Below are 55,613 nucleotides of genomic sequence, written 5' to 3' on the forward strand. Positions count from 1 at the left end.
CGAATCATTCTCCGATGCTTCGGAACCCCAGAATCACGCAACTGCGGCGCGAACAAGAAACTTTTGGGTCAGGTTCTAAGGCGGGTCGATGAAAATGCAGCGCACGCGGCCGGCGTAATAGGGCAAGAGCGCCTTCAGCGCCTCGAGATTGTCGCCCTGTATGAGCATGTTCGGCGTATCGACGTCTCCGGCGCTCAATGCGTCGTCGACCTCCAAGAGACGGTAAGGCACTTGCTCCGCGGCTTTGACATGCTGCTCGCGGTCCAACCATTGCAATATCGGCATATCGGCAACTTACCGTCTTGTTTTCGAACCCGAAGAGGCTGCGCGTCCCGATAGGGATTACAGCCCCTCGGCGGGGCGACGCAAGCGGCGCGGTCAGCGAGCCTCGGCTTTCAGCTCGCTTTGCACGAGGTCACGAATTTGCCGGACGAAGCCGGGCGACATGCGCGGCGGCGGGGCCGCCAACTCCCGAATAATCTCCGCCTGCCGATGCGGCGGAATCGTCCCGTAGCTGGAAAAGGTCGTGAGGCAGGACTCATGGCCGAGATTCTGCGACCATGCTTTGAACTGCTCCGCGTCGAGCCCCAAATCATAGGCCAATTGCACGAGCGTATTGCGGAAGGAATGCGGGTTGGAATAGGGCAGGCCTGCCCTCGGGAAGGCCTCCTTGAAGATCGCCCGCACAGGGTCCGCATTGGCCCAATGGACGCGGTCGAGTCCTCGCGCGGCGAATTCATGCTCGGCGCCCGGCGCGACGCGCGTCTTCGGAAAGAGCGGGTCTTCCGGCCCAAAGCCTTTTTCGCTCCGCAGAAAGCCCACCCAATCGACGACGATTTGGCGAATGCCGTCGCCGACGGGGAAGAACCAAGTGGTGAAGGTCTTGGCGCGCTTGGTGCGCACTTCGCGCGCATCCTGCTCGAGCAAATCGTGCTCGATGTCTATATGCTTCAGCTTGAAGGAGACGATGGCGCGGTCGCGCGCGCCGGTCAGAATGGCGAAGGCGACGAGCGCCCGGTCGCGGCGCTCCGGTTCCGTCGTGGCCGGCATGGCGTCCAGAACGGCGCGAATCTGCGCCAGCGTCGGGCATGGCTTGTGCCGATGCGCCGTCGCGATGCGCGCCAGATTGTCCGGCGGGTTGAAATAGTCCGCGTCGGCAGATTTGAGCCGCGATCGATATTCCGGCTCGCCGGAGAGCCATTTGAAGAAGGCCTTGAGCGCCGCGAGCGTCGAGCAGACGGTCGATGCCGACAAGGGCGCGCGGGTTCGCGCGTTGCGCTGCTCGGCGAGATGCGCCTTGAAGGCGCGCGCCTGCTCGATATGGAATTTCTTGAAATCGCGTCGTCGATTATATTCGTCGAAGCGCTCGATGGCCTTGGCGACCGCGTCGAGCGAGGCCTCGTCGCGGCCCTTGGCGTCTTTCAGAAAATGCAGATAGGCGCGCTTCATGCGCTCATTGGCGGGGCTTCGTTTCGCGGTCATAGTCCATCCTTATTGAAGTGAGCATTCGAGAGGGAGGAGCGGCTATCGTCTAGGCGTCGTTGTGCGGGCTGGCGTGCAACGTCCAAATCGCCGCTCGCCGCCGAGAGCGATGCGAACCGCGTCATGCGATTCATGAGCGCGCCGCACTCCGGGCAAAGGCCACGGAGCAGGCCGCTCGTCGCCGATCTGGGGATGTAGTCCGCCATGTCGCCGGCCGGACGCCGCGGCGCCCGACACGCCACGCAATAGATTTCGCCGGGCCGGCATGGTTGCTTTTTTGGCCTACGCGCGCCCAGGAAGGCGCGTAGGTCGCTGCCATGAATGAGATATGGTCGCTTGTCCTCGATGAGGGGAAGGCCGCAGTCGGTCCATCGTCTTACCGTGCGCTCATGCACGCCCAGAAGCGTCGCCGCTTCTGAGATTGTGTAGCTCCGATGGATTTTGACGCGGCGGACGTCGTGCCGCCCCGCCATGCGTCACCGCGGATTTTGGCAGAGCGCGTCGATATCTTCCGCTCGCCACGCCGTGATGCGCGGGCCGAGCTTCACCGGCTTGGGAAAGCGCCCGTCCTTGACGCCCGCCCACCATGTGGAGCGGCTGACGGGGATCGGCCCCTTGGGCGCGAGGATCGAAGAGAGGCGGAGAAAGCCGGTCCGGGGGAAGGGGGAGGCGGCGGTCTTTTGGCGATTGTCGCCGGAGTTCGTCGAGTTCGTCATGCTACCTTTCAACCGTTTGATTGACGGGCCGACGGGCCGACGGCTTTACTGCCATCGGCCTGCCGGGGTAGGCTCGAACCCGCTCTTTGCCGAGCACGGGTTTACAGCCCACCGAGCCGCATTGACCCTGCCAGGGGTTGGTGCGGCTCTTCTGTCTCGTGGGCGCGGGCGGACGCGATCCGTGCCACGCTTTTCGTAACAGTGATGGTCAGCATAGCACTTCACCGGACTCGGCAAGCCGTTCCGCCCGTTCTGTCCACAATTCGCTCGATGTTCTCTTTTTGGTCTTCACGCGGTGAGCGCCACGACGACGCCACCACGTCGCAATTCGTCGCAGCGCTCCGCCCACCAATCCATCATTCGGACGCGCTCGTCCCAATAGTCGGCGCGCGCATAGGCTCGGCGGACGGCGTCCGTGTCGACATGCGCCAATTGCCGTTCGATCGCGTCGACGTTCCACAGTCCGCTTTCATTCAACATAGAAGAAGCCGCGGCGCGAAAGCCGTGGCCGGTCATTTCCTCCTTTTCGAAGCCGAGCCGGCGCAACGCTGCATTGATCGTATTCTCGCTCATGCAACGGTCGGCCGAGCGGACCGAAGGGAAAAGAAAGCGGCCGTGTCCGGTGAGCGCTTTCAAATCGCGCAAGATCGCGACGGCGCGCGGCGCGAGCGGAACGCGATGCGGCCGGCGCATTTTCATCTTTTCGCCCGGTATCGACCAAACCGCCTTTTCGAGGTCGAATTCCGCCCATTCGGCCGAGCGCAGCTCGCCTGGACGGACGAACGTCAAAGCCAATAGTTCGAGCGCGGCGCAAGTCTCCGGCGCGCCGTCATAGCTCGCAATGGCGCGAAGAAGCCCGCCGAACACCTTGGGCTCGATGATGGCGGCACGATGCTGGACGATCGGTGTAGCGATGGCGCCCTTGAGCGCGCCCGTCGGATCGCCCGCGGCTCGGCCCGTGGCGACTGCGAAGCGAAACACTTGGCCGATGGTCGCGCGAAGGCGGCGCGCGGTTTCGAGCCGGCCGCGCGACTCGGCCATACGCAAGACCGCGAGGATTTCCGGCGCGGTGATTTCCGCGATTGGCCGCGCCCCGATCGTCGGACGCGCGAGGCCGAGCAACCATTCCAGCTTGTCGAGCGTGCGGTCCGCCTTCGCCTCGCGCCGCTTTTTGTCCAGCAGCTCGTCGGCGAGCGCTTCGAAGGTGTTGGCGGTGGCGGACGCCTTGGCGGCCTTGGCGACCTTTTTCTCGACCGAGGGGTCGCGGCCGTTGGCGAGTAGGCGCTTGGCGACTTCCCGCGCCTCCCGCGCTTCTTTGAGGCCGATCGAGGGGTAGACGCCGATCGCGAGAGTCTTCTGACCTCCGGCGAAGCGATAGGCCATCCGCCAACGCCTCGCGCCGTCGGGATAGACCCACAATTGAAGGCCGCCTCCATCCGAGAGCTTGAACAATGAGGCGCGGGGCTTGGCGGCTCGAATTTCGACGTCGGTGAGGGGCATGTTGGTATCCGCCGGGACAGGGTTTCGCAGAGACCAACAAAAATACCAACGATCGGGCCGGATACCAACGTGCCCCGCAGGACGGCGTTGGACGCTAAATTTCGCGTATTCGCTTGTTTTTCAGGGATTTTCGGACGTTTTCGGACGCCGCCAGACGGTGAAGTGGTGCCGCAAGAGGGATTCGAACCCCCGACCCCATCATTACGAATGATGTGCTCTACCAGCTGAGCTATTGCGGCGAGACGCGAGGCGTTCCGGCCTCGGCGTCGAGGCGTTTCTCTTAGCGGCGCCGAATGGGTTTTTCAAGCGCGACGGTCGCGTTCATCCCAGATCGTTGCGCGGCGAGCGGTTCGACGCGCCCGGCGCGGGCGAGAGGCTCGCCAGAGCCTGGCCGCGCAGCTGGTCCGCCTCGGAGCGCGCCTTTTTGGCGTCGGCGCGCGCGACCTTGGCGGCGCGGCGGTAGCGGCCATGCGCCACAAAGGACGACACGCCGCCCGCGACGACGCCGAGCGCGACGGACGCCAGAACCACCAGATAGAGCGGCGCCTCGAAGGAGGGGCCGCTCTCGCCCGCGCCCGGAAACGGATCGAGGAATATTCTCACCGGCGCGCGATTGGCCGCGGCGAAATACAGAAAGACGAGTCCGAGCGGAACGAAGACGAGGATGCGCAGAACCGATCTCATGTCACCTTACCTGTTTCGTCCGCCCGACCGTTCCACCCGGACGCCCTTCGGCGGATCAGCCGCGGGCCTCGTTCAACCGCTCGCGCATCTCCTTGCCAGTCTTGAAGAAGGGCACGGATTTCTCCTCCACCGCCACTTGCTCGCCGGTGCGAGGGTTGCGGCCGGTGCGCGCCTCTCGCCGCTTCACCGAGAAGGCGCCGAAGCCGCGCAGCTCGACCCGGTCGCCGCGGGCGAGCGCCAGGGTGATCTCGTCGAGAATCGTGCTGACGATCGTCTCGACGTCGCGCTGATAGAGATGCCCGTTGCGGGCGGCGATACGTTGGATGAGTTCGGATTTGATCATGCGACGTTCCAGTTCCACCGACGTGACCGCATCGATCGGAGCCTCAATCGGGCGCGCGAGCGTGCCAAATCGCGACCATACCGTCAAGCAGCCCCTGCTGCGCGACGACGCCCGCGCGCTCCAGCGCGTCGGCCAGCGCGGCGAGCCCCAGCGCCCGCGCGATCGACGCCATCGAATCGACGAGCCCGAGCTTCTCGAGCGTGCTCTTCTCTTTCCAATCGCGGATCGGCAGCTTCTTGGCGACGCCCTTGTTCGTCTCCAGCCATTCGATCGCTTCTCGCTCGCCGCCGAGCTTGTCGACGAGCTTCAGCGGCAGGCCCTGGCGGCCGGTGAAGACGCGGCCGTCGACGACCTTGGCGAGCTCCTCGTCGTCGAGCTTGCGGCGCGTTTTCACCAACCCTTTGAACCAATCGTATGAATCGGCGACCAGAGCGGCGATCGCCTCGCGCGCGGCCTCGCTCGTCGGCTCGAAGCCGTTGGGCGCGGCCTTCAAGGGCGAGGATTTCACCTCCTCCACCTTCACCCCCACAGTGTCGAGCAGGCGGGAGACATTGGGGAATTGAAACAGCACGCCGATCGAGCCGACGAGCGAATTGCCCGAGGCGACGATCTCGTCGGCGGCCATGGCGGCGATATAGGCGCCCGAGGCCGCGATCGTGCCGACGACGGCGACCATGGGTTTTTTCTCGGCGAGGCGGCGCAGCTCGTCATGGAGCTTCTCGGAGCCGGTCGTCGTGCCGCCGGGGCTGTCGATATTCACCACCACGGCGCTCGCATGTGATTCGCCGATCGATTTGATGAGATCGAGCGTCGCCTTGTCCCCGGTGATGAGGCCGCTGATCGAGAGGCGGGCGATATGGGGGGAGAGCTTGGCGGCCGGGCCGGGGCCGCCCTCGCCGAAGCGCGCGAAGGCCGCGAGACCGGCGAGGCCGACGGCGACAATGGCCAGAATGCGCCAATAGCCGAGCTTGCGGCGAAGGCGGCGACGATCGATCAGATATTCGTTGGGAAGCGACATGCCGGGGCTCGGGCTCGACGGGGAGGGCGCGACGCGCGCGAGACTAGCCTGTTTCGCGCCGGGAGGGAATCGGCGGGCGCGCCGAGCCCGAGGCCTCGTCGCCGGCCGCGCGGCGCGCAATTGCAAAATCGCATAAAAAATTGCAGTTTCGCCCGAGATCGGAAGCCTCGGGGGAGTATAGGGAAATTGGCCTCGTCTCGCCTTCGTTTGCGCCTCGCCGCCGCGCTCGTCATCGCGGGCGGCGCTCTTTCCGCCCCCGCTGCTCGGGCCGCCGGCTGGCATTATTACGATCCCGAGTGCCCCGTCGCGCTCGGCGCTGAAAAGGCGATGAAATTCGTCGCCATGCAGCCCAAGAAGAACATCGATCGCGTCTGCGACGTGCTGCCCGACACGGGCGCGACGGTCATCGCGCTCGACGCGCCGGACGCCGAGCTGCGCGAGATGAATTGGGACATTCGCGTCGTCCGCGACGTCGAGAGCGCCGGCGAGCCCGCCGAAGCCGACACGGTTCTGCGCCTGCCCGTGCAGAAATTCCGCAACGGCATGGTCAATTTCGACGTCGATATTCGGACGGCGGGCAAATATGCGCTCTATGCGCGGCTCGCGAGCGACGACGGCGTGAAGGCGTTCGTCGGCCGCCACCACTTCACCGTGGGGCTCATCGACAATACCGAATTATACGCCTATGTCCTTTTCGGCCTGCTGGTCGCCGGCGTCGGCGGGCGCTTCGGCTATGTCGCGCTCAAGAGGCGGCAAGCGACTTGAGGCGGGTTCGCCCTCCCAAGATAGAGGGGGGCGTCCTCCCAATATAGAAGGGCGTCATTCCCGACGCTCGCGTAGCGAGCGATCGGGAATCCAGAGCATCAGCTGTTTTTTGTGTGGTCGCTATTCCCGGTCAGGCCGTCGGCCTGCCGGGAATGACGACGCGCTCGCGGCTCAGGCGGCGCGGGCTGCGCTCAGCCCTCCACCACGGTGAATTCCAGCGCCACGCCGCCGGCGAGCGGGGTCGCGCCGCCGGCCTTGGCGTCGGCGAGCTTGTCGAGCCGGATCAGCGCCAGCCCTTCGCCGCCCACGGCCGAGCCGGTGACGCCGATCTCCACCTCGCCGGCCTTCACCGGCGTGCCGGGGGCAGGGGCCGCGCCCTCGGCGCGGAAGGTCGCGACGCGCTTTCTCACCGGGCCGCGATGCTTCATGCGCGAGACCACCTCCTGGCCGAGGAAGCAGCCCTTCTTGAAATCGACGCCGGCGAGACGATCCATATTGGCCTCATGCGGAAAGGCGTCGCCATAGACGAAATCGACGCCGCCCTCGGGCGCGGCGGCGGCGATGCGCTTGGCGTCATAGGCCGCGCGCGGGGCGGAGGCGAGGGTCGCCGCGATCTCCCGCGTGACGAGGCCGCGCCAGCCGAGGCTCTCCGCGCGAGGGTCGGGGGCGAGCGCGACAGCATCGATCTCGGGCTTGGCGGTCGCCTCCGCAAAGGCGACGCTCGCATAGTCGGCGCTGCGGTCGGTCAGCGTCGCCGCGGCGCGCAGCTTGTAGAATTTCAGCCGATCGAGCAGCGTTCCGATCATGTCGGCGGCGCAGTCGAGCAGCAGCACGGGGCCGTCCTCGCCCGCCTTCGCGAAGATGAAGAAATCGACGATGATCTTGCCCTGCGGCGTGAGCAGCGCCGCAAAGCGCAGATCGCCCGGCGCGATCGACTTCACATCCTGGGTGAGAATGCCGTGCAGGAATTTGGCGGCGTCCGGGCCCGCGACCTCGACGACGCCCCGGTTCGAGAGAAGTGTGGCGCTGGTCATGTCCGATGTGCTCCAAATGGTCGGCGAACCGGAGAGGCCGCTCGCCGCGCGAGGTGCGGGTTCCGGCCCGCTCCGATGTGCGCTAGATCGTTTTGCGAGGGCGACGCCCCGTTCGCGTCGAAATTCCGATAATCCCGGCGACACCTGCAATCGAGGCGCCAGCCATGCCCAAGACCTATGACATGATTCTCGCCGGCGGCGCCCTCGTCAATCACGACGGCATAGGCCCGCGCGACGTCGCGATCAGCGACGGCAAGATCGCCGCCATCGGCGATCTCTCGCAGGCGTCCGCCGGCGAGCGGATCGACTGCGCGGGCCTGCATATTCTGCCCGGCGTCATCGACACGCAGGTGCATTTCCGCGAGCCCGGCCCGACGCATAAGGAGGATCTCGAGACCGGGACCCGCGCCGCCGTCCTCGGCGGCGTGGTCGCGGTCTTCGAAATGCCCAACACCAAGCCGCTGACGACGGGCGCCGCCGAGCTCGCCGACAAGGTGGCGCGGGCGTCCGGCCGCGCGCATTGCGATTTCGCCTTCTGGGTCGGCGGCACGCATGAGAACGCCGAGGATATTCCCGAGCTCGAGCGCCTGCCCGGCGCGGCGGGCATAAAAGTCTTCATGGGGTCGTCCACCGGCTCGCTGCTCGTCGCCGACGATGCAGGCGTCGGCGCGATCCTCTCCAAGACGCGCCGCCGCGCCGCCTTCCACAGCGAGGACGAATATCGGCTCGAGGAGCGCAAGCCCCTGCGCGTTCCGGGCGATCCGTCCTCGCATCCGGTGTGGCGCGACGAGATCGTCGCTCTGCGCTCGACCGAGCGCCTGCTGCGCATCGCGCGCGAGAAGGGCGCGCTCGTCCATGTGCTGCATGTGTCGACGCTGGAGGAGATCGAATTCCTTTCCCGCCACAAGGACATCGCCAGCGTCGAGGCGACGCCGCATCATCTCACGCTGACGTCGCAGGATTGTCTGCGCCTCGGAACGCTGGCGCAGATGAATCCGCCGGTGCGCGACGCGCGTCATCGCGAAGGGCTGTGGCAAGGCGTCGCGCAGGGGATCGTCGATGTTCTCGGCTCCGACCATGCGCCGCACACGCTCGAGGAAAAGGCCAAGCCCTATCCGGAGAGCCCCTCGGGCATGACCGGCGTGCAGACGCTGGTTCCGACGATGCTCGATCATGTGAACGCCGGCCGGCTGACGCTCCAGCGCTTCGTGGACCTCACCAGCGCCGGGCCGGCGCGGCTCTTCGGCCTCGCCGGCAAGGGGCGCGTCGCGGTGGGCTATGACGCCGATCTCACAGTGGTCGATCTGAAGCGCCGCGAGACGATCCGCAACGCGTGGATCGCCTCGCGCTGCGGCTGGACGCCCTATGATGGCGTCGAGGTCACGGGCTGGCCGATCGGAACCTTCGTGCGCGGCGCGCGGGTGATGTGGGAAGGCGAGTTGGCGACGCCATCGCGAGGGGCGCCGATACGGTTTCAGCAGGCGTTGTGATTTGGCGATCGATTGATTTGGTCCCGCTTCCGCCTAAATTCATGTCCATGAGCGCCTTGACCATCGACACCCTCGCCGTTTCGCAGATTTTGCGCAAGCGCGGCGTCTCGGAGGAGCAGGCGATCGGCGTCGTCGAGGCTTTGCGAGAAATCGACGCCTCGCAGCTCGCGACGAAAAGCGATCTGAAAGAGACAGTTGCCGATCCGAAAGTCGATATTCTCCGCTGGCTGGTCGTGACCCGGCTCGCTCTCGGCGGCTTCATCTTCGCCGCGATCAAGTTCACGCGCTGATCGCCGCATCGCGTCGACGCAAGGGGTGAAGGCGCAAGCGATGTATCTTCCAGACATTTTTCATGAGCATGATTTCGAGACCATCGCCGCGCTGATCGAGGCGCGCCCGCTCGCCGCGCTCACGCGGCTCGAAAAGGGCGCGATCGTCGCCGATCACATTCCCTTTCTCTTCGACGCGAAGGCCAATGCGTTGAGAGCGCATGTCGCGCGCGCCAATTCTCTATGGCGCGATCTCGATCCCGCGAGCGAGGCGCTGGCGATCTTCATCGGCCTCGACCATTATGTGACGCCGTCCTGGTATGCGACGAAGCGCGAGACCGGAAAGGTCGTCCCCACCTGGAATTATGAGGCGGTCCATGTCTATGGCCGCCTGCGCGCGATCGAGGACCCGAACTGGCTGCGCGGGCTGCTCGGCGATTTGACGGCGCGTCACGAAGCGTCGCGGGCGGAGCCATGGACGCTCGAGGATGCGCCGGCCGACTTCATCGATGCGCAATTGAAAGGAATCGTCGGGATCGAGCTTGCGATCTCGCGGATCGAGGCCAAGCGCAAGCTCAGCCAAAATCGCAACGCCGCCGACCGCGCCGGCGTGATCGCGGGTCTGAAAGCCGGGGGCGGCGAGGCCGCCGAGCGAATGGCGATGGCGATAGCGACGCTCGCGCCGAAGGAGCGGACGTGAGACTGAAGCCTCGCGGTCCAGAGCGCGCGCTGGACCGCGAGGCTTCAGTCTCACCGGCTCCTCAGCGCTTCCAGCGTCCTCTTGCCCGCCCTGCCGTCCGCCTTCAGCCCGGCGCGGCCCTGGAAGTGGGCGATGGCTTCCTTCGTCTTGGCGCCGATCACGCCGTCCGGCTCGCCGACCTCATAGCCATGGCGGGCGAGCAGCGCCTGCATCTCGCGGCGCTCGGCGCGGGAGATGCCGGGGTCGTCGGTCGGCCAGGCCGTCTGAATGCCGGGGCGGCCGCGCAGCCGATCCGACAGCACGGCGATCGCCAACGCATAAGATTCGGCGGCGTTGTAGGAATAGATGGCGTCGAAGTTGTGCGTCACGAGAAAGGCCGGGCCGTTGCGGCCGGCCGGCAGCAGCAGCGCCGCCGTTCCGTCGCCGAGCGCGCCGCCGTCGAGCCGCGTGATCCCGCGCGCGCCCCAAGCGGACATGGGCTGGCGGCTCGTCCGCCCGGAGGGGCCGCTATAGCCCGATGGGACGCTCACCTCGAAGCCCCAGCGCAGGCCCGGCCGCCAGCCGGCCTTGCGCAGGAAGTTCGCCGTGCTGCCGAGCGAATCCGCCGCCGAGCTCGCGATATTGCGCCGCCCGTCGCCGTCGAGATCGACGGCCGTCGACAGGAAGGTCGAGGGCATGAATTGCGTATGGCCGAAGGCGCCGGCCCAGGAGCCGTTGAACTCCTCGGGCGCTATGTCGCCGCTCTGCAAAATCTTCAGCGCGGCGACGAATTCGCCTCTGAAATAGTCGTTGCGGCGGGGCGCCTCGCAGGCGAGCGTCGCCAGCGATTGCACGACGCCGCGCTTGCCGAAATTCTTGCCGAAATCCGATTCGACGCCCCAGACGGCGACGACGGTCGCGGGGTCGACGCCGAAGCGTTGCTCGGCCGCATGAAGGGCGGAGGCGTGCCGCCCCAGCATGGCGCGGCCTTCCCCGACGCGCTCCTCGTCCACGAGCCCGGCGATATAATCCCAGATCGGCGTCTTGAACTCGGGCTGCTTGTCCATGAAGCCCACGGCGTCATTGGGCTCGAGACCGCCGGTCGCGCTCTCGATGACGCGCTGCGAGACGCCCGCGCCCGCGGCCGCATGGCGCAGGCCCGCGAGGCAGGAGGCGAAATCGGCCCGCGCCGGCGCGGCGCAGAGCATGAGGGCGAGCATCGCCGGGAGCTTATGTATGATGTTCATGATCGGATGCTAGGAGCGGATGGTTAGCGCTTGGTTGCGGCGTTCTTCCGTTTCGGTTCATTTCGGCCGTATCGGTTCATTTCGGCGCGGAGATCGGCTAATTTATGACCCAAGCCCGCCGCAGACGGGCGGTGACGGCGCCCGGCCCGCAAAGGCGCGAGACAAACCGCGAAAGAGGAACCCTTGATGCTCTCGAGACTGCTCGCGCTGACGCTCGCCGTCGCGCCTTTGACCATCGACCGCGCCGCCGCCATCTGCTGGTTCGGCTGCCCCGATCCGACCGAGGCCCATGCGCGGCAGATTTTCGACAATCTGCTGAAGCAGCGCTTCGACAAGCCCGGCAAGGTGCTGTCCTTCAAGCAGACGATGACCGAGCGGCTGGAGATGCACGCCACCGGAGAGAAGGGCTATGAGCTCTTCTTCAATGCTTCGGTCGCGTTTCCGGAGGGCGCCAATCTCGAATGCAAGCCCGACGACGCCGGCAAGTTTCCCGAGGGCTGCTCGGCGAGCAAGCATTATGTGACCGCGCCGCGCAGCAGCGATCCCAAGGGCAAGCAATATGTGGCCCCGGGCTCGACGATCAATTTCGACGAGGAATATCGCTTCTACGCCGAAGGCGACGGCTGGAAAGGCCCCGACGGCAACGTCTACAAGCAGTGAGCGCGACTCCTTCTCCCGCCTGCGGGAGAAGGTGGCCCCGCGAAGCGGGGTCGGATGAGGGCGCGTCGTGAAGGGGCGAGCCTTTATCGAAATCTCGCAAACAAAATTCGCGCATCGAGGGCCGGGAATCGACGCGATCTGAGTTTCGGGCCGGCCCGAAGGGCCCTCATCCTCGCCGACGCGAGGGCCGCCTTCTCCCACGAGTTGGAGAAGGAGTCGCGCTCGAGAGATTCGGATTTACGCGATCAGCGCCCGCGCGGCGGCGCGCTCGTCGCCGAGCGCCTCCAGCGCCTTGGCCACTATGGCGCGGGCGTCGAGGCCGGCGCGGGCCAGCATCACATCCTGCTTGTCGTGGTCGAGATAGAGGTCGGGCAGGATCATCGCGCGGAATTTGAACGCGCCGCGGGCGCCGTCCAGCGCGCCATGCTCCGACAGGACCCGGAACGCCTGCGTTCCGAAGCCGCCGATCGAGCCCTCCTCGATCGTGATGAGCACTTCGTGATTGGCGGCGAGCCGCAGCAAGAGATCGCGGTCGATCGGCTTGGCGAAGCGCGCGTCGGCGACCGTGGTCGAAATGCCTCGGCTCGAGAGCTCCTTCGCCGCCGTGAGCGAATCGGCGAGCCGCGTGCCGAGCGAGAGGATCGCCACTTTCGAGCCTTCGCGGAGGATGCGGCCGCGGCCGATCTCCAATATGTCGCCGCGCTCGGGCAGCTCGACGCCGAGGCCCTCGCCGCGCGGATAGCGGAAGGCGATCGGCCCTTCGTCGAAGGCGACGGAGGTCGCGACCATATGGACGAGCTCGGCCTCGTCCGCGGGCGCCATCATCACCATGCCGGGCAGACAGCCGAGATAGGCGATGTCGAAAGCGCCCGCATGGGTCGCCCCGTCGGCGCCGACGAGGCCGGCGCGGTCGATGGCGAAGCGCACCGGCAGATGCTGGATCGCCACGTCATGGACGAGCTGGTCGTAGCCGCGCTGCAGAAAGGTGGAGTAGAGGGCGCAGAACGGCTTATAGCCCTCGCAGGCGAGGCCGGCGGCGAAGGTCACGGCGTGCTGCTCGGCGATGGCCACATCGAACATGCGGTCCGGAAAGGCCTTCTCGAAAAGGTCGAGGCCGGTGCCGGCCGGCATCGCCGCTGTGACGGCGACGATCTTGTCGTCGCGCTCCGCCTCGGCGACGAGGCTCTTGGCGAAGACGCTCGTATAGGAGGGCGCGTTGGCCTTGGGCTTGTCCTGCGCGCCGGTCAGCACGTCGAAACGATTGACGCCGTGATAGCGATCCGCCGCAGCCTCGGCCGGGCCATAGCCCTTGCCCTTCTGCGTCACCACATGAACGAGCACCGGACCATCGTCCTTGTCGCGGACATTGGTGAGAACCGGCAGGAGATGCTCGAGATTGTGCCCGTCGATCGGCCCGACATAATAGAAGCCGAGCTCCTCGAACAAAGTGCCGCCGGTGATGAAGCTGCGCGAGAACTCCTCCGCCTTGCGCGCCTTGTCATAGAGGAAATGCGGCAGATGGCGGGCGAGCTGCTTGGCCGTCTCGCGCAGAGTGCGGAAGGCGCCGCCGGAGACGAGCCGGGCGAGATAGGCCGACATGGCGCCGGTCGGCGGCGCGATCGACATGTCATTGTCGTTGAGAATGACGATGAGCCGCGAATCGAGCGCGCCGGCGTTGTTCATCGCCTCATAGGCCATGCCGGCCGAAATGGCGCTGTCGCCGATGACGGCGACGACGTGATTGGAGCCGCCGGCGAGATCGCGGGCGACCGCCATGCCGAGGCCGGCCGAAATGGAGGTGGAGGAATGGCCGGCGCCGAAGGCGTCATAGTCGCTCTCGGCGCGCTTGGTGAAGCCGGAGAGCCCCTTGCCCTGGCGCAGCGTGCGAATGCGGTCGCGGCGGCCGGTCAGGATCTTGTGCGGATAGGTCTGATGGCCGACGTCCCAGACGATTCTGTCGTCGGGCGTGTCGAAGACATAATGCAGCGCGACGGTGAGCTCGACGACGCCGAGCCCGGCGCCGAGATGGCCGCCGGTGACGGAGACGGCGTCTATCGTCTCGCGGCGCAATTCGTCGGCGAGCTGGCGTAGCTGGCTCGGCTGCAATTTGCGCAGATCCTGCGGCGTTTCGATCCGGTCGAGAAGGGGTGTCTTCGAAGTCGTCAAAGCGCCAACTCTGGTCTTAACGGGCCGAAAGGACTCGACCGCAGGTGAACTCATATAGCGGGTCCGCCACATCCGGCAAATGCCGGACCTCGGCAGTATCACTCTGGCACGGGAGGAAGCGCGCGCGCAACCGCGCAGGAGCACGGGCTCTCTCCCGATCCCCTTGATCCCCAAATATTTATCTACGCTGTGACAAATTTCCCACAGCGGCGCCCGTCGCGGATGGGCCCGCGGCTTGGCCCGCGGCTTGGCCTCGCTCTTGAAACGCTCCCGACGCGTCCGCGCGATTCGTCTCGCAATGGCGTGCGACCTGCGCGAAACTGAGAAGCGACGAGGGGCGAAGCATGGCCACCGCGCCATTTTGGATCAATCGGGCGGCGTATCTGGGAAGCCTTTCCGGCCCTGCGAATGCTTCCGAGCAGAGCGCGGGCGGCCGCGAAGGCGTCATGACGAACGGGTTGCTGGAGACCGAGGCGCTCGGCGTCGAGCGGATGAGCGAGCACGTCCGCGACTGGGCCGATCTCGTCGAGCGCGCCGCCGAGCCCAACGGCTTCCTCGAGCCGGGCTTCGCGCTTCCCGCGGCGCGCCATTTTCCGGCGAGGTCGCGTCCGCTCTTCGTCCTCGTCTGGAAGCGGATGGGCGTGGCCGGCGCGCGCCGTCTCGTCGCGCTGTTTCCGATCGTCGCCCCCGGCTTCTCGCTCGGCGCGGCGACGGCGCGCGGCTGGCTGCACAAGCAGGCCGCGCTGGCGACGCCTCTGCTCGACCGCGACTGCGCCGAGGAGGCGGCCGCGGCGATCCTCGACTGGTGCGCCAGCGCGCGCTCCGGCGCGGGCGCGGCGCTCATTCCCAAGACGCCGATGAGCGGGCCGGTCTTCGCCGCCTTCACCCGCGCCGCGCGCGCCACGGGGCGCGACTGGCGCGTGCTCGATCGCCATGAGCGCGCGGCGCTCCTCTCCGGCGGCGATCCGGAGGAGGTCTGGACGCGCATGAGCTCGCGCAAGGCGCTGAGCGAGATGCGCCGCCGCCGCCGCCGGCTCGAAGAGGCCGGCGAATTGAAACGCGTCGTCTATTCGACGCCGGCCGAGATTCCGCGCGCCACCGAGGATTTTCTCGCGCTCGAGGCGAGCGGCTGGAAGGCCCAGCGCGGCGCGCTGCTCGGCCATCCCTCGCTCGCCACTTTCGTGCGCAGCGCGACGCGGCTTCTCGCGCGCGAGGGCAAGATTCGCATCCACAGCCTCGAGCTCGCCGGCAAGCCGATCGCCATGGGCGTCGTCATAGAGAGCGGCTCCCGCTCCTATTTCTGGAAGATCGCCTATGACGAGAGCCTGCGCGCGCAGGCGCCCGGCGTGCAGCTCGTCTACGCCATCACCGAGACGCAGACCGAGCGCGAGGATGTGGCGTTGACCGATTCCTGCGCCATCGCCGGCCACTATATGATCGAGCGCTGCTGGCCCGATCGCCTCGTGGTCTGCGACCTGATGGTGCAGTCGAAGACGCACGGCGCCACGCAATTCGCCGAGGCGCACGCCAAGGAGGTCTGGCGGCGGCGTCTGCGCATGGCGGCGAAGACGCTCTATCATCGCCTGCTGAGCCGCAAGGGACGGTGAGCGGCCGCGACGGAGGCCTCGACATGATCCGGGTCGGCATAGGCGGCTGGAGCTTCGCGCCCTGGCGCGGGCTCTTCTATCCGAAAGGGCTGCCCGGCGCAGAGGAGCTCTCCTATGCGAGCCGCCATGTGACGGCGATCGAGATCAATTCCACCTTCTATCGCACGCAATCGCGCGAGAGCTTCGTGAAATGGCGCGAGGCGACCCCCGATGATTTCATTTTCTCGGTGAAGGCGCATCGCGCCGCCGTCAACGCGAGCGCGCTCGCCGAGACGAGCGACAGAATCGAGCATTTTCTCGCGAGCGGCGTGCTGGAGCTCTCCGACAAGCTCGGCCCCATCCTCTGGCAGCTCGCGCCCTATAAGCGCTTCCACGCCGAGGAGATAGCGGCCTTTCTGAAGCTCTTGCCGAAGAAACGCGGCGCGCGCCGTCTGCGACACGCGCTCGAGGTCCGCCACGAGAGCTTTCTCCACGAGAAATTCATCGCGCTGCTGCGTGAGGCGAATGTCGCCGCCGTCTTCGCCGATTCGGACGATTATCCGGCGATCGCCGACGCTACGGCGGATTTCGTTTATGCGCGTCTGCAGCGCACGCGCGAGAATTGCGCGACGGGCTATGAGGCGAAGGATCTCGATCTCTGGGCGAAGCGAGCGCGCGCCTGGGAGAAGGGCGAGACGCCCGCCGATCTGCCGCATCTCGCCGCGCCTGCGAAGAAAAGCGCGCGCGACGTCTTCGTCTTCATGATCGCCGGCGCCAAGCAACGCGCGCCCGCGGCGGCGGAAGCGCTCATCGCGCGGCTGCGGGCTTGATCGCGCGGCGGGGGCGTCGGGGCGGGCAGAATGCCGCGCGACAAGAAGAGACAACCTCTGACACGGAGCCGCCAAAGGTTGTCGCCACGCCTGAGATGATCAAGGCTGGCCTCAAGGTTTATCTGGATTGGCTTCCTGACGACGCGCCTCCTGCTCTAGATGAGGCGGCAATGGTAGCGGATGTCTTTCGTGCCATGTTTTCACGGCTTCCCTGACTCTAATGGCTAGGGCTGTCCCTTGGTTCGCAAGTGAGCCGATTTTGTCAGCGATGGATTTTAGATGGCCTGGGGCAGTCGGCTTAAACGCCATATCCATAGAGCCTTGATTTCGTATGTTGATCTTCATAATTTTGTTTGTATGTGGGTCTGTCGTCCACATGCTGTGAACGGCCTCGTTGCGCTCTTTGGCCATTCCTTTGACATGCCCCATGTATGCCGCAAGGTCTCGAAACGTGTCCTTATCGTCGCATAGCTTTATAGCTGCGAGAGAATTGATGAGGTCGCGCCGATGCCGGTAGTCGAGCGCGGCGGATACGATCACGGTTGTCGCATGATCTGTCTCGATCAGTTCCGCTAGAATCATCGCTAGGCTGAATTCGAGAATTGCCCAATTCATAGTGATAAGACCTAGGGCCGCTTGGAGAGACGAGTTATCGGTGTCGGGGGCTGACATTGGCGATTATCCAGGGAAACAAAATCAGAAGCCTTTTGAGCGTATGAACTCCACACTCAAGCAGATGCTCAAGGCGCCGCCGGTGCCACATAAGCAAAACGAAAACGCGGATCGGAAGCGTAAGGAAGAGAGCCCGGCGCTTGCATCGGGCTCAAAAGGTTAACCGATCATTGGCGATTGCATGGTGGGTTCAGACCATGACGGAGATCGGTCTCGATTCGCAGGCGTTCGGCGTTCCCGCCTTCGACGACGCGGGTGCAGATGTGTGTGGCCCCATGAGCGCGTATGCTATCCCATCTATGATGGGACTTAAGCTCATCGGAGAGACGACGGGCAAAGTTGTCCGTCTCGCCGACATATTTCGCATACCAAAGGCCGCCGGCCAGAGTGCAGAAGACATAGACCCCAGGCAGTTCAAAGTAATTTGTCCCAATTGGATGAAGCCAGAAAGCGTATGACGCGCCACTGGCGCCTTTCCAGTTGACATACGGATTCTGATTGACCTGTGGGTTTGGTAGGATAGACATATGCGGGAACCTTTATATGAGGTTTCTGGGTCGGTCCCGCTCCCTTGGTTTCCTAGGCCGTGTGGGAGCGGGGCCGAATCGCGAAAGATTCGCGACACCCCAGTCTTATATGCAATGCCGCCGATATTTCGGTCACGATTTGTTCTCGCTCCCGTTATTCACAATTACACTGCGTTTTTTTCTCCATCGCAGAAACGTGCGAGCCACCTGTTTGGCGCGTTCGCCGCTTCGCTTTGTCAAGTATTTAATTTGGCGCAATAACTAATTTTCGAAATTTGATAATTTTATGGCGAGCCGACGTTCTTGTCGCCACAGGGACGGCCTGACGGCGGGCGAAACGGCGCTATATTCTCCCTCCAAATGAATTCGGGGAGCGGCCGATGGCGGAGCATTGGTTCATTTCCGGCGCCAATAAGGGCATAGGCCATGGGCTCGCGACGCTGCTCGCCGCCCGCGGCGACGACGTCACCGCCTCGGTGCGCAGCGAGGAGGCGCGCGCGCGTTTGCAGGAGGATGTCGCGCGCCATCGCGCGCGCTTCTCGATCCTTCTCTTCGACCAGCGCGACGAGGCGGCGATCCGAGCCGCGGCGCGCGAGCTGATCGAGCCTCTCGACGTGCTCGTCTGCAACGCCGGCGCCTATGGGCCGCAGCGCCAATCGACCCTGGACATGGATTTCGCCGGCGCGCTCGATCTCTTCGACGCCAATGCGCTGGGGCCCTTGCGGCTCGTCCAGGCCTTTCTGCCGGCCCTGCTGCGCGCCGACAATCCGCGCATCGCGCTGATGTCGAGCGGGCTCGGCTCCATGGCGACCGAGGGCGCGACCAATATCGCCTATCGCGCCGCCAAGGCGGCGCTGAACAAGATCGCCCAGGGCCTCGCTCACGATCTGAAGCGCGAGCGCGTCACCGTCGTCGCGCTCAATCCCGGCTGGGTGCGCACAGATATGGGCGGGAAGAACGCCGATCTCACGATCGAGGAGAGCGCCGTCGGCCTCATAGAGACGATCGACGCGCTGACCATCGACGACACGGGCCGTTTCATCGATTATCGCGGCCGCGACGTTTCTTGGTGAATTCCGCCGCCTCGGCGCCGGCTCAGCGCAGCGGCCGCGCGACGACATCGGCGCCGGCGGCCGCCGTGTCGCTCATCTGCTCGCCGAGGCGCTGCAGCTGATCGCCGAGATTTTCGCGCGTGCGCGGATCGACGACGGCGAAAGGCGTCGAGACGGCGACGCTCGCCGCCGTCCCCACCGCGGAAGCCGCTCCCGTCGCCACCTGACCGAGCCGCTCGCCCACCCCGCTCTGATTGTCGGCGAGCGTCTGGCCCTGGGCCAGCCGCGCGCCGATCGAGCGCACCACTTCCGGCGATTGCGCGAATGTGCCATGGCCGAGCGGGTCGGAGGATTTCACATCGGTCAGATCGACGACGGTGAAGCGGCGCTTCGCCAGAGTGTCCTCGAAGGGCTCCTTGCCGGGATCGATCGCGCCGAGCCGCACCTTGTCGCCCCACACGCGGCGGGAGGCGGCGAGCGCCTCGTCCTCGCGCGAGACGAAGAGAGTGAAGATGGCGCGATGCTCGTCGATCTCGGCGATCTGCCGCGTGAACACGTCGTAATCGACATCCGGCGCCGCGAGCATCACATTCGCGATCTTGCGTGGGAGGCCATGGTCGCGGATCGCCATTTGGCGCAAGGCTTCCAGCGTCACCCAATTGCCCATGGAGTGGGCGAGGATCGAAATCTCGCCGACCGACGGATCTTTGGCGAGCATACGTAGCACATGCTCCAGCGCGTCGCGCGAATAGCTCGCGCTCTCATGGTCGTAGCCATAGGCGAGCAGCTTGCCGCGCGACGGCCAGGTGAACAGCACCGGCAGCGCATTCGTGCCGGAATCATGCACGATCTGCGCGAAGCGATAGACCGCCTCGGAAAAGAGCGTGTTGAAGCCATGGACGAAGACCAGCGCCTGACGTTTCGGCGTCTTGACGATGCGCGCGTCGAAACGGCGCGCCGCCTCCTGCTGGCCGAGCGGATCGGCGCGCAGCGTGACGAATTCGCGGGCCGGGTCGCCGGGCAGAGCGGCGGGCCATTGCACATCGCCGATCTGGCGCGCGCCGTCCGGCGGAATGGAGATCGCTATATCGGCGAAGGCGAGGCCTTTTCCACGCTCGCCGGTGAAGAGATCGCCGGGCTCCGCGCCCATTGCGCTGCGTGTCGTGGCGACGAGCAATTCGACGCGGCTCGTCCCGGCCGCCTGCGGCTGCGGGGTCAGCACGCCATGCGGACGTCCGCCACAGCCGCCCGCCGCGAAAGCGAGACACAAAGCGAGAAACGGAACGCGCAATCGTTTCGACAAATCACTCATTCGGCAAAGCTCCCGATCCCGGAATAAACCGCCGAGGAAGAGGAGTCACGCGCTTACCGCGCCCTCCGCTTTCTGCGGCGCCGAAAATGTCGGCGCCTTTTGCCGACAATCGAGGCGGGGAAAGCGCATGGCGGAAACAGGTTGGTAACGGTGTGTGACGAAATTAATAGCGCATTTCCAGACCCATATCGAAGCGTGCGAGCCATGGCGGACAATTCGGCCGTGAATCTTCCCTGCGTCTCCCTTCTCGCGGCGACCGTTTCGGCGGCCTTCGCGCCCCTCGTCGTCGTCTGGGCGAGCGGCGATTTGCGCGTCGCCGTCGCGGCGGCGGCTCTCGCCGCGCTCGCTGCGGCCGTCGCGATCGAACGCCGTTTGTCGCCGCAGATCGCGGCGCTGGAGACGATCGCGGCGGGCGACCGCTACGCCGGCTTTCCGCGCCGGGGCGGCGCCCTGTCGGCGCGGCTCGGGCGCATCGCCGAGGAGATGCGCCGCGCGCTGATCGCCGCCGACGCGCTCGCCGTCGCCGAGCGCAGCCGCCAGGCGGAGCAATCGATCCGCGAGGCCGGCCGCGCCTTTTTCACGCAGCGGCTGCGCGGCTGCGCCGCCGAGGCGGAAGGCGCGCTCGGCGCCGCGAGCGAGATGGCGCAGGCCGCCGCCGGAGAACTCGCCGCCTGCAAAGGCGACATGCTTCGCCGCCTGTCCGCGGCGACATCCGCGGCCATGACGGCCGCGCAGGATGTCGACGGCCTGGCGATGGCGGCGCGCAACGCCCTCGACGAACTCGCCGCGCGCTCCTCCCGGCAGGTCGCCGCCGCGCGCGAGGCGGCCGACCGCACCGCCGCCGATCTCGCGCGCGCGGAGGAGATCGTGCGCGGCCTCGCCGCCGCGGCGGGCCGCATCGACGCGGTGAGCAAGCTCATTCAAGCGATCGCCGGCCAGACCTCGCTGCTCGCCCTCAACGCCGCCATAGAGGCGGCGCGCGCCGGCGAGAGCGGACGCGGCTTCGCCGTGGTGGCGAGCGAGGTGAAGACGCTCGCCAATCAGACGTCGCGCGCCGCCGCCGACATAGAGACGCAGATCGACGCCATCCATGCGGCGGTGGAGGAGACGGTCGCCGCGATCGCCGAAGTGTCGTCGAGCGTCGAGGCGGTCGCCGGCGTCAATCGCGACCTCGCCGACACTCTGAGCCGGGAGGCGGCCGAGCTCGATCGCATCGGCGCGCGCGCGGCTTGCGTCGCCCGCGGCGTCGGCGAGGCGCTGCCCGATGTCGGCGGCGTCGTGGCGCAGGCGGAGACGGCCGGCCGCTCGGCGCTCTCGACCGCCGAAACGCTTCTTTGCCGCTCGCGAAGTCTCGTCGGCGCCGTCGAGCGCTATTTCGCCGATCTCGAGAATGGCGCGATCCGCGTCGGAATATTGCACTCGCTCTCCGGCACGATGACGAGCAGCGAGCGCCCGCTGCAGGAGCTCTTGGCGATGCTCGTCGAGCGCTGCAACGCGCAGGGCGGACTGCTCGGACGGCCGCTCGAGGCGGTGATCATGGATCCGCGCTCCGATCCGAAGCTCTACGCCGAGCAGGCGCGCGTCCTCTTGGAGGAGCGCGGCGTCGCGGCGATCTTCGGCTGCTGGACCTCCGCCTCGCGCAAGGCCGCGCTTCCGGTGGTCGAAAAAGCGAGAGGGCTTCTCTTCTATCCGAGCCAATATGAGGGCGAGGAGCGTTCGCCCAATATCGTCTACGCCGGCGGCGCGCCGAGCCAGACGGCGATTCCAGCGGTGGATTTTCTGAGCGGCCTCGGCGCGCGGCGCTTTCTGCTCATCGGCAATGACGACGTCTATCCGCGCGTGACCAACGCCATTTTGCGCGCCTATCTCGCCGAAAAGGGCGTCGGCGGGAACGATGTCGTCGAAATCTATGCGCCGTCCGGCCTCGAGGATTGGAGCGCGATCGCTAGGGAAATTCGCCGTTTCGCCGCGCGTCCCGGCGCGGCGATCGTCTCGACGGTGAGCGGCGACGCCAATCTGCGCTTCTTCGGCGCGCTGCCGGGGCTCGTTTCCGTCACGCCCTGCATGTCGCTCTCGATCGGCGAGGCCGAGCTGCCGGCGCTCGCTCATTGCGACATGGACGGCCTCTATGTCGCCTGGAACTATCTCCATGCGATCGACTGTCCGGAAAATCACGGCTTCGTGGAGCAATGGCGCCGCTACAAGAATTCGCCCGACGCGACGACCAATGACGCGATGGAGGCGACCTATGTCGGCTTCGAGCTGTGGCGCGCCGCCGTGGCCGCGGCCGGCTCGGTCGATATCGAGGCCGTGCGCCGCGCGCTGCCGCTGCATAGTGTGCGCGCGCCGAGCGGCTTCGCGCTGCGGCTCGACGCCGAGACGCAGCATTTGCACAAGCCGGCCTTCGTCGGCCGCGTCGGGCGCGGCCGCATATCGCCGGTCTGGGTCGGGGAAGGTTTGATCGCGCCGCAGCCCTGGAGCCCGTGGCTCACGAAAAATCGGGCCGGAAAGGCGAGGGCCGTCTGACGATCGCGCAACAAAAATGCGAGCCCGAAGGCTCGCGGTCCAAGGCGCGCGCCTTTGGACCGCGAGCCTTCGGGCTCGCTATCGAATACCAGAAGAAATCAGGGAGCCGCGGCCGTCTTCAGCTTGGAGAGGGCGCGGATCTTCACGCGCACGCTCGCGGGCTTGGCGGCGGCCTTGACCATCTCGCCGGTCGCCGGATTGCGCACCAGAGTGCCGGCCTTGCGCGCCGGAACCTTGCGCAGCGACACTTTCAAGAGGCCCGGCAGGGTGAACTCGCCGACGCCGCGCGGATGCACCGAGCCGAGGAACACTTCCTCGAGCGTGGCGTAGACCGAAGCGGCCGTCTTGCGCGGAATCTCGTTCTGCTCGGCGAGCAGATTGATCAGGGCGGACTTGGTCAAGCTCTCCTTCACCGGACGAACCGCAGCGGCTTCGGGCTTCTTGGCCTTCTTGGCCGCCGCAGGCTTGTCGCTCTTCGCCTTGGCCATCGCAAATCTCCCCTCGAATCGAAATGAGACGCGCCATTTTTTCAAGACGCGCCACAGTGAGGATTCGTTTGCTAACGCTTCGAGGCGTGATTCGCAATCGTCGCAGCGATTCATTTTTGCTGCGCGGACTGCGCAAAATCACGCGTCGAACACGCCTTCCAGCGCATAATGCGTCACCGTCTTGCGGTTGGCGACGAGCTCGTCGATCGTCGGCTCGCCCTTGATCGCGCGGGAAATGGCGAGCTTCGTCGCCTCGTAATTGGTGCGATAGAGGTCGCGCTTGTCGAGATTGGGATCGGTCGCGCAGCGCGGATCGAGCCAGACCATGATGATCATGACGAGATCATTCACCTGATCTTTCGGAATGATTCCCTCCGAGACCGCATCGACGATGGCGTCGCCCGTGGCCGCCTGCACGACGCCGCCGAGCAGCTCCACATAGTCGTTGGAGCGCACCGTCATCTTGGTCGTCATCATGGTGGCGGGGCGGACCTGCTGATTGAGGTCGCGAATGACGAACATGCGCGGATGGCCCGCGACCTGCCCCGTCATGGACGCGAAAGCCGTTCCCACCGGACCCTTCACGCTGCCGATCAGCACTTCCGGCATGGCGTCGGTATATTGCCCGTCCGCCGCCAGAACCGTCGCCTCTCCCGTCGCCAGCCAGATCTCGCTCATAGTCGTTTTTCCTTCCATTCGTGGAGGCGGTCGAATAGCACCGGCGCAAGTCCGCCGGAAGAGGCGCGCCCGTCTGTCAAAGGCCGCGCCGCGGCGCGAAATTGCTAATAATTCGATCTTCTAAATGCGATTTAGTCGGTTAGAATGCGGGAATATTTCGAGAGAGGCCGCCCATGAAGCGTTTCGCCCCGACACTTCTCCTCGCCGGCGCCTGCGCCGGCCTCGCCTTCGCGCAATCGGAGCCGGCGCGAAGGCTGATCGGCCGCGCCGCATTCAGCGACTGGCGGAAGGACGCGCCCGGCGCGTGGCGCAAGATCACGCCGACGGACCTGCCCGCGCCGCTCGCCAGCGAGCCGACCGCCTCGCGCTCGCAGGTGGTCCCGCGCCCCGAGGGCGCCGCGCCGAAGACGCTCGACGGTTTTTCGGCGGAGGTCTTCGCCTCCGGCCTCGAGGGGCCGCGCGTCATTCGCGTCGCGCCCAACGGCGATATTTTCGTCTCCGAGAGCGTCGGCGGCCGCTTGCGCATCTTCCGCCTCGAGGATGGGAAGGTCGCGCCGGCCTCATCCCATGTCTTCGCCTCTGAACTCGAGCGCCCCTATGGGATAGAATTCTATCCGCCGGGGCCGGAGCCGCGCTTCGTCTATGTCGGCGCGCCGACGAAAGTGCTGCGCTTCCCTTATAAGAACGGCGATCTGAAAGCCTCCGGCCCGGCCGAGATCGTCGCCCGGCTGCCCGGCGCCGAGGGCGGCCATTGGACGCGCGATCTCGTCTTCTCGCGCGACGGCAAGACGCTCTATGTCGCCGTCGGCTCCAAGACCAATGTCGCCGAGGGCCATCCGCGCCCCTCGGCGGCGGAGGTCGCAGAGCTCGAAAAGGAGCATGGCCTCGGCGCGAGCGCGGGCGCCGAACTCGAGCGCGCGACCGTGCTCGCCATCGATCCCGAGGGGGGAAGCCGGCGCAATGTCGCCAATGGGCTGCGCAATTGCTCCGGCCTGCAATTGCGGCCGAACAGCGACGAGCTCTGGTGCGTCGTCAATGAGCGCGACATGCTCGGCGACGATTTGCCGCCAGACTATGCGACGCGCGTGAAAGAGGGCGGCTTCTACGGCTGGCCCTGGCATTACATCGGCGCGCATGAGGACCCGCGCCACGCCGGCGAGCGGCCCGATCTCGGCGATAAGATCACGGTTCCGGATGTGCTGTTCCAGCCCCATTCCGCGCCGCTCGGCATCGCCTTCTATGACGGCGGGCAGTTCCCGGCGGACTATAGGGGCGACGCCTTTGTCGCTCTGCACGGCTCCTGGAACCGCGCCAAGCGCACCGGCTACAAAGTGGTGCGGCTCTCCTTCGAGGACGGCGTTCCGACCGGGGAATATCAGGATTTTCTGACCGGCTTCGTCGTCGTCGACGCGCGCGTCTGGGGCCGCCCGGTCGATGTCGCCGTCGCGCGCGACGGCTCTCTGCTGGTCAGCGAGGACGGCAATGGAACGATCTGGCGCGTGTCCTATAGCGGCGCGGCCGAGTCTGCGCGCGCCTCCGAAAAGTGAGCCGAAACGGCCGCGCTCGACGAGGTTCAGTGCTGGGCGCGCTCCTTATGTCCGGCCCGGGCGCGCGCCTGGGCTTCCACGGGCAAGCTGGTCCGGTCGATGTAGCCGGGCTGGTATTCGCCGCACCAATCGTCGGAGGCCACGAGGGGCCATGCCGTGTCCATGGTTCCTTGTTGGCCGCGCATGGGCAGGGGGGCGTTTCGGCGGCACTGGTTGTCCGGCTGGCGCCAAAAACGGCAATCTCCGCAGTGCATAAGCGTCTCCTTTGCAGAATTCGTCGCCCGAGCTGTCAATCTGCGGCCCTTCAAAAAGTTCCAAACTCGTCGCTCTTGTTGGTGACGGCGCGCCACCGGCCGAGGACCCCGAGCATCAGTGGCGGCGGTGTGGCCCTCGCGGCTGGACGCGGCCGGCGCCTTTGGCCTATTTCTCGGGAAAATGCCGGGAGACGGCGATGTCTTCCCTGGCTCGTTTCCCAAAAACGCCAAGGCTCGCGCAAATGTCGCTCGCACTCGCCACGCCCGGCCGCAGGCTCGGCTCGATCATTCTCTGGTCCGCCGTCGTCGTGATCGGCGTTTTCGCGCTCTTCACTCTGGCGACGGCGCGCGGCGAGACAGTCAACGCAATGTGGCTCGTGACCGCGGCGATCTGCGTCTATCTCGTCGCCTATCGCTTCTATTCGCTGTTCATCGCTCGCCACGCCCTCGGCCTCGACCCCGAGCGCAAGACGCCGGCGCATCGCCGCAACGACGGGCTCGATTATGTGCCGACCGACAAATATGTGCTGTTCGGCCATCATTTCGCGGCCATCGCCGGGGCCGGGCCGCTGGTCGGCCCCGTGCTCGCGGCGCAAATGGGCTATCTGCCCGGAACGCTCTGGCTGCTGACCGGCGTCGTCTTCGCCGGCGCGGTGCAGGATTTCGTCGTGCTGTTCATCTCGACGCGGCGCGACGGACGCTCGCTCGGCGATCTCATCAAGACCGAGCTCGGCCCGGCCGCCGGCCTCGTCGCGATGATCGGCATATTGACGATCATGGTGATCTTGCTCGCCGTTCTGGCGCTCATCGTCGTCAAGGCGCTGGCCGACAGCCCCTGGGGCTTCTTCACCGTCTTCGCCACTCTGCCCATCGCCGTGCTGATGGGCGTCTATGGCCGCTATCTGCGGCCCGGGCGGATTTTCGAAATGTCGGCGATCGGCTTCGTGCTGCTCATCGCCGCAATCGCGCTCGGCCGCACTGTGGCTGAGACGCCGGCGCTGGCCGCGCTGTTTTCCTTCAAGGGCGAGGCGCTCGCCTTCATGCTGATCTTCTATGGCTTCGTCGCCTCTGTGCTGCCGGTCTGGTTCCTGCTCGCGCCGCGCGACTATCTCTCGACATTCCTGAAGATCGGCACCATCGCCTCTCTCGCGCTCGGCATTTTCTACGTCATGCCGGAGCTCAGAATGCCGGCCGTCAGCCGTTTCATCGACGGGACGGGCCCGGTCTTCGCGGGCGGCGTGTTTCCCTTTCTCTTCATCACCCTCGCTTGCGGCGCGATCTCCGGCTTTCACGCCCTCGTCTCCTCCGGCACCACGCCCAAGATGATCGGCGACGAAACGCAGATCCGCTTCATCGGCTATGGCGCGATGCTGATGGAGTCCTTCGTCGCCATCATGGCGCTGGTCGCCGCCAGCGTGCTCGATCCCGGCGTCTATTTCGCGATGAACAGCGCGCCGGCCGTCATCGGCGCGACCGCCGATACGGCGGCGCAGACGATCTCCTCTTGGGGCTTCGTCATCACGCCGGAGGCTCTGACCCAGGCCGCCGCGGAGGTCGGCGAGAAGACTGTGCTGTCGCGCGCGGGCGGCGCGCCGACGCTCGCCATCGGCATGGCGAAAATCCTGTCGGGGGCGATCGGCGGAGCGTCCATGACCGCCTTCTGGTATCATTTCGCCATTCTCTTCGAGGCGCTGTTCATCCTCACCACGGTCGACGCCGGAACGCGCGTCGCGCGCTTCATGATCCAGGATCTCGTCGGAACCTTTTGGCCGCGCTTCAAGCATACGCGCGCCTGGATTCCCAATCTCATCGCCACGGCGCTCGCCGTCTCCGGCTGGGGCTGGTTCCTCTATCAGGGCGTCGTCGATCCTCTCGGCGGCATCAACACGCTCTGGCCCATGTTCGGCATCGCCAACCAAATGCTGGCGGCGATCGCGCTCACCCTCTGCACCGTGGTGCTGTTCCGCATGAAGCGCGAGCGTTACGCCTTCATCGTCGCCGCGCCGGCGACATGGCTCTATATCTGCACGCTGACGGCCGGCGCGGAGAAGATTTTCCATTCCGACCCCAAGATCGGCTTCCTCGCCCATGCGGCGCGCTATTCCGGCGCCGCGGCGGAGGGCAAGCTGATCGCTCCGGCCAAGACCGCCGCCGAAATGAGCCGCATCGTCTTCAACGACTATGTGAACACGACGCTCTGCGCCGTGTTCATCGCGCTCGTTTTGTCGATGCTGTTCTTCGGCCTCAAATCGATCCGCGAGGCGCTGCGCGCGACGAGCGTCACCACCAGAGAGACGAGCGATGAGCTGCAAGATCTGCGGATTGCCCGCGCTTGATCTTTTCAAGCTCGGATCGAAGCTGCGCCAGGGCGCGCGGCTGATGATCGGGCAGGGCGATTACGACGCCTATGTCGCGCATCGGCGCGCCAATCATCCGGACGAGCCGCCGATGACGCGCGAGGCGTTCTTCCTCGAGCGTCAGGCGAGCCGCTTCGGCGAGGGCGGCCGGCGCGCGTTACGCTGCTGCTGACGGGCGCGCCAGCGCGCGAAAGGCGAGCAGCGCGGCGGCCTCGGCCGTGTTCAGCGAATAGGCCATGTAGAGAAAGCCGAGGCGCGTCGGCCGCGTTTCTCTGATTTTCTCGACGAGCGCCGTCGGCTCGAAGGGCGCGAGGACGGTGAATTCGTGCAGCACGTCTTCCGCCGCACGGCGAAAGCGGTCGCGCTCGGCGATCGGCGCATCGTCCCAATGCTCGGCTCTGGACCCGAGGCGGACGAACAATGCTCTCGCGAGGCTTTCGATCAGGTCGATCATGTGATTCTCGAACGTGACAGATGACGGGGAGAACATTCGTGGCCGAACCAGAGCAAATTCATTTTTCGTTAATCTATGCCCGGCGCGCAACGGTGAGCATAGATCGAAAATCTACGCAATCGCGCCTGTGGCGCTCGGAATGCGCGAGCGCTCGCCGCTACGGCCGGCCGCCCGGCGCCCGATCGCCTGTTCACCTTTCCCCGCGCCTGCTCTAAGCTTCCGCCATGTCCCCTGACGCCGATTTCGCTCCGGAGCCGGGCCTCGCCGCGCTCATCGACTGGTATCTGTCGATCGGCGTCGACATGGCCGTGGACGAGACGCCGCATGATCGTTTCGCGGAGAGCGCGGCGCCGCCGGTCCGCCCCGCCGAGCCCGCAGTCGCCCGCGCGCCTTCGCCCGGCGTCGCGCCGCCCACGCCGCGGCCGCCCGCGCGGGAGGCGCGCCCCGGCCGCGCCGCGCCCGTTTTTCCGGAGGAGGCCGCCCGCGCCGCGCGCGACGCCGCCGCGCAGGCGACGACGATCGACGGATTGCGGGCGCTGCTCGAATCCTTCGAGGGCTGCGCGTTGAAGGCGACCGCCGGCCATTTTCTCTTTTCGGCCGGCGCGCCCGGCGCGCCTCTGATGGCGCTGGATTTTTCGCCGGGAGAGGAGGAGGAGCGCGGCGGCGCGGCCTTCGTCGGACCGGAGGCGCGCCTGCTCGACAATATGTTGCGCGCGATTGGCCGCGATCGCTCCAGCGCCTATCTCGCCTATGCGACGCCCTGGCGCCCGCCCGGCGCGCGCGAGCTCAACGCGACGGAGGTCGCGGCGCTCAATCCCTTCCTGCGCCGCCACATCGCGCTCGCCGCGCCGCGCGCGCTGCTGATCCTCGGCGATTTCGCCGCCCGCGCGGCGCTCGGCTCGCCGGATGTCGCGCGCTATCGCGGCGCCTGGTTCGATTATGACACCGGCGGCGGGACGGCGCGCGCGCTGCTCGCGCCATCGCTCGCGAGCCTGCTGCGCACCCCGATCCTGAAGCGCCGCGCCTGGCGCGATCTGCGCGCTGTCGCGGGCGCCTTCGGCTGATTATTCCGCCGCTTCGCCCTTCGCGCCGCCGGCGAAGCGGCGGGCGACATAATCCTCGACGATGCGGGTGAATTCCTCGGCGATGCCCTCGCCGCGCAGCGTCATCGCCTTCTTGCCGTCGATGAAGACGGGAGCCGTCGGCGCTTCGCCCGTGCCGGGCAGCGAAATGCCGATATCGGCGTGCTTCGACTCGCCCGGCCCGTTGACGATGCAGCCCATCACCGCGACGTTCAGCGTCTCGACGCCCGGATAATCCTGCCGCCAGACGGCCATGCGGTCGCGAATATGCGCCTGAATGTCGCGCGCCAGCTCCTGAAACACGGTGGAGGTGGTGCGCCCGCAGCCGGGGCAGGCGGCGACGAGCGGCACGAAAGTGCGGAACCCCATCGTCTGCAAAATCTCTTGCGCGACGCGCACCTCATTGGCGCGGTCGCCGCCGGGCTCGGGCGTCAGCGACACGCGGATCGTGTCGCCTATGCCGTCCTGAAGCAGCACGCCGAGCGCCGCCGCCGAGGCGACGACGCCCTTCGAGCCCATGCCGGCCTCGGTGAGGCCGAGGTGGAGAGCATAATCGCTGCGCAGCGCCAACATGCGATAGACGGCGATGAGGTCCTGCACGGCGGAGACCTTGGCCGAGATGACGATGCGGTCGCGCGTAAGGCCGATCTCCTCGGCGCGCTCGGCGGAGATCAGCGCCGAGCGGGCGAGCGCCTCGCGCGTCACCGCGCGCGTGTCGAGCGGCGCCTGCGCATGGGCGTTGATGTCCATCAGATGGGTCAAGAGCTCCTGGTCGAGCGAGCCCCAATTGGCGCCGATGCGCACCGCTTTGCCGTGCTTGATCGCGAGCTCGACGATCGCGCCGAATTGCCGGTCCTTCTTCTCCTTGAAGCCGACATTGCCCGGATTGATGCGATATTTGTCGAGCGCCTCGCCGCAGGCCGGATGATCGGCGAGCAGCTTGTGGCCGATGTAATGGAAATCGCCGACCAGCGGGACCTCGACGCCCTTTTGCGCCAGCCGGTCGCGAATATGCGGCACGGCGGCGGCGGCCTCGTCGCGGTCGACGGTGATGCGCACCAGCTCGGAGCCGGCGCGGACCAGCGATTCGATCTGCGCGACGGTGGAGTCGACATCGGCCGTGTCGGTGTTGGTCATGGATTGGACGACGATCGCGCCGCCGCCGCCGATCGTCACCGCGCGCGGACCCCGGCCGATCGTGACCGCGCGCGTCTTATGGCGCGGCGCCGGCTCGGCGGCGACGGGGTCGGGAAGGCGGGTCTCGATCGGGTCGGTCATTTTCAGTTCCTGTCGGTCCTCGCGCCTTTTTCGGACCGAAACGGGCTCAGCGTCAAGCGGAGTAACGACGTTAGGACTTTATCAGTTCGACATCTGGATCGCGGATTTTGCAGGAATGTTGAATTGCACGGGCAGCCCAAATCCAAAGAAAATTGCGATCAGAACAACGATAAGGAGCGTTGTGGCGAAAGCAACGGACGCCCAGTAAGATGTTCAGAATGAGCGCCAGAAATCGCCTTTCAGAGCCTCGGCCAAGATTCGTGGGCGTTCTTCTTTGATAATGTCCTCGGCGTATTCCGCCAATATCTGATCAGATTGGGATAGATAAGCGCTCAAAACGGCGTCGGTCTGGGTAGACATATGGTGTTTGCATTCTTCTTGCGTCGGACGGCGCCCATTCGTCTCACGAAACTCCTGGATCCATTGCCGCTTCGCATTTTTGTACAGGGCGTACGCCACCGCTCCCGCGACAGGGCTGGCCGCTCCAGAAAGCCTTTCGAAGACAGTATTATATTCCGAGGACCTGGAAAGACTAGGCGGCGGGTTTTGTTCGTCTCGAATCACGACGGACCGCCTCCATATTCTTTACCACTTCCGTGAATTTCGCGTCGGCAGCGTTCAATGCCCTGTGATAAGCTTCTCGATCGACCACGAGCGCGTGTTCTCCATTCGGCAGCAATCGTCGGTCGATGACGCTGGTTTTTCCGCTTTTGCCTAGGACCACGTGTTTTTGATCTTTTTTGAACATCACGAGCTGTCCCCGATCTGCGGCGAGCCTTCCGAACCGGCCACTTTCTGGAATTTTTTATCACATTTCCACAATGTTGCGAGGGCTCACACCCTCGAAAGCGAAGTTGCTCAGATGTTCGGCTCACGCTTTGGCAATATGCCCATGCGCCTGGCGACGATGCGATCCACCAGCCGCGCCGGCAGCAAGCGCGGCAACACCCAGTCCAACAGATAGTTCGGCACGACGCGAATGCGCGCCGGAGGCCGCGGGTCGGTCAACGCGCGCAGCGCGGCCGCCGCGACGCGCTCCGGCGGCGGGCCGAGCCGGCCCTTCTCCACGGCCCATTTCTGCAGCCTGCGCGCCGAGGCGCCGTAGACGGTCGAATCATAGCGGCCGAAATCGGCATGCTCGGCCTTGTCCCATATGGGCGTGGCGATCACGCCCGGCTCCACGACCACCACATCGACGCCGAAAATCAACAGTTCCCGCCGCAAAGCGTCGGAGAGGCCTTCCAGCGCATGTTTCGAGGCGGCGTAGGCGCCGAGAAAGGGCGAGGCGAGGCTGCCGGCCACCGAGCTCATATTCACGATGCGGCCCGGCGCGCCGCGGCGCTCCTCCACGCCCGCGCCCAAAAGTGGCGCGAAGGCCTGGGTGACGGCGAGCTGGCCGATCAGATTGACCTCGATCTGGCGGCGGAACTCCTCGAGCGGCTGATAGAGCAGCGGCCCCGGAAAAGCCGCGCCGGCGTTGTTGACGAGGCCGGCGAGCGTCGCCCCCTCGAGGCGCCGCTCCGTCTCCCGCGCCGCCTCGGCCACGGCTCGGGCGTCGGTCACGTCGAAGAGAAGCGGCGTGAAGCGCGCGGCGCCGAAGCGCGCCTGCAGCCGCTCGCTGTCGGCGAGGCTGCGGACGCCGCCGAAGACATGGAAGCCGCGAGCGGTCAGCGCCTCGGCGACGGCGTGGCCTATGCCGGTGGAGACGCCCGTCACGACGACGAATTTCTTCTCGTTCATGCGTCAGGACCCCGCGAGCGCGCGCAATGTCGCAATGGTGGAGCTGTCCGCGCGGCCGTCGACGAGGGCGGGGCGGAAATGCCGCTGGAAGGCGGCGACCGCGCCGGCCGAAGCCTCGTCGTAATTGCCGGAGACATCGATTTGATAGCCGTAATCGGCGAGCGTTCTGTGCAAGTCCCTCACCTCGGCTCCGCTCGCGCCCGTCTCCAGCGCCGCGCCGCCGATGATCCGGGCGGGCTCCACATAATGGCCGACGCCCTGCTCCGCCAGCGCCTTCCAGGGGAAGAATTCGCCAGGGTCGATCTTGCGGCCGATGGCGATGTCCGAATGGCCGAGCACGCGCCGCGGGAGAATAGCGCGGCGCTCGCAAATGTCGCGGCAGAGCGCGGCGACGGCCTCGATCTGCCGGTCCGGGAAGGGGCGCGGATCGGCATGGCCGGGATGGACGATCTCTATGCCGATCGAGGCCGAGTTCATGTCGGTCTCGCCGGCCCAGAAGCTGCGGCCGGCGTGCCAGGCGCGGCGCGCCTCGGGCACGAGCTGGAGAATGGTTCCATCCTCGTCGACGAAATAATGCGCGGAGACCTGCGATTCGGCGCGGGTGAGCTGTTCCAGCGCGGAAGGCCCCGTCGGCATTCCGGTGTAATGCAGGATCAGCGAGGAGATGGGCGTCAGCCGCTCGCCGTGATTGGGCGAAGGGCAAAAATCGGCGGCGTGCGGCGTGTCGGGCGCGGGCATGTCTTCTCCGATCGGCCAGAGCGTGCTGCTCGCAATAACATGAACCGATATCGCCGAGCCTGATTTGTGAGACGGCGACGGCGAAGCAAAAGGCCGGAGTCGCTTCAGCGTCGCCGTTTGCAAACGGCCTTGTATACCCCCGACCAGCCGCCGGCGGCCAGCGCCGTCGCCACAGTCCAGGCGAGCGCCCGCGGCTCCGGCGGCGCGAAGCGGAACAGCTCCGCCGCGGCGGGAAGATAGACGATGAGCGCGAGCACGAGCGTCGTCACCGCCGCTATGCTCCAGAAGGCGACGCGCCGCGTGTCGAAAAAGGAAATTCCGGGCTCCGCGGCCGAAGCGAGGGCCATTGCGAGATTGCCGATGACGAGGCCGATGAAGACGAGCGCGCGCGTCTCTCCCTCGCCCACGCCGGACCGCATAGAGACGAAATAGACGCCGAGCAGAGCGGCGAGCAGAACGGCGCCGTCGAGAAAGCCGGCGCCGATCTGGCGCAGGCCGAACAGCGGCTCTGTCGGCGAGCGCGGCGGCTCCTCCATCTGATGGCGCTCCGCCGGCTCGCCCTCGAAGACGAGCGCGCAAATGGGATCGATGACGAGCTCCAGCGCCACCACATGCACCGGATAGAACACCGGCGGCAGCAGGAAGAGAATGGGCGTGAGCGCGAGGCCGGCGATCGGCACATGGATCGCGGTCACGAAGATCAGCGCCTTGCGCAGATTGGCGAAAATGCGCCTGCCGCTGCGCACGCCGGCGACGATGGAGGCGAAGCGGTCGTCGAGCAGCACGATCGAAGCGGCCTCGCGCGCGACATCGGTTCCGCGCTGGCCCATGGCGACGCCGACATGAGCGGCGCGCAGAGCCGGCCCGTCATTGACGCCGTCGCCGGTCATGGCGACGATATGGCCGTTGCGCTTATAGGCCTCCACCAGCGCGAGCTTCTGCTCGGGCCGGATGCGCGCGAAGACGCGCGTTCGCTCGACCGCCTCGTCCAGCGCGGCTTCGCTCAGCGCGGCGATCTCGGCTCCGCTCAGCGCGCCGCCCTGCGCCTCGATCCCGGCCTGCCGCGCTATGGCGAGCGCCGTCGCCGGATAATCGCCGGTGATCATCACCACATGGATTCCGGCCCGCGCCGCGAGAGCGACGGCCTGCGGAACGTCCTCGCGCAGCGGATCGAGAAAGCCGACGAGGCCGTCGAGCGCGAAGACGCCCGAGCCCGGATCGTCATCGCGCGGCAGCGGCCCCGCATGGGTGGCGACGGCGAGAACGCGCAGCCCATGGGCGGCCATGGTCGCGACCTCTGCGCCGAGAAGGCGCAGCTGATCCGCATCCATGCGGCAGAGGCCGGCGACGGCCTCCGGCGCGCCTTTGGCGTAGGAGGCGACGCCGCCGCCGGCGTCGCGCCATGTCTGCACGAAGGCGAGTGTCTCCGGCCGCAGCGGAAAGCTGCGCAGCGGCTCCGCGCCTTCCGGCGGATCGCTCTGCAGGCGATGCAGCGCGCGGTCCATCGGGTCGGAAGGATCGGCGGCGCTGGCGCGCACGGCGGCGGCGACGAGCGGCGCGAGCGGCTTCGGCATCGCGGCCTCGCTCGGGCGCCACATGTCGGCGCCGCGTATGAGAAACGCCGCCTCCATGCGGTTCTGCGTCAGCGTGCCGGTCTTGTCGACGCAGAGAACGTCGGTCGCGCCCAAAGTCTCTATGACGGCGGCGCGGCGCGCCAGCACGTTGCGCCGCGCCAGGCGATAGGAGCCGAGCGCCAGGAACACCGCCAGCACCATGGGGAATTCTTCCGGCGTCAATGATATTGCGAGGGTGATGCCGGTCAGTCCCGCCGCGATCCAATTGCCGAAGGCGAGGCCATAGGCGAGCGCGACGAGAAGGCAGAAGCCGATGCCGATCACGCCGAAGACGGCGACGACGCGGCCGGTGCTCTTCTGTAGAGGCGTCTCCTCCGGCTCGATCGATTCGAGCGAGCGGCCGATGCGGCCGAGCCGCGTCGCGCGCCCGGTGCGCATGGCGAGCAGCGCGCCCTGGCCGAGCGTCACCAGCGTTCCGGCGAAGAGAAAGGGCGCCTCCTCGCCGGGCTCGGGATCGAGCAGAGGATCGACCATCGTCGCCGGGGCTTTCCAGACCGGCGCCGATTCGCCGGTGAGCGCCGATTCGTCGACGGAGAGAACATCGCCGCGCAGCAGCACGCCGTCCGCCGGCGCGCGCTCGCCCTCGCCGACGAGGACGATGTCGCCGGGAACGATCTCCCGCGCGGGACGGCGCCGCTCGCCCTCGGCGCGCAAGACGCGCGCGCTCGGCGCCGCGAGGCTGCGCAAAGCGGCGAGGGCGTTCTCGTTGCGCGTCTCCTGCGCCACGACGAGGCCGATGGAGAGAAAGGCGCCCGCGGTGAGCAGCAGGCCTTCGTGAATGTCGCCGAGCGCGAGATAGAGCAGCGCCGCGACGATGAGCAGCGCGAACATGGGCTCGCGCAGCGCGGCGACGGCGATCAGCAGAAAGGAGCGCCGCCGCGGCTGCTCGAGCTCATTGGGGCCGAAACGGGAAAGGCGCGCCGCCGCCTCATGCTCGGAGAGCGGCGCGAAATCGCCCGGCGGGCGGGGCTCGGGTCGTGTCGCGCGGAGCCCCATGAAATTCCCCCGACTCTCATTTCGGCGTCATCGCGAGGGCCGTGAGCGACGAAGCGATCCAGGGGCCGCCCCACGGCCCCTGGATCGCTTCGCCTCGCTCGCGATGACGGCCGCGTTTCCGGATGTCACGCCGCCAGGGCGGCGAGCACCCGAACCCAGGAGCGCGAGCCCTTCTTGAACGAACTATACGCATATTTTTCGTTGGGCGAATGAATGCGGTCGTCCTCGAGCGCGAAGCCAATCATCAGCGAATCCATGCCGAGGTCGCGCTTGAACGCCCCGACGATCGGAATGGAGCCGCCGCAGCCGACGAGCGCCGCCTCCTTGTCCCACTCCTCGCGCAGCGCCCGCCGCGCCCGCGAGAGCGCCTCGGAGCCGAAAGGCAGCTGCAGCGCGCGCGAGGCCCCGTGGGGGACGAATTCCGCGCGCACGTCGACCGGCAGGCGCTCGCGCACGAAAGCGCGGAAACTGTCGAGCACCTTCTCCGGGTCCTGCGAGCCGACGAGGCGGAAGGAGACCTTGGCGCTGGCCTTCCCCGGCAGCACCGTCTTGGCTCCGGGGCCGACATAGCCGCCGACGATTCCGTTCACGTCGCAGGTCGGGCGCGACCAGGCCTGCTCCATGACGCTGCGGCCGCGCTCGCCCGCCGGGCGCGAGACGCCGACGCTCGCCAGAAACGCCTTCTCGTCGAATTCGAGCCCGCGCCATTGCGCGGCGATCTCCTCGGGGAGCTCGGCGACGCCGTCATAGAAGCCGGGCAGGGCGACGCGGCCTTCGGCGTCATGGAGATCGGCGATGATCTTGGCGAGCACATGGATCGGATTGACGACCGGCCCGCCGAATATGCCGGAATGGAGATCGCGGTCGGCGGCCTCGAGGATCACCTCCTCCTGCGCGAGGCCGCGCAGCATTGTGGTGATCGCGGGCGTCCGCGTATTCCACATGCCGGTGTCGCAAACGAGCGCGAGAGCGGGCTCGGAGAGCTCCTCGCGATTGGCGGCGAAGAAATCCGGCAGAGAGGGGGAGCCCGTCTCCTCCTCGCCCTCGAAGAGGAAGGTGATATGGCAGGGCAGCCCGCCATTGCGCTGAAAGGCGCGGCAGGCCTCGAGGAAGGTCATGAGCTGGCCCTTGTCGTCCGAGGCGCCGCGGGCGACGATCTCCTCGCCTTTCGCGCCCTCGGCGAGGCGCGGCTCGAAAGGATCGCTGACCCAGAGGTCGAGCGGGTCCGGCGGCTGCACGTCGTAATGGCCGTAGAAGAGCACATGGGGCGCGTCCGGCCGCTTGGCCTTCGCATGGCCGACGACGATCGGATGGCCGGGCGTGTCGCGCACGCTCGCTTCAAAGCCGAGCTCTCGCAATTGGCCGGCCAGCCAATCCGCCGCGCGTCGGCATTCGGACGCGAAGGCCGGATCGGTGGAGACGGATTTGATGCGCAGAAAGTCGAAGAGGCGATCCGTGGCGGCGGGCAGATCGGCGTCGAGCGATTGGAGAACGGTTTCAGTCGACATGAAAGGCGCTCCGTTGCGAGTCGCGCCGCGCTTCGAGGGCGCGGCGCGAGCGGGATGAAAACTGGGCGTTTGGACGTGGAAGCTAGTGCGAACCCGGCGTCATGAAAAGGGCGGCGCCTGCTCGGCCTGGGCTCCGAATCCAGGTGGACAGTTCCTATGCAACCGCGTCATGCCCGCGCTTGTCGCGGCCATCCACGCCGAGACGTTGCGATACGCGGGGGAAGAAGCGGCGGCGATGTTCCGCTCGGTTTCATGCTTTCAGGGTCGTCGCGGCGTGGATGGCCGCGACAAGCGCGGCCATGACGCTTGAAAATTAGCTCGAGTTGGGAGCCCTGCCTGCTCGGCGCGATTCATCGTTTCCGTAGGCCGCGGCTCGGCTTGAAAATGCGCCAGTTCCCGACATTACTTTCGGACAAGCCAAGATGATGCGCAGGTGCCTCATGTCGACACCGAGTTACTCTTTTGATGCTGTTTGCGCGGGTCCAGCGTGAAAATCGGCGTGGATCTTGTCTCTTATGGCAACGCGCCAGCCTGCATCGGATTTTGCAGCCAGCCATCTCTCTTTTAACCAAGCGTACTTGACAAAAATGTTATCATCATTTTTGTACAATTGCAGCCAAGCATCGATTTTTTTATCAAAATGCCGCGCTAATTTATTTGTCATCGCGTTTCCTGTCAGAAAATCAGTTGAAAAATACTCATCTGCATCCTTTACAACAAATGGCCAGTGTTTCGGCTTCATTAAATCCATTAGTTTCACATCACCATCTAGTTTATGATCAATGATCACGCGCGGGTATTTGGCAACCTTGTTTTCGAGATGATACGCGGTATTGATGGCTGGCCCGAACGCGATGGCGCCGGAATGGAACAGCGGACCAACGGTAACACCACCGCGAATCGGCAGACCTTCAAACAGCATGGATGTTTGAAATTCGGTCACGAACTGCAGGAGCCGGAAGAGGGCACGCGCATCACTATATGGGAAGGAGACAATCAGGCTGTCCGAGAACTGAGAAAATTCGTCATGCGAAGGATGATCGACAGTATCCTCCTCTACGTATGATTTCGTCCTTGCAGCAAAGTGCCAGACTGCGTTCGCCAACTTCATCCGCAGCTCGTGATCGTTTGCGGAACTATCGACAGCCTGACGCCACCCTAGGATATCGAAGAAAGCGACCGCCCGGGTTTCATAATCGATCGGAGCGCAAGAATCGTAGCTTGAAATCAGGTTCCGATCCCTCGGCGGCAGAGTAGCTTTCGGTCGGAGCATGCGAAGAAGGCTCTTGAGCATCATCATGGTCCACATAATGTCTTTCGGCCCCACCGCCTGTCCAGTGACTAGGTGACGTCGAACTTCTGGGAAATCTCCGACGGGTCATGACCCTTCCGGCGTCGTCCGCTCTTCCCAATGTCATTTGCGTAGCCTAAGTATTCAGCGCGCTCCGTTCGGGGGCGGTGACCTCACCGATGAGGAGACTTTCGGATGCGCCTTTCCTTCCGCTGGCCGTCGCTCTTCGCCGCGCTCTTCCTCGCCCTCTCGCTCTCGGGCTGCGGCTACAACACCATCCCGACCCAGGAGGAGGAGGCCAAGGCCAAATGGGCCGAGGTCGAGGCGCAATATCAGCGCCGCGCCGATCTCATTCCCAATCTCGTCGCCACGGTGCAGGGCTACGCCAAGCAGGAGAAGGACGTGCTCACGGCGGTGACGGAGGCGCGCGCCCACGCCTCGCAGGCCAAGGTCGACGTCTCGCAGCTCACCGATCCGGAGAAGCTGAAGCAGTTCCAGGAGGCGCAGGCGCAGCTCTCCGGCGCGCTCGGCCGCCTGCTCGCCGTGAGCGAGGCCTATCCGGACTTGAAGTCGAACGTCAATTTCCTCGCCTTGCAGTCGCAGCTCGAAGGCACGGAGAACCGCATCAATGTCGCGCGGCGCGACTACATTCAGGCGGCGCGGGAGTTCAACACCTCGCTGCGCACCTTTCCGACGATCCTCTGGGCCAAGACCGTCTTCGCCGGAACCAAGCCGCTCGCCGAATTCGCCGCCAGCGCCGGCGCGGAGCAGGCCCCCACGGTGAAGTTCTAAAGGAGTCGCCGGTCATGCAGCCTCTGTCTTCGTGGACTTCGCGTCTGCGTGGCGAAAAAACCACGAAGATGCGAGGGACGCGAAGCCTCGCCTTGCTCGTCTTCCTCCTCCTGCCGGCGCTCGCTTTCGCGGCGCTCGATTTTCCCGCGCTCACCGGCCGCGTCGTCGACGACGCGCATATCATTCCTCCGGCGGCGCGGCTCGATGTCGAGACGAAATCGAAAACGCTCGAGGAGAAATCGGGCATTCAGCTCGTCGTCGCCACCGTGCCCTCGCTGCAGGGAACGGACATAGAGACCTTCGCCAATGGCCTCTTCCGCTTCTGGAAGCTCGGCGAGGCGAAAGCGAACAATGGCGTCCTGTTCCTCATCGCGCCCAATGAGCGCAAGATGCGCATAGAGGTCGGCTATGGCCTCGAGGGCACGCTCACCGACGCGCTCTCCAAGATCATCATCGCCACCGCGGTGACGCCGAAATTCAAGGCCGGCGATTTCGGCGCAGGGGTGGAGCGCGGCGTCGACGGAATCATCGAGGTGCTGAGCGGCGATTCGGCCGAATGGGAGAAGCGCGTCAAAGTGCGCGCCGAACATCAGGAGCCGGGCTTCGACGAGATCGTGCCCTTCATCGTCCTCGCGCTCTTTCTGTTCGTCTTCTTCTCCATGCTCGCCAACGCCCGCGGCGGCGGGCGGCGCATCTATCGCGGCGGGCGTGGGCCGATCGTCTATTTTCCGCCCTCCAACGACAGCTGGTCCGGCGGCTCCTCCTGGGGCGGCGGCTCGTCCTGGGGCGGCGATGGCGGCGGCGGATTTTCAGGGGGCGGCGGCTCGTCGGGCGGCGGCGGCGCCTCGGGGGATTGGTGATGCCGATTTCGCAGGAGGATCAGGCGCGCATAGCGGCGGCGATCGCGGCGGCAGAGCGGCGCACGGCGGGGGAGATCGTCTGCGTGCTGGCGCGCCGCTCCTCCGATTACGCCTATGTGCCGCCGCTGCTCGCCGCGCTCGTCGCGCTCCTTTCGCCCTGGCCGCTGGTGATCTTCACCGAGCTCGGCGTGCGGCTCATTCTCGCCATTCAGATTCTCGTCTTCATCGGCGCGGCGCTCCTGTTCTCATTGCCGCCGCTGCGGCTCGCGCTGACGCCGCGCTTCGTGAAGCGCGAGCGCGCCCATCGCGCCGCAATCGAGCAATTCTTCACGCGGGGCGTCTCCGCGACGAAGGACCGCACCGGCGTGCTCATCTTCGTCTCGCTCGGCGAGCGCTATGCGCGCATCGTCGCGGATGAAGGAATAGCGGCGAAAATTCCGGAGGAGGAGTGGCGCGCGGCGCTCGATCTTCTGCTCGCGAGGGTGCGGGAGGGGCGCGTCGCCGATGGTTTCGTCGACGCGATCGGCGAATGCGCGCGGCTCTTGTCGAGACATGTGCCGCCCGGCGGCGACGAGGAGCTGCCCGATAGAATTTACGTGATCTGAAAAATCCCGGAGGCCTCGCGGCGCTCCGGGAAGTCGCGCGAGGAGAAAGCTCTCAGCCGATCAGCCGGGTGAGCTGGTGAATGACGATGATGAAGAAGCCGAGGGCGCCGACGATTCCGGCGAGAGCCTTGAAGAGTTCCGCATTGCTGTGCATGACGTTTCTCCCTCTTTCAAATTTTTTTGCGACGGCGCATCCGCCGTCGGGGAGAAGACTGCGCCGCGGGGATGTCGCCGACAATTGCGCGCCGATGCGGCAGAATGGCGCGGAATTTCACGAGCGATTTGAATTTGCAGCGGGAAGCTCCCCGGCGCGGCGTCGCTACAAATGGTCGCGCCCACGTAAATGCGAGACGAGTGCGCGATAGCCGCAACTCGACTCCGTCCTTCCGCGCGCCGTTAATGGAATGGCAACCTTCCGCGGAGGGGAAAGCGAAAAGCTTATTCCAAGCATTAGCTCGTTTACGTTAATATTCTTACGCGCGCGCCCCGAGTCGCGGGGCGAGCCGCGCGAAAGATCGGCGCCCGACGTTGCGCCGCAGAGTCGCGTGAGGCAGAAGAGCATGGTGTTGCGAGGCCGTTTCGCTCGTGCGTCTTTCTTGGCGTTTGCAGTCGCTCTCGGTTCGTTCCCGGCCGCGTCGAGCGTTTGCGCCGCGCCGCCGTTCCGACCGTCGCTCGCCGTCCCGCCGCCGGCGCTCGTCGCGCTGTCGGGGGGCTCCCGGAGTCCCGTGGCGGAGCCGTCCTCCACGCTGTTCGCGCCCGTGGAGCGATCCGCGGCTCTTTCCATCGTGAATTCGAAGGCGATCGCCGTTGCGCCCGCCGTCGGCGGCCTCGACGTCGCAGAGGCGCTGATCGGCGAGGAGCAGCGCGCTTTCGCCGCCGCGCTCGACGCCTGGACCGACGCGGCGAAGGGACTAGAGCAGCGCGCGCGCCGCCGGGCCATCGCCGCCGACTATGCGCGGCGCGCCTATGCGCCGCTGTGGCGCGAGGGCGCGGATTGGCGCGTCTCGGCGGCCGCCGCCATCGAGCGGCTGAGCCGCGCGCGCGACGACGGCCTCGATCTGCGCGGCCTCGCCTATCCTTCGGAGGCGAAGCCTTCGGGCGCCACGGATGAGCTCGCGCTGTCGGAAGCCGTCGTCGCCTATGCGACGCAGGCGGCCGGCGGGCGTCTCGATCCGCGGCGTCTGTCGCGGCTCATCGGCGCGCATCCCTCGCCGCCGGAGCCGGACGCCGTGCTCGCGACGGTCGCCGCCGCCGGGCCGCGCGCCGGCGACGCGCTACAGGACTACAATCCGCCGCACGAGGGCTATCGCGCGCTGCGGGCGAAGCTCGCCGAGCTGCGCAGCGCCGGCCTGCCCGAGCTCGACAGGCGCTTCGCCGAGGCGGCGCATTCGGTCGCGCATGACGCGCTCTCCCGCGCGCCGGCGCATGACGCGCTCTCCGGCGCGCCGGCGCGACGCCCCAATGCGCAGGTCGAAGCCGAGATCATCGCCAATATGGAGCGCTGGCGCTGGCTGCCGCGCGAGCTCGGCGAGAGCCGCATCGAGGTGAATATTCCCGATTTCGAGCTCGCCGTCGTGCGCGACGGCCAGGTCGCGCATCGCGCTCGCGTCATCGTGGGCAAGGAGGGCACGCCGACGCCGGTGTTCTCCGACAAGATGCAATTCATCATCGTCAATCCCTATTGGAATGTGCCGCCGTCGATCCTGCGGAAAGAGATGTTGCCCAAATATGGCGGCGACCTCGGCGCCATCGCCGCGAGCGGCTATGAGGTCTTTTCCCGCAAGGGACAGATTTTCGTGCGGCAGAAGCCGGGTCAATCCAATGCGCTCGGGCGCATCAAATTCATGTTCCCGAATGACTTCTCCGTCTATCTGCACGACACGCCCAATCATGGGCTGTTCTCCTCGGCGCATCGCGCCTTGAGCCATGGCTGCGTGCGTGTCGACCAGCCCTTCCGCCTCGCCGAGGCGGTGCTGGGGCCGGGCAGCGGCTGGCCGGAGGAGCGCGTGCGCAAGCTCGTCGGCGGAACCGAGCGCTACATAAGTCTCGCACGTCCGCTGCCGATCCACATCGAATATTTCACCGCTTTCGTCGACGAGAGCGGACGGCTGCAATTGCGCGGCGATCTCTACGGCTATTCCGCCAAAGTGCGCGCCGCGCTGGGGCTCGAGGGATAGCGCTGGATTGCGAGCCTGAAGGCTCGCAATCCGCGTCACAAGGTCGGCGCGTAGCCGAAGGCTTGATTGAGGCGCGACAGAGCGACGCCGAGATCGATCGCCGCGCTCGCCCGGGCGCGTTGCGCGTCGAGCTGCAATTGGCGCACGCGATAGAGATCGAAGGCGTTGATCTCGCCGAGCCGGAAGGAGCGCCGCGCGAGATCGAATTGCTCGTTCGCCACCGCGAGGCGCTTCGCCGCGAGGCCGTCGGCGCGCCTGGCCGCGGCGACGGCGGCGCGGGCGGCGTTGATCTCGGCGGCGACGAGCCGCTGCGCGCGATCATATTCCGCATTGGCGCGGTCGACCTCCGCCTGCGCTTCGGCGAGGCGCGGAATGTTGCGGCCGGGCGTCGGCAGCGGAATGCGGAAGCGCACGCCGACTGTGTTGTTGTGCGAGCGGATCGGGTCCTCGACGGCGGGATCGGTGCCCTGCTCATTGCGGCCGAAGACGGAGATCTCCGGATTGTCGATGAAGCCGGTTTCGACGAGCAGCCTCTGCGTCTGCGATCTGGCGACGGCCGCGAGCGGCGCGCGCAGCGCCGGATGATCCTCCGGCGGGCGCGCCGGCAGCGGCGCCTCCAGCGTTCCATCCGGCGTCGCGCCGCCGGTCAGCACCTCATAGGCCGCGCGCGCGGCCTTGGCGGCGGCGTCGGTCTGCGCCACTTCGGTCTCGGCGGCGAGCGTCTCGTTGCGGGCGAGCAATTCGTCCTGCGCGGCGTTCTCGCCGAGCTCGACGCGCCGCTTCATGTCATTGCCGATGTCGCGCGCCGTCGCCAGACGATCGCGCGCGACGGCGGCGTCCTTCGCCGTGCGCTGCGCCGTCCACCAGGCGTCGCGCACCAGCGCCGCGACGTCGAGGCGCCGGAGCGCCAGGCGCTCGTCGAGCTCGGCGACGCCGGCGGTGACATTGAGCTCATAGGCCTCGCGCTCGCCGGGCAGCCAGATCGGCATGCCGATCTCGAGCTCCGATTCGCGATAGCCCTGCACATTGCCCTTCACCCGCTCCTGCCGCGAGCCGCCGAAAAACGGCGAGCGAGGCGTGAAGGAATTGGCTTGCGCGTAGCGCGCCGCCACCGCGCGGCGCTGCGCCTCCAGAGCGGCGCTCTGCGCGTCTATGCCGATCGCCTGATCGAGATGGCGCGCCAGCACGAGGCCGAAGGGTTTTCCCGGCGGCTTCGCCTTGGGCGCTAGCGGCTTCGCCTTGGGCTTTTGTTTCGGCCTTTCCGCCGCATCGGCGCCGGAAGGCATGGCCGTGAGCCGCGCCTTCGGCTCCGCGGCCGCGCTCGTGGCCGAGAGAAGGACGAGCAGAAGGGAAAGGAGCGAACGAGCGCCGCCGCGCAGAGTTCTCATCGGCGCTGAATCCGCCAACGGGAGTCCGGCGTCGCGGAGGAGGAGGAGGGCGCCTGCGTCGAGGCGCGCACGCGCAGCAGGCGCTTGAAGTCGAAGCGGTCGTAGAGAATGGGCAAGAGCAGCAGGGTGAGCGCGGTCGCGGTGACGAGGCCGCCGATGACGACGATGGCGAGCGGCCGTTGGATTTCCGCGCCGGGGCCGCTCGCGAAGAGGAAGGGCGCGAGGCCGAGCGCGGCGATCGTCGCGGTGAGCAGCACCGGCCGCATGCGGCGGCGCGCGCCCTCGCGCACGGCGTCGTGAACGCTGCGGCCGTCGGCGACGAGCTTGTTGATATAGGAGATGAGCACGACGCCATTGAGCACGGCGATGCCGATGAGCGCGATGAAGCCGACCGACGCCGGCACGGAGAGGAATTCGCCCGAGAGCCACAGGCCGATGACGCCGCCGATCGCCGCGAAAGGCACGTTGCAGAAGACGAGCGCGGCCTGCGACGCCGAATTGAAGGTGAGATAGAGCAGAAGGAAGATGAGCCCGAGCGCCAGCGGCACGACGATGGCGAGCCGCGCCGAGGCGCGCTGCTGATTTTCGAACTGCCCGCCCCAGACGAGCTCATAGCCCGGCGGCGTATGGACCTCCTTGGCGACGGCGGCCTTGGCCTCGTCGACGAAGCCGACGAGATCGCGGCCGGTGACATTGGAGAGCACGGTGGCGTAGCGCCGCGCCTCCTCGCGGATCACCTGAATGGGCCCGTTCTCGGCGCGTATGTCGGCGAGCTGCGACAATTCCACCACTTTGCCATCGGCGGAGACGACCGGCACGCGCGCAAAATCCACCGGCGAACGGCGCGAGACGGGATCGCCGCGAATGACCAGCGGCGTGCGCACCGGGCCCTCGAGCACGAGGCCGACCTGCGTGCCGTCCACCCAGATGCGCAAGCCGTCCTGAATCTCGCTGGCGTTGAGGCCGAAGCGGCCGGCGGCCAGCCGATCGATGCGCGTGGTCAGATAGCGCATCCCGTCGTTCTGCAGCGCGAAGACGTCGCGCGAGCCGCCGATCTTGCGCAATGTCCCGGCGATCTCGCGCGCGAGGCGGTTCAATTCGTCGATGTCGTCGCCGAACACTTTCACAACCACATCGCCGCGCGCGCCGATGATCATCTCCTGCACGCGCATGTCGATCGGCTGCGAGAAGGAGTAGGAAATGCCGGGGAAAGTGTCGAGCGCCTTGCGCAGCTCGCCGAGCAGCCAGGCCATATTGGGCTCGCGCCATTTGTCCATCGGCGCGAGCGTCAGGAACATGTCGGTCTCGTTGAGGCCGACGGGGTCGATGCCGAGCTCGTCGGCGCCGGCGCGCGCCATCACGCCCTTCACCTCCGGCACGCTCGCCATGATCGCGCGCTCTATGCGCATGTCGGTCTCGGCGGTCATGTCGACGCTGATCGTCGGATGCTTGCGCACGGTGATGACGGGCGTGCCTTCGTCCATCACCGGCATGAAGGTCTGGCCGATGTGATTGGAGGCGAGCAGCGCCAGAGCGAGGCCGACGGTCACGGCGGCGCCGACGACGAGCGGCCGGCGCAGCGCGCGCTCGAGAAGCGGATCGTAGAAGGCGGAGATCTTGCGCACGAGCCAGGGCTCGTCACTGCCGCCGGCGCGCAGCAGAGTGGCGGCGAGCGCCGGCACCACTGTGAGCGAGAGAATGAGCGCCGAGCCCATGGCGAAGGCGATGGTGAGCGCGACCGGCGCGAAGAGACGTCCCTCCAGCCCTTCGAGCGAGAGCAGCGGCAGGAAGACGGTGATGATGATGACCGCGCCGGAGACGAGCGGGCCGGCGACCTCGCGCGTCGACTCGTAAGTGATGCGGATGCGGTCTTGAAGATCGGCCTTCGCCATTCCGGCGAGGCGATGCTCGACATTCTCGACGACGACGACGGCGCAATCGACCAATATGCCGATGGCGATGGCGAGGCCGCCGAGCGACATGATGTTCGCCGAGAGCCCGTAGAGCCGCATGATGGCGAAAGTGGAGAGGGCGGCGAGCGGCAGGATCAGCGAGACGACCGCCGCCGCGCGCAGATTGCCGAGGAAGAAGAACAGCAGAATGACGACGAGGGCAATGGCCTCGATCAGCACTTTCTGCACCGTCCACACGGCTTTGCCGATGAGCTCGCTGCGATCGTAGAAGATTTCGACGTTGACGCCCTCCGGCAGGCGCAGCTTCAGCTCCGCGAGCCTGGCCTTGACGCCGGAGACGACGGTGCTGGCGTCGGCGCCGCGCAGGCCGAGCACCAGCGCCCAGACGGCCTCGTCCTCGCCATTGCGCGTGGTGACGCCATTGCGGGCCAGCGCGCCATTGCGCACCTCGGCCACGTCGGCGACGCGCACCACGCCGGTCGGTCGCGCGGCGACGACGACGGAGCGTATGTCCTCGAGCGTGCGCAGCCGTCCCTCCGCGCGCACCAGAAGCGCCTCCTCGCCGTCGCGCACGCGGCCGGCGCCGTCGTTGCGGTTGTTCTCCTCGAGCGCGTCCTTCAGCATTTTCACGGTGATGCCGCGCGACGCCATGGCCGAGGGCGAGGGCGCGACCTCGAAAGTGCGCACATAGCCGCCGAGGACATTGACGTCGGCGACGCCCGGCAGGCCGCGCAGCGCCGGGCGAATGGTCCAGTCGACGAGGCTGCGCTGCTCGGTCGGCGAGAGGCCGCCGCCGATGATGGTGAACATCAGCATTTCGGCGAGCGGCGTGACGATGGGCGCGAGGCCCCCGGAGGCGCCCGCCGGCAGCTGATCGGCGACCGAGGCCAGGCGCTCGTTCACCTGGGCGCGCGCCCAGAAAATATCCGTGCCTTCGGAAAATTCGAAAGTGAGCAGCGCCACCGAATAGCGCGTCGTCGAGCGCATGCGCACGAGATGGGGAATGCCGCGCGCGGCGATCTCGATCGGCGCGGTGACTCTGTTCTCGAGCTCTTCCGGCGTCAGGCCGGGCGCGCGCATGGAGACGAGCACCTGCACCGGCGCCACATCGGGAAAAGCGTCGATCGGCAGCTTGGAATAGGCGTGCGCGCCCCACACCGCGAGCGCGATCGCCGCGAGAAAGACGAGGAGCCTCTGGCCGATCGCCGCGTTGATGAGTTTATCGAGCATGTCGCCTTTCGCTCACTTAGCGCTCGGTTCCTTGGCCGCCAGCTCGGCGAGCAGCGTCAGCATCCCGCGCGTCGCCACCTGATCGGCGGCCACGAGCGGTCCTTGAATCGACGCATGTTGCGGCGTCTCGGAGACGAGAGCGACCGGCACGGCGCGGAAGCCGTCCGCAGAGCGCAGAAACACCCAGTCCTTGTCGCGAAAATGGACGACGGCGTCGGCCGGCACGCGCCAGAGCGTCCCGCCCGTTCCTTTGATTCGAAGAATGGCCTGGACCGCCTGTCCCGGTCGAATCGGGGATTTGCCGGGCGAGAATTCCGCGACCGCGGTGATGGATTGCGTCGCCGGATCGGCGGTGCGGCCGATGCGGATCAGCTTGCCCTCGACGCCGAGGCTCGGCAGCACGACCCTATCCGTGCGGTCGAGGCCGGAGGCGCGGCCGATGGGGACTTGCAGATTGACCCAGATGGGATTCAGCCGCGCAATGGTGACGAGCGGCGCCGAGGCCATCACGCGGTCGCCGACCGTCGCATGACGGGCGAGGATCACGCCGGACACGGGCGCGCGCACGGTGAGCGCGGCGCCGAGCTTGCGCTCCTTGCGCAAGGTCTCGATCGCCTGCTCGGTCATGCCGTCGAGCGCCAGCAGCTGGCCGCGCTCGTCGAGCAGGGAGCGGGCCTGCGCCGCCTCGGCGCGCGTCACCAGCACGCGGCGCTCGGCGATGATGCGCTCTTTATAGAGCTGCTCGTCGCGGCGCAGCTTCTCGGCGGCCAGCGCCGCGTCGGCGGCGGCCTGGAGGAACGCCCGCTGCGCCTCGATGAGCTCGGAGGATTTCAAGGTGGCGATGGGATCGCCCTCCTTCACCTCCTCGTCGGGCGAGACGAGCAGCGTCTCGACGAGGCCGGCGGCGGGGGCCGCCACCATGCGCAATTGCTGCGGCGGAACCGCCACCGTTCCCGGCACGACGAGCTCGTCCGAGCCCGAGCCTTTTTCCACCGGCTTCGTCTCTATGCCCGCGGCTTGGATGTCCTGCTCGCGCAGCGGAATGGAGACGTCCTCCGCGGCCCGGCCCACGCCGGCGCCGAGCGCGCCCGCGAGCCCGAAGGCGAAGACAAGACACTGAAACCTTTTTCTTTTCATTCCGCCTGGGACCGGTCTTTGCGTCGGGGCGCAATTTCGCTTATCGAAGCTGACGAAAAGCTGACGAGCTCGAACTCGACGCTGACGCGACGACCACAGTTCGGGCGGAGCATAGCACTGCGGCCCCGTCCCATGCGAATTTTGCTGGTGGAAGACGACGAGCGCATTTCCCGCGACGTGGCGAAGGCGCTGCGCATGGCGGGCTATGTCGTCGACACGGTCGCCAATGGCGAAGAGGCTTGGTTTCTGGGCGACACAGAGAATTTCGCCGCCGTCATTCTCGACCTCGGCCTGCCGGGGCTGGACGGGCTCGCGGTGCTGGAGCGCTGGCGCGAGCAGGGCCGCCGCACGCCCGTCCTGGCCTTGAGCGCGCGCGGCTCCTGGAGCGAGCGCGTCGCCGGCATAGACGCGGGCGCCGATGATTATCTGCCCAAGCCCTTCCGGCTCGAGGAGCTGCTCGCGCGGCTGCGCTCCATCATCCGCCGCTCGGCCGGCCACGCCTCCTCGGTGACGCGCAATGGCGCGCTCTCGCTCGACGAGCGCAGCATGACGATCAAGATCGACGACGCCCCGGTCGAGCTCACGGCGATCGAATATCGGGTGGTCGCCTATCTTCTGCATCGCCGCGGGCTGGTGGTCCCGCAATCCGAGCTCGCGGAACATGTCTATGGCCACGACCAGCAGAGCTCCAACGCCGTCGAAACGCTCATCGGCCGCGTGCGCAAGAAGCTCGGCGCGGAGGTTATCGAGACGCGGCGCGGCTTCGGCTATCTGATCCCAGAACTCGACGCATGAGAACGCGTTCGAGCCATTGCTTTGCGCGGCGCCGTCCGCCCCTTCTCCCCGCGAGCGGGGAGAAGACCCTCTCCCCGCTTCGCAAAGAGAGGGAAGTCCGCCCATGAGGACGCACTCGCTGCGCTTGCGGCTGTTCCTCTTCGGAGCGGCCGCCATCGCCGCCGCGCTCGCGCTCGCCGGTTTCGTGCTGGTGCTCTTGTTCGAGCATCATGTCGAACGCACGATGGACGACGACATAGAGACCTATGTCCGCCAGCTCGTCTCCGATCTCGCCCTCGACAGCGACGGACGCCTGCGCGTCATCACGGCGACGCCGGACCCGCGTTTCGCGCGGTTTCGCTCCGGCTTCTATTGGCAGGTGGCGAGCGACGACGGCCGCGACGTCGAGCGTTCCGCCTCGCTCGGCGAGGAGGCGCTGGCGTTTCCGGCCGGTTGCGCGGGCAGCGAGCGGATTTTCTATCGTCGCCTCCGCGGCCCATGGGACAATGCGCTGCTCGGCGGGCAGCGCTGCATCACGCTCGGCGGGGCGGCGCCTTCGCGCATCCGCGTGCTGGCGGCGCTCGACCTTTCCGGCGTCGCCCGCGCTCGCGACGCTTTTGCCGCGGAGCTGGTCGCGGCTCTCTTTCTCATCGCGGTCGGGCTCGCCTTCGCCACCTGGATTCAGGTGGGGCTCGGCCTCGCGCCGCTCGCGAGGCTCGGCGCGGCGGTGGGCGAGATCGCCAAGGGCCGCCGCCGCCGGCTCGATTCGCCGGCCCCGCCGGAGGTGCGGCCGCTCATCGACGAGGTGAATGGCTTGCTCGACGAGCGCGACAAGGAGATCGAGCGCGCGCGCAACCGCGCCGCCGATCTCGCCCATGGCTTGAAGACGCCGCTCACCGCGCTCGCCGCCGATGCGCGCCTCTTGCGCGAGAAAGGCGAAACGGAGATCGCGCTCTCGCTCGACCGCATCGGCGACGCCATGCATCGCCATGTGACGCGCGAGCTGGCGCGGGCGAGGAGCCGCGGCCTCGCGCGAGGCGGCGAGCCGACTCCGGTGGCGGAAGTGGTGGACGCGCTGGCGCGCACGCTCGCCTCGGCCGGGACGGAGGCCGCCTTCGAGATGCGCATCGCGCCCGACGTCCGCGTCGCCGTCGATCGCGTCGATCTGATGGAGATACTCGGCAATCTCATGGAGAACGCCGCGCGCCACGCGAGAGCGCGCATCCGCGTCATTGCCGCGGCGGGGCGTTTCATCGTCGAGGACGACGGGCCGGGGCTGCCGGAGGGGAGCGAGGCGCTCATCCGCCGCCGCGGCGGCCGGCTCGACGAGACCGGCGGCGCCGGCCTCGGCCTCGCCATCGTGCAGGACGTCCTCGACGCCTATGGCGCCGACATGCGCTTCTGCCGCTCCGAGCTCGGCGGGCTGCGCGTGGAGGTCGATCTTTCGGCCGCGGCGGCATTTCCCGCGACGGGCTGAGCGCCGCTCAGGCGCCGGGTCCGAATTTCAGCCCGGAATCGATCGTCAGCCCGACGCCGACGCTCGCGAATTTGTCGCCGCGCACGATATTCGCCTGCGGCGTATGGACGAGGCAGGCGCGCTCGATCGCCGGAATGAAAGTGCTGCCGCCGGTGAAGAACACCGTGTCGACGTCCGCCGCCGCGACGCCCGCCGCTTTCAGGCAGCGCGCGACGCAATCGGCGAGCTTGCGGCATTCGTTCTCGATCGTCTGCTCGAAGAGCGCGCGGGACGTCTCGACGAGCAGCGCCTCGTCGACATAGGCGAGGTCGATCATCGCGGTCGCGGCGTCGGAGAGGATGATCTTCGCTTCCTCCACATCGCCCGCCACGCGATGACCGGCGCGATCGTCGATCGTTTTGACGAAGCGATCGACCTTCTCCGGCTCGGCGGCGATGGCGCGCAGCTGCTTCAATTCCTCGAGGCTCTTATTGTTGTAGAGGAAGGCGATGCGATGCCATTGCGCGAGATCGTGGAAATAGCCATTGGGCAGATCGAGCTCGGGGCGCTTCCTCTGCCGCGTCTGATAGCCGAACAAGGGCATGACTTGCTTGAGGCTCAGGCGATAGTCGAGATCGGTTCCGCCGACATGGACGCCGGCGTTGGCGAGAATATCGTCCTTGCGGTCGATTTTACGCCGGTTCTTCGGCGAGACCTTCACGACGGAAAAGTCGGAGGTGCCGCCGCCTATGTCGGCGATGAGGGCGATCTCCTCCCGCTCGATGCGCCGCTCATAATCGAGCGCGGCGGCGATGGGCTCATATTGGAAGAGCACGTCCTTGAAGCCCTGCGCGCGGGCGGCCGCGGCGAGCTGGTCCTGCGCGGTCCGATCGGCGGCTTCGTCGTCGTCGACGAAGAAGACCGGGCGGCCGAGCACGGCGCTCTCGATGGGCGCGCCGGCGCTCTGCTCGGTCTTCTCCTTCAGATGGCGCAGAAAGCTGCCCAATATCGCCGTGAAGGCGACGCGCTTGCCGCCGGCGGCGGTGGTCTCATGGATCAGCGAGCCGCCCAATATGCTCTTGATGGCGCGAAACAGCCGGCCGTTCTCGCGGTCGATATAGAGAGAGATGGCGGCGCGGCCGAAGCCGAGCTTGCCGCCATAGGCGGGGTAGAAGATCGCGCTCGGCAGCGAGACGCTGTCGCCCTCGAGCGGAACGAGCCTCGGCTCGCCCTCGGCGATATAGCCGACGGAGGAGTTGGAGGTTCCGAAATCGATCCCGCAAGCGAGGCTCACGCGAATGTCTCCTTGGTGTCCATGTCGCGCGCTCGCAGAGCGAAAAACGCGCCGCCGCCCCGACGAGCGTCGGCCGGATGACGGAACGGATGGGGGTTCTGGGCTGCGGGACGCGGCCGCGGGGAGGGCGGGCCGTCCGAATCTCGGGCGAAACTGCAATTTTTCGCGCGATTTTGCAAATGCGCGGGGCGTCTCCAAAGCGAGACAGTCATTGCGAGCGGAGCGAAGCAATCCAGGGGCCGCCCCGCGGCTTCGCCGCGCTCGCGATGACGCTCCTCGAACGGGCCTCACTGCTTCTTCAGCACACAGCCTTCGTCGCAGGTGTCGCGGAAAACGCCGACCTCGTGGATCGCCGGCAGGGAGGGCTCGAGGTCGCGCCAGATATAGACGCAGAGATTTTCGAGCGTCGGCTTGCCCAGCCCTTCGAGATCGTTGAGGAAGGAATGGTCCAGCCGCTCGCGCAGCTCCTGCAGCCGCGCGCCGAGCCGGCCGAGGTCCATGACCCATTCCTCGCCCGCCGAGCGCGGCCCGCGCAACGTCACCCGCACGCGGAACGAGTGCCCGTGCAGATTGCGGTATTTGCCGCCGGTCGGGTGCTCCGGATCATAGAGGGCGTGCGCCGCCTCGAAGCAGAACTCCCGATAGACTTCGAACAGAACCGTCATTTCACCCCGATGGCCTTGTGCGTCTGATGCGAGAACCGCCAGCGCGGATGCGAGAGGCAATAGTCGATCGCCGCCCTCGTATTGCGCAAACTGTCCGGCCCGTCCATGGGCTGGAGCAGGAAATGGTCGAAGGCGAGGCCTTCGAACAGCTCCGGCTCGGCGCCCTTTTGCGGATAGACGAGCTTGAGCTCGTCGCCCGCCGTCTGGACGAGCGGCGCGCCAGCCTTGGGGCTGACGCAGATCCAGTCGACCTCGGGCGGGACGGGGAGCGTCCCATTGGTCTCGACCGCGATCTCGAAGCCTCGCGTATGGAGCGCGTCGAGCAGCGCGGCGTCGATTTGCAGCATGGGCTCGCCGCCGGTCAAGACGACGAAACGCCGCTCGCGCCCCTCTCCCCAAAGACGCGCCAGATGGGCGGCGAGAGCTCCGGCGTCCGCGAATTTGCCGCCATTCTCGCCGTCGACGCCGACGAAGTCCGTGTCGCAGAAGCGGCAGGCGGCGTCCGCCCGGTCGGCCTCGCGGCCGCTCCAGAGGTTGCAGCCAGAAAAGCGGCAGAAGACGGCGGCCCGCCCGGCCTGGCGACCCTCCCCTTGCAGCGTCTTGAAGGCTTCCTTGACCGCATAGGCCATGGTTCTGGTCCCGTGGAGCGAACCGGGCCTGATTAGGGCCTCGCGCGGCGGGGGTCCAGCGGGGCGGTGGCGCGTGACTTCGTGGTTTTACAATTTAGCGGCCGAGCTTGCCTGCTGGGTAGTGGGTCAGTTTGAAATTTAGGCGGGTTGACGGGCCTACCGAAAGAGGCCGGCGGATGTTAGATATCCTGACATGACAGGACAGAAACCCAAACGCCCACGCGATACTAACCAGCTCGCCAAGTTCGTCGTGGACTTGGCGACGGGTGAATGCTCTGTCAAAGCTGAAACGGCAAAGGTCGCTAGGGCCAAGAAAGCGGGAGAGGTAGGCGGACCTGCGAGGGCACGCGCACTAACTCCCGAACAACGGTCAGAAATCGCCCATGCAGCAGCGGCTGCTAGGTGGAAAAAAGGAAGCTAGGCCGCGTCATTATCTTCAGCCCCTTCTGAGCCAGCTGATGCTTCCATTTCCGCCACGTCTTCTGTTAAATCTAGGACGAGCTGTAGCTTCTTCTGGTCCGGGTTTGCTTCATTGTAGTGGTCAACAACCATTTTCAATTGGAAGGCATCGTTGACCATTCCGCGCCTGCTCTGCGCAACGGATTTTTCCATAAACCCGAACGACGCATTCTTGTCGACGTCGGCCCACAGATTCAACTGGACGCCGCCGATGCTTGTCCGAACGGAGCGCTTGGCGCGATACCAGCGTTTGCCGTCAAACCGCTTCTCTTGCCTCAGACTTTCCGCCAAGGCTTCCTTAAATATCTTTCGAATGTCGCGAGGGGCGGGTCGATATAGGCCCTGCGCAAGCGCCCAGTCCACAACATTATCTAAACTTGTCGGCTCCGGATCGACCTCCTCGATATAACGATCGAGGATGTTCGTCATCTGACCGTGGAAATTCGACATTGCGAGCCTCACAAATCTGCGTGGGCGATGGTTCCCCAACCGTCAGTTACAGCCTTGGCCGTGATGAACTTTCGTATTGGGATTTGGTATTTCCTGAGAAAAGCAAACGCGGTCCTCGGGTTTGATGCTTTGCGCCGATGTTGGATTTGCCCGACGACAATGGCGGGATGAACTTCCATTCTAGCAGCGAAACCAATCACATCCCGTTCAGAGATAAACGGCTCTTTTCTCGCGAAAAAATCGTCCATCTTGGGCGTCGGGATGGCGAATCCGGCTGCCGCGGCGTTTGCAATGTCCTCTTCACTCTTTACGTTTGTTGCATTGTTTGCTTCTGCATCTTCAAGATTGTCCAGTATTGCGCGCGCTTTTCCGTGCCCACATAGCACATGCTCAATTTCGTGTCGGATGACAAACCAGAAATTATCGAGCCGATCATGCAGGGTTGAAATTCCGATCACGGGAGAGGCGTCGTCTATCCAAGTACAAACCCCATCGACCTTCATTCCCGGCAGCCATTCGACAACGACAAAGCGAACGCCAGTGCTGGCGAGGATTTCCGGGACATCGCAAATTGCCTCTGGGTCGGTAATAAGCCGACGTAGGCGAATAACTGCGTCCCGCAACTTCTCCTCGTTATAGTCAGCAACATCGATACGCTTTGCGAGCTGTCTCACCCGGAAAAGCCAAGCGATATCGGCAGCCGCGTCGTCATCGTAATGAGTGCGCTTGGCGGCAAAAGCGGGGACAGACTCGTCATTCCCAAATTTTGGCACATCGCTTAGGCTGCGCGCCTCAAAGAATCGCCGAACCTGAAGCTCCAAGAGGGTCGGGTCGCTTTCTTCCAGCCACCCGCGTCTTATCATTTCGCGGATCGGATACACGGCCTGCAACGTTGCACGCGTCTTGACGGCGGGGTCCGGCTCTTTCGCACGAGATAGGTCGAACTGCTTCTGTAGATTCGCAAAAAACTCTGCGGGAACGTCGAAAGCATCTCCGAGCGCGCGTGCCATATCAGGGGTAATGCGCGTCCTTCCAGAAAGAATCGCATTAAGTTGTGGTTCAGCCATACCAAGGACGTACGCGAGATCGCGCTGCGACCACCCGCGAGCCTCTAGCTCTTCCTTGATGTGTTCCCCTGGGGGGTCCACGAAAATCCTAATTTCGTCCATGGCCTCTCTCGC

The 55,613-nt window shown here is 66.3% G+C and carries 51 protein-coding genes and 1 tRNA gene; 19 read left to right on the plus strand and 33 right to left on the minus strand.

Annotated elements, in window-relative coordinates; all coding sequences use genetic code 11:
* Positions 1-75: 75 nt before the first annotated feature.
* From Mspo_RS11420 to sppA, 9 genes are all read right to left on the minus strand, one after another.
* On the minus strand, positions 76-231 hold the full coding sequence (locus tag Mspo_RS11420) for a hypothetical protein (protein WP_201281688.1): 156 nt from the start codon (positions 229-231) through the stop codon (positions 76-78).
* Positions 232-378: 147 nt separating this feature from the next.
* Positions 379-1,482 carry a site-specific integrase gene (locus tag Mspo_RS11425; RefSeq protein ID WP_159729836.1) on the minus strand — a complete coding sequence of 368 codons (1,104 nt, stop codon included), beginning with the start codon at positions 1,480-1,482 and terminating at the stop codon, positions 379-381.
* Positions 1,479-1,955 carry a helix-turn-helix domain-containing protein gene (locus Mspo_RS20285; protein WP_159729838.1) on the minus strand — a complete coding sequence of 159 codons (477 nt, stop codon included), beginning with the start codon at positions 1,953-1,955 and terminating at the stop codon, positions 1,479-1,481. The genes Mspo_RS11425 and Mspo_RS20285 overlap by 4 nt, the downstream gene beginning before the upstream one ends.
* A 3-nt stretch (positions 1,956-1,958) precedes the next feature.
* Complete coding sequence (locus Mspo_RS11435; RefSeq protein WP_159729840.1) at positions 1,959-2,198, minus strand: AlpA family transcriptional regulator; 240 nt, start codon at positions 2,196-2,198, stop codon at positions 1,959-1,961.
* Between the two features lie 288 nt (positions 2,199-2,486).
* Entirely contained in the window at positions 2,487-3,698 is a 1,212-nt protein-coding gene (locus tag Mspo_RS11440) for an integrase arm-type DNA-binding domain-containing protein (RefSeq protein WP_159729842.1), read from the minus strand.
* 163 nt (positions 3,699-3,861) lie between these two features.
* A tRNA-Thr gene (locus tag Mspo_RS11445) sits at positions 3,862-3,937 on the minus strand.
* Positions 3,938-4,019: 82 nt separating this feature from the next.
* Positions 4,020-4,382, minus strand: a complete 363-nt coding sequence (locus Mspo_RS11450) for a lipopolysaccharide assembly protein LapA domain-containing protein (protein WP_159729844.1) — start codon at positions 4,380-4,382, stop codon at positions 4,020-4,022.
* A 55-nt stretch (positions 4,383-4,437) separates the two neighbouring features.
* Positions 4,438-4,725 carry an integration host factor subunit beta gene (gene ihfB / locus Mspo_RS11455; RefSeq protein WP_159729846.1) on the minus strand — a complete coding sequence of 96 codons (288 nt, stop codon included), beginning with the start codon at positions 4,723-4,725 and terminating at the stop codon, positions 4,438-4,440.
* A gap of 43 nt (positions 4,726-4,768) precedes the next feature.
* Positions 4,769-5,743: a signal peptide peptidase SppA gene (gene sppA / locus Mspo_RS11460; RefSeq protein WP_159729848.1), complete on the minus strand. Its 975-nt coding sequence runs from the start codon at positions 5,741-5,743 to the stop codon at positions 4,769-4,771.
* A 186-nt stretch (positions 5,744-5,929) separates the two neighbouring features.
* On the opposite strand from sppA, the gene Mspo_RS11465 reads away from it, so the two are divergent.
* The gene (locus Mspo_RS11465) at positions 5,930-6,508 is read left to right on the plus strand and encodes a hypothetical protein (RefSeq protein WP_244613365.1); all 579 of its coding nucleotides are present in this window, start codon (positions 5,930-5,932) and stop codon (positions 6,506-6,508) included.
* Between the two features lie 191 nt (positions 6,509-6,699).
* On the opposite strand, the gene Mspo_RS11470 is transcribed toward Mspo_RS11465, so the two are convergent.
* Positions 6,700-7,542, minus strand: coding sequence for a folate-binding protein YgfZ (locus Mspo_RS11470; RefSeq protein WP_159729850.1), 843 nt, complete (start codon positions 7,540-7,542; stop codon positions 6,700-6,702).
* Between the two features lie 164 nt (positions 7,543-7,706).
* Here Mspo_RS11470 and Mspo_RS11475 point away from each other — a divergent pair, with 164 nt between their 5' ends.
* From Mspo_RS11475 to Mspo_RS11485, 3 genes are read left to right on the plus strand one after another with little or no spacing between them, the layout of a single operon-like run.
* A complete protein-coding gene (locus tag Mspo_RS11475; RefSeq protein ID WP_159729851.1) occupies positions 7,707-9,032 on the plus strand; it encodes a dihydroorotase in 1,326 nt (441 codons plus the stop codon).
* A 47-nt stretch (positions 9,033-9,079) separates the two neighbouring features.
* Positions 9,080-9,322: a hypothetical protein gene (locus Mspo_RS11480; RefSeq protein ID WP_159729853.1), complete on the plus strand. Its 243-nt coding sequence runs from the start codon at positions 9,080-9,082 to the stop codon at positions 9,320-9,322.
* Positions 9,323-9,362: 40 nt separating this feature from the next.
* Positions 9,363-10,001 (plus strand): FMN-binding negative transcriptional regulator, encoded by a 639-nt coding sequence (locus tag Mspo_RS11485; RefSeq protein WP_159729855.1) that lies wholly within the window; start codon positions 9,363-9,365, stop codon positions 9,999-10,001.
* A 50-nt stretch (positions 10,002-10,051) separates the two neighbouring features.
* On the opposite strand, the gene Mspo_RS11490 is transcribed toward Mspo_RS11485, so the two are convergent.
* Positions 10,052-11,227 (minus strand): lytic murein transglycosylase, encoded by a 1,176-nt coding sequence (locus Mspo_RS11490; protein ID WP_159729857.1) that lies wholly within the window; start codon positions 11,225-11,227, stop codon positions 10,052-10,054.
* 186 nt (positions 11,228-11,413) lie between these two features.
* Here Mspo_RS11490 and Mspo_RS11495 point away from each other — a divergent pair, with 186 nt between their 5' ends.
* Positions 11,414-11,887, plus strand: a complete 474-nt coding sequence (locus tag Mspo_RS11495) for a hypothetical protein (RefSeq protein ID WP_159729859.1) — start codon at positions 11,414-11,416, stop codon at positions 11,885-11,887.
* 237 nt (positions 11,888-12,124) lie between these two features.
* Here Mspo_RS11495 and dxs read toward each other — a convergent pair whose 3' ends face one another.
* Positions 12,125-14,053, minus strand: a complete 1,929-nt coding sequence (gene dxs, locus Mspo_RS11500; protein ID WP_159729861.1) for a 1-deoxy-D-xylulose-5-phosphate synthase — start codon at positions 14,051-14,053, stop codon at positions 12,125-12,127.
* A 446-nt stretch (positions 14,054-14,499) separates the two neighbouring features.
* Between dxs and Mspo_RS11505 the strand changes: the two genes are divergently transcribed.
* Together Mspo_RS11505 and Mspo_RS11510 are read left to right on the plus strand one after the other, a co-directional pair.
* A complete protein-coding gene (locus Mspo_RS11505) occupies positions 14,500-15,660 on the plus strand; it encodes a GNAT family N-acetyltransferase (RefSeq protein WP_244613367.1) in 1,161 nt (386 codons plus the stop codon).
* Positions 15,661-15,683: 23 nt separating this feature from the next.
* A complete protein-coding gene (locus tag Mspo_RS11510; protein ID WP_159729865.1) occupies positions 15,684-16,469 on the plus strand; it encodes a DUF72 domain-containing protein in 786 nt (261 codons plus the stop codon).
* Positions 16,470-16,580: 111 nt separating this feature from the next.
* On the opposite strand, the gene Mspo_RS11515 is transcribed toward Mspo_RS11510, so the two are convergent.
* On the minus strand, positions 16,581-17,141 hold the full coding sequence (locus tag Mspo_RS11515) for a hypothetical protein (protein WP_159729867.1): 561 nt from the start codon (positions 17,139-17,141) through the stop codon (positions 16,581-16,583).
* 907 nt (positions 17,142-18,048) lie between these two features.
* Between Mspo_RS11515 and Mspo_RS11520 the strand changes: the two genes are divergently transcribed.
* Positions 18,049-18,741, plus strand: coding sequence for an SDR family oxidoreductase (locus Mspo_RS11520; RefSeq protein ID WP_159729868.1), 693 nt, complete (start codon positions 18,049-18,051; stop codon positions 18,739-18,741).
* 22 nt (positions 18,742-18,763) lie between these two features.
* Here the strand turns inward: Mspo_RS11520 and Mspo_RS11525 are convergent, their stop codons facing one another.
* Positions 18,764-20,032, minus strand: coding sequence for an alpha/beta hydrolase (locus Mspo_RS11525; RefSeq protein WP_159729869.1), 1,269 nt, complete (start codon positions 20,030-20,032; stop codon positions 18,764-18,766).
* Positions 20,033-20,236: 204 nt separating this feature from the next.
* Between Mspo_RS11525 and Mspo_RS11530 the strand changes: the two genes are divergently transcribed.
* Entirely contained in the window at positions 20,237-22,558 is a 2,322-nt protein-coding gene (locus Mspo_RS11530; protein WP_159729870.1) for a transporter substrate-binding protein, read from the plus strand.
* Positions 22,559-22,656: 98 nt separating this feature from the next.
* Here the strand turns inward: Mspo_RS11530 and Mspo_RS11535 are convergent, their stop codons facing one another.
* Positions 22,657-23,046 (minus strand): HU family DNA-binding protein, encoded by a 390-nt coding sequence (locus Mspo_RS11535; RefSeq protein WP_159729872.1) that lies wholly within the window; start codon positions 23,044-23,046, stop codon positions 22,657-22,659.
* A 138-nt stretch (positions 23,047-23,184) separates the two neighbouring features.
* Positions 23,185-23,724: a formaldehyde-activating enzyme gene (fae, locus tag Mspo_RS11540; RefSeq protein WP_159729874.1), complete on the minus strand. Its 540-nt coding sequence runs from the start codon at positions 23,722-23,724 to the stop codon at positions 23,185-23,187.
* Between the two features lie 173 nt (positions 23,725-23,897).
* Between fae and Mspo_RS11545 the strand changes: the two genes are divergently transcribed.
* The 3 genes from Mspo_RS11545 to Mspo_RS11555 all read left to right on the plus strand — a co-directional run bounded on the left by Mspo_RS11545 (position 23,898) and on the right by Mspo_RS11555 (position 28,054).
* Entirely contained in the window at positions 23,898-25,271 is a 1,374-nt protein-coding gene (locus Mspo_RS11545; RefSeq protein WP_159729876.1) for a sorbosone dehydrogenase family protein, read from the plus strand.
* A 496-nt stretch (positions 25,272-25,767) separates the two neighbouring features.
* Entirely contained in the window at positions 25,768-27,861 is a 2,094-nt protein-coding gene (locus Mspo_RS11550) for a carbon starvation CstA family protein (RefSeq protein ID WP_159729878.1), read from the plus strand.
* Complete coding sequence (locus Mspo_RS11555; RefSeq protein ID WP_159729880.1) at positions 27,827-28,054, plus strand: YbdD/YjiX family protein; 228 nt, start codon at positions 27,827-27,829, stop codon at positions 28,052-28,054. The genes Mspo_RS11550 and Mspo_RS11555 overlap by 35 nt, the downstream gene beginning before the upstream one ends.
* Here the strand turns inward: Mspo_RS11555 and Mspo_RS11560 are convergent.
* Positions 28,040-28,336, minus strand: a complete 297-nt coding sequence (locus tag Mspo_RS11560; protein ID WP_159729882.1) for a hypothetical protein — start codon at positions 28,334-28,336, stop codon at positions 28,040-28,042. The genes Mspo_RS11555 and Mspo_RS11560 overlap by 15 nt on opposite strands.
* A 224-nt stretch (positions 28,337-28,560) precedes the next feature.
* Between Mspo_RS11560 and Mspo_RS11565 the strand changes: the two genes are divergently transcribed.
* Positions 28,561-29,400, plus strand: a complete 840-nt coding sequence (locus tag Mspo_RS11565) for a uracil-DNA glycosylase family protein (protein ID WP_159729884.1) — start codon at positions 28,561-28,563, stop codon at positions 29,398-29,400.
* Here the strand turns inward: Mspo_RS11565 and ispG are convergent, their stop codons facing one another.
* The 8 genes from ispG to Mspo_RS11605 form a co-directional block, all read right to left on the minus strand.
* A complete protein-coding gene (gene ispG, locus Mspo_RS11570) occupies positions 29,401-30,696 on the minus strand; it encodes a flavodoxin-dependent (E)-4-hydroxy-3-methylbut-2-enyl-diphosphate synthase (RefSeq protein WP_159729886.1) in 1,296 nt (431 codons plus the stop codon).
* Positions 30,697-30,909: 213 nt separating this feature from the next.
* Positions 30,910-31,260 carry a hypothetical protein gene (locus Mspo_RS11575; RefSeq protein WP_159729888.1) on the minus strand — a complete coding sequence of 117 codons (351 nt, stop codon included), beginning with the start codon at positions 31,258-31,260 and terminating at the stop codon, positions 30,910-30,912.
* On the minus strand, positions 31,229-31,444 hold the full coding sequence (locus Mspo_RS11580; protein WP_159729890.1) for a hypothetical protein: 216 nt from the start codon (positions 31,442-31,444) through the stop codon (positions 31,229-31,231). Before Mspo_RS11580 ends, Mspo_RS11575 begins: the two co-directional genes overlap by 32 nt.
* Positions 31,445-31,554: 110 nt before the next feature.
* Positions 31,555-32,436, minus strand: a complete 882-nt coding sequence (locus tag Mspo_RS11585; protein ID WP_159729892.1) for an SDR family NAD(P)-dependent oxidoreductase — start codon at positions 32,434-32,436, stop codon at positions 31,555-31,557.
* A 3-nt stretch (positions 32,437-32,439) separates the two neighbouring features.
* Positions 32,440-33,174, minus strand: coding sequence for an N-acetylmuramoyl-L-alanine amidase (locus tag Mspo_RS11590; RefSeq protein WP_159729894.1), 735 nt, complete (start codon positions 33,172-33,174; stop codon positions 32,440-32,442).
* A 104-nt stretch (positions 33,175-33,278) separates the two neighbouring features.
* Positions 33,279-35,804: a cation-translocating P-type ATPase gene (locus Mspo_RS11595; RefSeq protein ID WP_159729896.1), complete on the minus strand. Its 2,526-nt coding sequence runs from the start codon at positions 35,802-35,804 to the stop codon at positions 33,279-33,281.
* Between the two features lie 125 nt (positions 35,805-35,929).
* Entirely contained in the window at positions 35,930-37,312 is a 1,383-nt protein-coding gene (locus Mspo_RS11600; protein WP_159729898.1) for a M20/M25/M40 family metallo-hydrolase, read from the minus strand.
* A gap of 454 nt (positions 37,313-37,766) precedes the next feature.
* The gene (locus Mspo_RS11605; protein ID WP_159729900.1) at positions 37,767-38,612 is read right to left on the minus strand and encodes a hypothetical protein; all 846 of its coding nucleotides are present in this window, start codon (positions 38,610-38,612) and stop codon (positions 37,767-37,769) included.
* 186 nt (positions 38,613-38,798) lie between these two features.
* On the opposite strand from Mspo_RS11605, the gene Mspo_RS11610 reads away from it, so the two are divergent.
* The 4 genes from Mspo_RS11610 to Mspo_RS11625 all read left to right on the plus strand — a co-directional run bounded on the left by Mspo_RS11610 (position 38,799) and on the right by Mspo_RS11625 (position 43,037).
* Complete coding sequence (locus tag Mspo_RS11610) at positions 38,799-39,395, plus strand: LemA family protein (protein WP_159729902.1); 597 nt, start codon at positions 38,799-38,801, stop codon at positions 39,393-39,395.
* Positions 39,396-39,463: 68 nt separating this feature from the next.
* Positions 39,464-40,255 (plus strand): YgcG family protein, encoded by a 792-nt coding sequence (locus Mspo_RS11615; RefSeq protein ID WP_159729904.1) that lies wholly within the window; start codon positions 39,464-39,466, stop codon positions 40,253-40,255.
* Positions 40,255-40,860 (plus strand): TPM domain-containing protein, encoded by a 606-nt coding sequence (locus tag Mspo_RS11620; protein WP_159729906.1) that lies wholly within the window; start codon positions 40,255-40,257, stop codon positions 40,858-40,860. Before Mspo_RS11615 ends, Mspo_RS11620 begins: the two co-directional genes overlap by 1 nt.
* 725 nt (positions 40,861-41,585) lie before the next feature.
* On the plus strand, positions 41,586-43,037 hold the full coding sequence (locus tag Mspo_RS11625) for a murein L,D-transpeptidase (protein WP_244613374.1): 1,452 nt from the start codon (positions 41,586-41,588) through the stop codon (positions 43,035-43,037).
* Between the two features lie 35 nt (positions 43,038-43,072).
* On the opposite strand, the gene Mspo_RS11630 is transcribed toward Mspo_RS11625, so the two are convergent.
* Genes Mspo_RS11630 through Mspo_RS11640 form a run of 3 tightly spaced genes read right to left on the minus strand, consistent with a single transcriptional unit; the run spans position 43,073 to position 48,705 of the window.
* On the minus strand, positions 43,073-44,425 hold the full coding sequence (locus tag Mspo_RS11630; protein WP_159729925.1) for a TolC family protein: 1,353 nt from the start codon (positions 44,423-44,425) through the stop codon (positions 43,073-43,075).
* Positions 44,422-47,568, minus strand: a complete 3,147-nt coding sequence (locus Mspo_RS11635) for an efflux RND transporter permease subunit (protein ID WP_159729927.1) — start codon at positions 47,566-47,568, stop codon at positions 44,422-44,424. Before Mspo_RS11635 ends, Mspo_RS11630 begins: the two co-directional genes overlap by 4 nt.
* Before the next feature lie 12 nt (positions 47,569-47,580).
* A complete protein-coding gene (locus tag Mspo_RS11640; RefSeq protein WP_159729929.1) occupies positions 47,581-48,705 on the minus strand; it encodes an efflux RND transporter periplasmic adaptor subunit in 1,125 nt (374 codons plus the stop codon).
* Between the two features lie 132 nt (positions 48,706-48,837).
* Here Mspo_RS11640 and Mspo_RS11645 point away from each other — a divergent pair, with 132 nt between their 5' ends.
* Together Mspo_RS11645 and Mspo_RS11650 are read left to right on the plus strand one after the other, a co-directional pair.
* A complete protein-coding gene (locus Mspo_RS11645; protein ID WP_159729931.1) occupies positions 48,838-49,500 on the plus strand; it encodes a response regulator transcription factor in 663 nt (220 codons plus the stop codon).
* 103 nt (positions 49,501-49,603) lie between these two features.
* Positions 49,604-50,956 (plus strand): ATP-binding protein, encoded by a 1,353-nt coding sequence (locus Mspo_RS11650; protein WP_159729933.1) that lies wholly within the window; start codon positions 49,604-49,606, stop codon positions 50,954-50,956.
* Positions 50,957-50,963: 7 nt separating this feature from the next.
* On the opposite strand, the gene Mspo_RS11655 is transcribed toward Mspo_RS11650, so the two are convergent.
* The 5 genes from Mspo_RS11655 to Mspo_RS11675 all read right to left on the minus strand — a co-directional run bounded on the left by Mspo_RS11655 (position 50,964) and on the right by Mspo_RS11675 (position 55,601).
* Positions 50,964-52,229, minus strand: coding sequence for an Hsp70 family protein (locus Mspo_RS11655; protein ID WP_159729935.1), 1,266 nt, complete (start codon positions 52,227-52,229; stop codon positions 50,964-50,966).
* Between the two features lie 287 nt (positions 52,230-52,516).
* Entirely contained in the window at positions 52,517-52,894 is a 378-nt protein-coding gene (locus Mspo_RS11660) for a 6-carboxytetrahydropterin synthase (protein WP_159729937.1), read from the minus strand.
* The gene (queE, locus tag Mspo_RS11665) at positions 52,891-53,523 is read right to left on the minus strand and encodes a 7-carboxy-7-deazaguanine synthase (protein WP_159729939.1); all 633 of its coding nucleotides are present in this window, start codon (positions 53,521-53,523) and stop codon (positions 52,891-52,893) included. The genes Mspo_RS11660 and queE overlap by 4 nt, the downstream gene beginning before the upstream one ends.
* A 417-nt stretch (positions 53,524-53,940) precedes the next feature.
* A complete protein-coding gene (locus Mspo_RS11670; protein ID WP_159729941.1) occupies positions 53,941-54,432 on the minus strand; it encodes a hypothetical protein in 492 nt (163 codons plus the stop codon).
* Between the two features lie 8 nt (positions 54,433-54,440).
* Positions 54,441-55,601, minus strand: a complete 1,161-nt coding sequence (locus Mspo_RS11675; protein ID WP_159729943.1) for a HigA family addiction module antitoxin — start codon at positions 55,599-55,601, stop codon at positions 54,441-54,443.
* Positions 55,602-55,613 lie beyond the last annotated feature (12 nt).

Source organism: Methylosinus sp. Ce-a6 (assembly GCF_009811655.1).
GTDB lineage: Bacteria > Pseudomonadota > Alphaproteobacteria > Rhizobiales > Beijerinckiaceae > Methylosinus.

Excerpts from the sequence above, each read along its gene's own strand:
- Mspo_RS11510 (WP_159729865.1), top strand. The coding sequence starts at position 15,684 with ATGATCCGGGTCGGCATAGGCGGCTGGAGCTTCGCGCCCTGGCGCGGG.
- Mspo_RS11480 (WP_159729853.1), top strand. The coding sequence starts at position 9,080 with ATGAGCGCCTTGACCATCGACACCCTCGCCGTTTCGCAGATTTTGCGC.
- Mspo_RS11525 (WP_159729869.1), bottom strand. The coding sequence starts at position 20,032 with ATGAGTGATTTGTCGAAACGATTGCGCGTTCCGTTTCTCGCTTTGTGT.
- Mspo_RS11545 (WP_159729876.1), top strand. The coding sequence starts at position 23,898 with ATGAAGCGTTTCGCCCCGACACTTCTCCTCGCCGGCGCCTGCGCCGGC.
- Mspo_RS11520 (WP_159729868.1), top strand. The coding sequence starts at position 18,049 with ATGGCGGAGCATTGGTTCATTTCCGGCGCCAATAAGGGCATAGGCCAT.
- Mspo_RS11595 (WP_159729896.1), bottom strand. The coding sequence starts at position 35,804 with ATGGGGCTCCGCGCGACACGACCCGAGCCCCGCCCGCCGGGCGATTTC.
- Mspo_RS11555 (WP_159729880.1), top strand. The coding sequence starts at position 27,827 with ATGAGCTGCAAGATCTGCGGATTGCCCGCGCTTGATCTTTTCAAGCTC.
- Mspo_RS11610 (WP_159729902.1), top strand. The coding sequence starts at position 38,799 with ATGCGCCTTTCCTTCCGCTGGCCGTCGCTCTTCGCCGCGCTCTTCCTC.
- Mspo_RS11495 (WP_159729859.1), top strand. The coding sequence starts at position 11,414 with ATGCTCTCGAGACTGCTCGCGCTGACGCTCGCCGTCGCGCCTTTGACC.
- Mspo_RS11585 (WP_159729892.1), bottom strand. The coding sequence starts at position 32,436 with ATGAACGAGAAGAAATTCGTCGTCGTGACGGGCGTCTCCACCGGCATA.
- Mspo_RS20285 (WP_159729838.1), bottom strand. The coding sequence starts at position 1,955 with ATGGCGGGGCGGCACGACGTCCGCCGCGTCAAAATCCATCGGAGCTAC.
- ispG (WP_159729886.1), bottom strand. The coding sequence starts at position 30,696 with ATGACCGACCCGATCGAGACCCGCCTTCCCGACCCCGTCGCCGCCGAG.
- Mspo_RS11580 (WP_159729890.1), bottom strand. The coding sequence starts at position 31,444 with ATGTTCAAAAAAGATCAAAAACACGTGGTCCTAGGCAAAAGCGGAAAA.
- Mspo_RS11620 (WP_159729906.1), top strand. The coding sequence starts at position 40,255 with ATGCCGATTTCGCAGGAGGATCAGGCGCGCATAGCGGCGGCGATCGCG.
- Mspo_RS11530 (WP_159729870.1), top strand. The coding sequence starts at position 20,237 with ATGGCGGACAATTCGGCCGTGAATCTTCCCTGCGTCTCCCTTCTCGCG.
- Mspo_RS11475 (WP_159729851.1), top strand. The coding sequence starts at position 7,707 with ATGCCCAAGACCTATGACATGATTCTCGCCGGCGGCGCCCTCGTCAAT.
- Mspo_RS11630 (WP_159729925.1), bottom strand. The coding sequence starts at position 44,425 with ATGAGAACTCTGCGCGGCGGCGCTCGTTCGCTCCTTTCCCTTCTGCTC.
- Mspo_RS11670 (WP_159729941.1), bottom strand. The coding sequence starts at position 54,432 with ATGTCGAATTTCCACGGTCAGATGACGAACATCCTCGATCGTTATATC.
- Mspo_RS11490 (WP_159729857.1), bottom strand. The coding sequence starts at position 11,227 with ATGAACATCATACATAAGCTCCCGGCGATGCTCGCCCTCATGCTCTGC.
- Mspo_RS11505 (WP_244613367.1), top strand. The coding sequence starts at position 14,500 with ATGACGAACGGGTTGCTGGAGACCGAGGCGCTCGGCGTCGAGCGGATG.
- Mspo_RS11645 (WP_159729931.1), top strand. The coding sequence starts at position 48,838 with ATGCGAATTTTGCTGGTGGAAGACGACGAGCGCATTTCCCGCGACGTG.
- Mspo_RS11590 (WP_159729894.1), bottom strand. The coding sequence starts at position 33,174 with ATGCCCGCGCCCGACACGCCGCACGCCGCCGATTTTTGCCCTTCGCCC.
- Mspo_RS11675 (WP_159729943.1), bottom strand. The coding sequence starts at position 55,601 with ATGGACGAAATTAGGATTTTCGTGGACCCCCCAGGGGAACACATCAAG.
- Mspo_RS11425 (WP_159729836.1), bottom strand. The coding sequence starts at position 1,482 with ATGACCGCGAAACGAAGCCCCGCCAATGAGCGCATGAAGCGCGCCTAT.
- Mspo_RS11485 (WP_159729855.1), top strand. The coding sequence starts at position 9,363 with ATGTATCTTCCAGACATTTTTCATGAGCATGATTTCGAGACCATCGCC.
- Mspo_RS11635 (WP_159729927.1), bottom strand. The coding sequence starts at position 47,568 with ATGCTCGATAAACTCATCAACGCGGCGATCGGCCAGAGGCTCCTCGTC.
- Mspo_RS11660 (WP_159729937.1), bottom strand. The coding sequence starts at position 52,894 with ATGACGGTTCTGTTCGAAGTCTATCGGGAGTTCTGCTTCGAGGCGGCG.
- Mspo_RS11515 (WP_159729867.1), bottom strand. The coding sequence starts at position 17,141 with ATGTCAGCCCCCGACACCGATAACTCGTCTCTCCAAGCGGCCCTAGGT.
- sppA (WP_159729848.1), bottom strand. The coding sequence starts at position 5,743 with ATGTCGCTTCCCAACGAATATCTGATCGATCGTCGCCGCCTTCGCCGC.
- ihfB (WP_159729846.1), bottom strand. The coding sequence starts at position 4,725 with ATGATCAAATCCGAACTCATCCAACGTATCGCCGCCCGCAACGGGCAT.
- Mspo_RS11650 (WP_159729933.1), top strand. The coding sequence starts at position 49,604 with ATGAGGACGCACTCGCTGCGCTTGCGGCTGTTCCTCTTCGGAGCGGCC.
- fae (WP_159729874.1), bottom strand. The coding sequence starts at position 23,724 with ATGAGCGAGATCTGGCTGGCGACGGGAGAGGCGACGGTTCTGGCGGCG.
- Mspo_RS11640 (WP_159729929.1), bottom strand. The coding sequence starts at position 48,705 with ATGAAAAGAAAAAGGTTTCAGTGTCTTGTCTTCGCCTTCGGGCTCGCG.
- Mspo_RS11615 (WP_159729904.1), top strand. The coding sequence starts at position 39,464 with ATGCGAGGGACGCGAAGCCTCGCCTTGCTCGTCTTCCTCCTCCTGCCG.
- Mspo_RS11605 (WP_159729900.1), bottom strand. The coding sequence starts at position 38,612 with ATGATGATGCTCAAGAGCCTTCTTCGCATGCTCCGACCGAAAGCTACT.
- Mspo_RS11560 (WP_159729882.1), bottom strand. The coding sequence starts at position 28,336 with ATGATCGACCTGATCGAAAGCCTCGCGAGAGCATTGTTCGTCCGCCTC.
- Mspo_RS11435 (WP_159729840.1), bottom strand. The coding sequence starts at position 2,198 with ATGACGAACTCGACGAACTCCGGCGACAATCGCCAAAAGACCGCCGCC.
- Mspo_RS11450 (WP_159729844.1), bottom strand. The coding sequence starts at position 4,382 with ATGAGATCGGTTCTGCGCATCCTCGTCTTCGTTCCGCTCGGACTCGTC.
- queE (WP_159729939.1), bottom strand. The coding sequence starts at position 53,523 with ATGGCCTATGCGGTCAAGGAAGCCTTCAAGACGCTGCAAGGGGAGGGT.
- Mspo_RS11550 (WP_159729878.1), top strand. The coding sequence starts at position 25,768 with ATGTCGCTCGCACTCGCCACGCCCGGCCGCAGGCTCGGCTCGATCATT.
- Mspo_RS11440 (WP_159729842.1), bottom strand. The coding sequence starts at position 3,698 with ATGCCCCTCACCGACGTCGAAATTCGAGCCGCCAAGCCCCGCGCCTCA.
- Mspo_RS11565 (WP_159729884.1), top strand. The coding sequence starts at position 28,561 with ATGTCCCCTGACGCCGATTTCGCTCCGGAGCCGGGCCTCGCCGCGCTC.
- Mspo_RS11600 (WP_159729898.1), bottom strand. The coding sequence starts at position 37,312 with ATGTCGACTGAAACCGTTCTCCAATCGCTCGACGCCGATCTGCCCGCC.
- Mspo_RS11535 (WP_159729872.1), bottom strand. The coding sequence starts at position 23,046 with ATGGCCAAGGCGAAGAGCGACAAGCCTGCGGCGGCCAAGAAGGCCAAG.
- Mspo_RS11470 (WP_159729850.1), bottom strand. The coding sequence starts at position 7,542 with ATGACCAGCGCCACACTTCTCTCGAACCGGGGCGTCGTCGAGGTCGCG.